The 55,858-nt window shown below is 72.7% G+C and carries 51 protein-coding genes and 2 tRNA genes (2 of these 53 only partly in view); 35 read left to right on the plus strand and 18 right to left on the minus strand.

The features are described 5' to 3' along the window. The 7 genes from G407_RS0111265 to G407_RS30425 form a co-directional block, all read left to right on the plus strand. A protein-coding gene (locus G407_RS0111265) for an FAD-dependent oxidoreductase (protein ID WP_029030878.1) crosses the window boundary here: on the plus strand, window positions 1–910 show its 3' portion. It extends 299 nt beyond the left edge of the window; 910 of the gene's 1,209 nt are visible here — the last part of the coding sequence; the start codon falls outside the window, past its left edge; its stop codon occupies window positions 908–910. A 39-nt stretch (window positions 911–949) separates the two neighbouring features. Next, complete coding sequence (locus tag G407_RS0111270) at window positions 950–2,614, plus strand: thiamine pyrophosphate-binding protein (protein ID WP_052341250.1); 1,665 nt, start codon at window positions 950–952, stop codon at window positions 2,612–2,614. Window positions 2,615–2,663: 49 nt separating this feature from the next. Then, window positions 2,664–4,706 carry a tripartite tricarboxylate transporter permease gene (locus G407_RS0111275; protein ID WP_029030880.1) on the plus strand — a complete coding sequence of 681 codons (2,043 nt, stop codon included), beginning with the start codon at window positions 2,664–2,666 and terminating at the stop codon, window positions 4,704–4,706. Window positions 4,707–4,799: 93 nt separating this feature from the next. Further along, window positions 4,800–5,615 (plus strand): exodeoxyribonuclease III, encoded by an 816-nt coding sequence (locus tag G407_RS0111280; protein WP_029030881.1) that lies wholly within the window; start codon window positions 4,800–4,802, stop codon window positions 5,613–5,615. After that, window positions 5,612–6,133, plus strand: a complete 522-nt coding sequence (locus G407_RS0111285; RefSeq protein ID WP_029030882.1) for a GNAT family N-acetyltransferase — start codon at window positions 5,612–5,614, stop codon at window positions 6,131–6,133. The genes G407_RS0111280 and G407_RS0111285 overlap by 4 nt, the downstream gene beginning before the upstream one ends. 190 nt (window positions 6,134–6,323) lie before the next feature. Beyond that, window positions 6,324–6,749 (plus strand): rhodanese-like domain-containing protein, encoded by a 426-nt coding sequence (locus G407_RS0111290; RefSeq protein ID WP_029030883.1) that lies wholly within the window; start codon window positions 6,324–6,326, stop codon window positions 6,747–6,749. Window positions 6,750–6,834: 85 nt separating this feature from the next. Further along, window positions 6,835–8,661, plus strand: coding sequence for a methyl-accepting chemotaxis protein (locus G407_RS30425; RefSeq protein ID WP_052341251.1), 1,827 nt, complete (start codon window positions 6,835–6,837; stop codon window positions 8,659–8,661). Window positions 8,662–8,686: 25 nt separating this feature from the next. Here G407_RS30425 and G407_RS0111300 read toward each other — a convergent pair whose 3' ends face one another. Further along, a complete protein-coding gene (locus G407_RS0111300) occupies window positions 8,687–9,130 on the minus strand; it encodes a Crp/Fnr family transcriptional regulator (RefSeq protein ID WP_029030884.1) in 444 nt (147 codons plus the stop codon). 21 nt (window positions 9,131–9,151) lie between these two features. Beyond that, on the minus strand, window positions 9,152–9,838 hold the full coding sequence (locus G407_RS0111305) for a response regulator transcription factor (RefSeq protein WP_029030885.1): 687 nt from the start codon (window positions 9,836–9,838) through the stop codon (window positions 9,152–9,154). A 139-nt stretch (window positions 9,839–9,977) separates the two neighbouring features. Here G407_RS0111305 and G407_RS0111310 point away from each other — a divergent pair, with 139 nt between their 5' ends. After that, a complete protein-coding gene (locus tag G407_RS0111310; RefSeq protein WP_029030886.1) occupies window positions 9,978–10,508 on the plus strand; it encodes a L,D-transpeptidase family protein in 531 nt (176 codons plus the stop codon). A 23-nt stretch (window positions 10,509–10,531) separates the two neighbouring features. Here G407_RS0111310 and G407_RS27190 read toward each other — a convergent pair whose 3' ends face one another. From G407_RS27190 to G407_RS0111325, 3 genes are all read right to left on the minus strand, one after another. Then, window positions 10,532–11,035 carry a copper chaperone PCu(A)C gene (locus G407_RS27190; protein WP_052341252.1) on the minus strand — a complete coding sequence of 168 codons (504 nt, stop codon included), beginning with the start codon at window positions 11,033–11,035 and terminating at the stop codon, window positions 10,532–10,534. Between the two features lie 71 nt (window positions 11,036–11,106). Further along, on the minus strand, window positions 11,107–11,493 hold the full coding sequence (locus tag G407_RS0111320) for a hypothetical protein (RefSeq protein ID WP_156917560.1): 387 nt from the start codon (window positions 11,491–11,493) through the stop codon (window positions 11,107–11,109). A 61-nt stretch (window positions 11,494–11,554) separates the two neighbouring features. After that, complete coding sequence (locus G407_RS0111325) at window positions 11,555–11,929, minus strand: hypothetical protein (protein ID WP_029030888.1); 375 nt, start codon at window positions 11,927–11,929, stop codon at window positions 11,555–11,557. 264 nt (window positions 11,930–12,193) lie between these two features. Between G407_RS0111325 and acs the strand changes: the two genes are divergently transcribed. The 4 genes from acs to moaB all read left to right on the plus strand — a co-directional run bounded on the left by acs (window position 12,194) and on the right by moaB (window position 16,213). Continuing rightward, window positions 12,194–14,152, plus strand: coding sequence for an acetate--CoA ligase (gene acs / locus G407_RS0111330; RefSeq protein ID WP_029030889.1), 1,959 nt, complete (start codon window positions 12,194–12,196; stop codon window positions 14,150–14,152). Window positions 14,153–14,385: 233 nt separating this feature from the next. After that, window positions 14,386–14,781 carry a RidA family protein gene (locus tag G407_RS0111335; protein WP_029030890.1) on the plus strand — a complete coding sequence of 132 codons (396 nt, stop codon included), beginning with the start codon at window positions 14,386–14,388 and terminating at the stop codon, window positions 14,779–14,781. 82 nt (window positions 14,782–14,863) lie between these two features. Continuing rightward, window positions 14,864–15,556, plus strand: coding sequence for a helix-turn-helix transcriptional regulator (locus G407_RS0111340; protein ID WP_210163107.1), 693 nt, complete (start codon window positions 14,864–14,866; stop codon window positions 15,554–15,556). A 105-nt stretch (window positions 15,557–15,661) separates the two neighbouring features. Beyond that, on the plus strand, window positions 15,662–16,213 hold the full coding sequence (gene moaB / locus G407_RS0111345) for a molybdenum cofactor biosynthesis protein B (protein ID WP_029030892.1): 552 nt from the start codon (window positions 15,662–15,664) through the stop codon (window positions 16,211–16,213). Here moaB and G407_RS0111350 read toward each other — a convergent pair whose 3' ends face one another. Then, entirely contained in the window at window positions 16,214–16,720 is a 507-nt protein-coding gene (locus G407_RS0111350) for a hypothetical protein (protein ID WP_029030893.1), read from the minus strand. 187 nt (window positions 16,721–16,907) lie between these two features. Here G407_RS0111350 and G407_RS27195 point away from each other — a divergent pair, with 187 nt between their 5' ends. After that, window positions 16,908–18,149: a PA0069 family radical SAM protein gene (locus G407_RS27195; protein ID WP_084327472.1), complete on the plus strand. Its 1,242-nt coding sequence runs from the start codon at window positions 16,908–16,910 to the stop codon at window positions 18,147–18,149. A 22-nt stretch (window positions 18,150–18,171) separates the two neighbouring features. Here the strand turns inward: G407_RS27195 and G407_RS0111360 are convergent, their stop codons facing one another. Beyond that, the gene (locus G407_RS0111360) at window positions 18,172–20,262 is read right to left on the minus strand and encodes a M3 family metallopeptidase (RefSeq protein ID WP_029030894.1); all 2,091 of its coding nucleotides are present in this window, start codon (window positions 20,260–20,262) and stop codon (window positions 18,172–18,174) included. Window positions 20,263–20,347: 85 nt separating this feature from the next. Between G407_RS0111360 and G407_RS0111365 the strand changes: the two genes are divergently transcribed. Then, window positions 20,348–21,007, plus strand: a complete 660-nt coding sequence (locus G407_RS0111365) for a class I SAM-dependent methyltransferase (RefSeq protein WP_029030895.1) — start codon at window positions 20,348–20,350, stop codon at window positions 21,005–21,007. A gap of 33 nt (window positions 21,008–21,040) precedes the next feature. Here the strand turns inward: G407_RS0111365 and G407_RS27200 are convergent, their stop codons facing one another. Both G407_RS27200 and G407_RS0111375 read right to left on the minus strand, forming a co-directional pair. Then, window positions 21,041–22,615 carry a S10 family peptidase gene (locus G407_RS27200; protein WP_052341253.1) on the minus strand — a complete coding sequence of 525 codons (1,575 nt, stop codon included), beginning with the start codon at window positions 22,613–22,615 and terminating at the stop codon, window positions 21,041–21,043. A gap of 139 nt (window positions 22,616–22,754) precedes the next feature. Next, window positions 22,755–22,829, minus strand: a tRNA-Val gene (locus G407_RS0111375). 286 nt (window positions 22,830–23,115) lie between these two features. Between G407_RS0111375 and G407_RS0111380 the strand changes: the two genes are divergently transcribed. Further along, window positions 23,116–23,700, plus strand: a complete 585-nt coding sequence (locus tag G407_RS0111380) for a L,D-transpeptidase (protein WP_029030896.1) — start codon at window positions 23,116–23,118, stop codon at window positions 23,698–23,700. 33 nt (window positions 23,701–23,733) lie between these two features. Here G407_RS0111380 and G407_RS0111385 read toward each other — a convergent pair whose 3' ends face one another. After that, window positions 23,734–24,153, minus strand: coding sequence for a gamma-butyrobetaine hydroxylase family protein (locus G407_RS0111385; protein WP_245259077.1), 420 nt, complete (start codon window positions 24,151–24,153; stop codon window positions 23,734–23,736). 164 nt (window positions 24,154–24,317) lie between these two features. On the opposite strand from G407_RS0111385, the gene moaA reads away from it, so the two are divergent. The 9 genes from moaA to G407_RS0111430 all read left to right on the plus strand — a co-directional run bounded on the left by moaA (window position 24,318) and on the right by G407_RS0111430 (window position 36,162). Continuing rightward, window positions 24,318–25,355, plus strand: coding sequence for a GTP 3',8-cyclase MoaA (gene moaA / locus G407_RS0111390; protein WP_029030898.1), 1,038 nt, complete (start codon window positions 24,318–24,320; stop codon window positions 25,353–25,355). A gap of 93 nt (window positions 25,356–25,448) precedes the next feature. Beyond that, a complete protein-coding gene (locus tag G407_RS0111395) occupies window positions 25,449–26,237 on the plus strand; it encodes a 3-hydroxybutyrate dehydrogenase (protein WP_029030899.1) in 789 nt (262 codons plus the stop codon). A gap of 84 nt (window positions 26,238–26,321) precedes the next feature. Further along, window positions 26,322–26,564: a DUF4160 domain-containing protein gene (locus G407_RS0111400; RefSeq protein WP_029030900.1), complete on the plus strand. Its 243-nt coding sequence runs from the start codon at window positions 26,322–26,324 to the stop codon at window positions 26,562–26,564. Further along, a complete protein-coding gene (locus G407_RS27205; RefSeq protein WP_052341254.1) occupies window positions 26,551–27,066 on the plus strand; it encodes a DUF2442 domain-containing protein in 516 nt (171 codons plus the stop codon). Before G407_RS0111400 ends, G407_RS27205 begins: the two co-directional genes overlap by 14 nt. After that, complete coding sequence (locus tag G407_RS0111410; RefSeq protein WP_029030901.1) at window positions 27,063–28,109, plus strand: patatin-like phospholipase family protein; 1,047 nt, start codon at window positions 27,063–27,065, stop codon at window positions 28,107–28,109. Before G407_RS27205 ends, G407_RS0111410 begins: the two co-directional genes overlap by 4 nt. Window positions 28,110–28,291: 182 nt before the next feature. Then, a complete protein-coding gene (locus G407_RS0111415; RefSeq protein ID WP_029030902.1) occupies window positions 28,292–31,579 on the plus strand; it encodes a transglutaminase family protein in 3,288 nt (1,095 codons plus the stop codon). Continuing rightward, window positions 31,576–34,119 (plus strand): circularly permuted type 2 ATP-grasp protein, encoded by a 2,544-nt coding sequence (locus G407_RS0111420; protein WP_029030903.1) that lies wholly within the window; start codon window positions 31,576–31,578, stop codon window positions 34,117–34,119. The genes G407_RS0111415 and G407_RS0111420 overlap by 4 nt, the downstream gene beginning before the upstream one ends. Beyond that, window positions 34,116–35,006 carry a transglutaminase family protein gene (locus tag G407_RS0111425; RefSeq protein ID WP_029030904.1) on the plus strand — a complete coding sequence of 297 codons (891 nt, stop codon included), beginning with the start codon at window positions 34,116–34,118 and terminating at the stop codon, window positions 35,004–35,006. Before G407_RS0111420 ends, G407_RS0111425 begins: the two co-directional genes overlap by 4 nt. A gap of 61 nt (window positions 35,007–35,067) precedes the next feature. Then, a complete protein-coding gene (locus G407_RS0111430; RefSeq protein ID WP_029030905.1) occupies window positions 35,068–36,162 on the plus strand; it encodes a 2'-deoxycytidine 5'-triphosphate deaminase in 1,095 nt (364 codons plus the stop codon). A 24-nt stretch (window positions 36,163–36,186) separates the two neighbouring features. Here G407_RS0111430 and G407_RS0111435 read toward each other — a convergent pair whose 3' ends face one another. Then, complete coding sequence (locus tag G407_RS0111435; protein ID WP_029030906.1) at window positions 36,187–36,957, minus strand: dienelactone hydrolase family protein; 771 nt, start codon at window positions 36,955–36,957, stop codon at window positions 36,187–36,189. Window positions 36,958–37,159: 202 nt separating this feature from the next. Here G407_RS0111435 and G407_RS0111440 point away from each other — a divergent pair, with 202 nt between their 5' ends. Continuing rightward, window positions 37,160–37,639 carry a fasciclin domain-containing protein gene (locus tag G407_RS0111440; RefSeq protein ID WP_029030907.1) on the plus strand — a complete coding sequence of 160 codons (480 nt, stop codon included), beginning with the start codon at window positions 37,160–37,162 and terminating at the stop codon, window positions 37,637–37,639. Window positions 37,640–37,708: 69 nt separating this feature from the next. Here G407_RS0111440 and G407_RS27210 read toward each other — a convergent pair whose 3' ends face one another. The 4 genes from G407_RS27210 to G407_RS30430 all read right to left on the minus strand — a co-directional run bounded on the left by G407_RS27210 (window position 37,709) and on the right by G407_RS30430 (window position 41,379). Further along, a complete protein-coding gene (locus G407_RS27210; protein WP_052341255.1) occupies window positions 37,709–38,389 on the minus strand; it encodes a L,D-transpeptidase in 681 nt (226 codons plus the stop codon). A 207-nt stretch (window positions 38,390–38,596) separates the two neighbouring features. Beyond that, complete coding sequence (gene sciP / locus G407_RS0111450; RefSeq protein ID WP_029030908.1) at window positions 38,597–38,872, minus strand: CtrA inhibitor SciP; 276 nt, start codon at window positions 38,870–38,872, stop codon at window positions 38,597–38,599. Between the two features lie 116 nt (window positions 38,873–38,988). Beyond that, window positions 38,989–39,663, minus strand: coding sequence for a flagellar hook assembly protein FlgD (locus tag G407_RS0111455; protein ID WP_029030909.1), 675 nt, complete (start codon window positions 39,661–39,663; stop codon window positions 38,989–38,991). A 12-nt stretch (window positions 39,664–39,675) separates the two neighbouring features. Continuing rightward, entirely contained in the window at window positions 39,676–41,379 is a 1,704-nt protein-coding gene (locus G407_RS30430; RefSeq protein ID WP_052341256.1) for a flagellar hook-length control protein FliK, read from the minus strand. Between the two features lie 328 nt (window positions 41,380–41,707). On the opposite strand from G407_RS30430, the gene mnmA reads away from it, so the two are divergent. Both mnmA and G407_RS0111470 read left to right on the plus strand, forming a co-directional pair. After that, entirely contained in the window at window positions 41,708–42,910 is a 1,203-nt protein-coding gene (gene mnmA, locus G407_RS27220) for a tRNA 2-thiouridine(34) synthase MnmA (protein WP_043539585.1), read from the plus strand. 33 nt (window positions 42,911–42,943) lie between these two features. Further along, window positions 42,944–43,582, plus strand: a complete 639-nt coding sequence (locus tag G407_RS0111470; RefSeq protein WP_029030910.1) for a class I SAM-dependent methyltransferase — start codon at window positions 42,944–42,946, stop codon at window positions 43,580–43,582. Between the two features lie 40 nt (window positions 43,583–43,622). On the opposite strand, the gene G407_RS0111475 is transcribed toward G407_RS0111470, so the two are convergent. Further along, window positions 43,623–45,326 carry a methyl-accepting chemotaxis protein gene (locus G407_RS0111475; RefSeq protein WP_029030911.1) on the minus strand — a complete coding sequence of 568 codons (1,704 nt, stop codon included), beginning with the start codon at window positions 45,324–45,326 and terminating at the stop codon, window positions 43,623–43,625. 378 nt (window positions 45,327–45,704) lie between these two features. Between G407_RS0111475 and G407_RS0111480 the strand changes: the two genes are divergently transcribed. Next, window positions 45,705–45,781 (plus strand) — tRNA-Met (locus G407_RS0111480). A 180-nt stretch (window positions 45,782–45,961) separates the two neighbouring features. Here G407_RS0111480 and G407_RS0111485 read toward each other — a convergent pair. Together G407_RS0111485 and G407_RS31735 are read right to left on the minus strand one after the other, a co-directional pair. Then, window positions 45,962–46,564 carry a glutathione S-transferase family protein gene (locus tag G407_RS0111485; RefSeq protein ID WP_029030912.1) on the minus strand — a complete coding sequence of 201 codons (603 nt, stop codon included), beginning with the start codon at window positions 46,562–46,564 and terminating at the stop codon, window positions 45,962–45,964. Window positions 46,565–46,584: 20 nt separating this feature from the next. Continuing rightward, a complete protein-coding gene (locus G407_RS31735; protein WP_052341257.1) occupies window positions 46,585–47,370 on the minus strand; it encodes a FadR/GntR family transcriptional regulator in 786 nt (261 codons plus the stop codon). 144 nt (window positions 47,371–47,514) lie between these two features. Here G407_RS31735 and G407_RS0111495 point away from each other — a divergent pair, with 144 nt between their 5' ends. The 7 genes from G407_RS0111495 to G407_RS0111525 all read left to right on the plus strand — a co-directional run. Continuing rightward, on the plus strand, window positions 47,515–48,657 hold the full coding sequence (locus G407_RS0111495; protein ID WP_052341258.1) for an Ldh family oxidoreductase: 1,143 nt from the start codon (window positions 47,515–47,517) through the stop codon (window positions 48,655–48,657). Window positions 48,658–48,707: 50 nt separating this feature from the next. Beyond that, window positions 48,708–49,649 carry a TAXI family TRAP transporter solute-binding subunit gene (locus G407_RS0111500; protein ID WP_029030915.1) on the plus strand — a complete coding sequence of 314 codons (942 nt, stop codon included), beginning with the start codon at window positions 48,708–48,710 and terminating at the stop codon, window positions 49,647–49,649. An 83-nt stretch (window positions 49,650–49,732) separates the two neighbouring features. After that, window positions 49,733–51,652: a TRAP transporter permease gene (locus G407_RS27225; protein ID WP_052341259.1), complete on the plus strand. Its 1,920-nt coding sequence runs from the start codon at window positions 49,733–49,735 to the stop codon at window positions 51,650–51,652. A gap of 8 nt (window positions 51,653–51,660) precedes the next feature. Beyond that, window positions 51,661–53,400 (plus strand): L-arabinonate dehydratase, encoded by a 1,740-nt coding sequence (gene araD, locus G407_RS0111510; RefSeq protein WP_029030916.1) that lies wholly within the window; start codon window positions 51,661–51,663, stop codon window positions 53,398–53,400. Window positions 53,401–53,411: 11 nt separating this feature from the next. Beyond that, the gene (locus G407_RS0111515) at window positions 53,412–54,128 is read left to right on the plus strand and encodes a ribonuclease activity regulator RraA (RefSeq protein ID WP_029030917.1); all 717 of its coding nucleotides are present in this window, start codon (window positions 53,412–53,414) and stop codon (window positions 54,126–54,128) included. A 10-nt stretch (window positions 54,129–54,138) separates the two neighbouring features. Continuing rightward, entirely contained in the window at window positions 54,139–54,906 is a 768-nt protein-coding gene (locus G407_RS0111520) for an HpcH/HpaI aldolase family protein (protein ID WP_043539586.1), read from the plus strand. A 163-nt stretch (window positions 54,907–55,069) separates the two neighbouring features. Beyond that, window positions 55,070–55,858: the 5' portion of a sialic acid TRAP transporter substrate-binding protein SiaP gene (locus G407_RS0111525; protein ID WP_029030919.1), read on the plus strand. It continues 198 nt past the right edge of the window; only the first 789 of its 987 coding nucleotides appear in the window; the start codon lies at window positions 55,070–55,072; the stop codon falls past the right edge of the window.

Raw genomic sequence — 55,858 nt, forward strand, 5'->3', positions numbered from 1 at the left:
CCATCCCTACCGGCTGCAATGCGAGCAGCACAAGCTCTCCCATACCGTGCTGGCCGCGATCGAGGCGGGCCTGCCGAATGTCGAGGTGCTCTTCGACAAGCCGGTCGCGGCGGTGTTCCAGGACGCGAACGGGGCCGTCGCCCGCTGCGAGGACGGCGAGAGCGTGCGCGGGACCTATCTCGTCGGCTGCGACGGCGCCCGCAGCCTGGTGCGTGCGGCGATCGGCCAGACGCTCACGGGCAAGACCTACCCCGAGACCATGATCCTGGCGACGACGCGCTTCGACTTCGCGGCCGCCATGCCGAACCTCTCGAACGTCAACTACGTCTGGACCAGCCATCCGGACCTGACCGAGACGTTCAGCCTGCTGCGCGTGCCCGGCCGCTGGCGGGCGAGCCTCTACCCGCTCCCGGGCGAGAGCGAGGAGGAGGCGCTGTCGACGGCGAGCATCGAGCGCAAGATGCAGGCGGTCTTCCCGCGCGACGAGCCCTACGAGGTGCTCGAGCGGCGCGCCTACCGCATCCACCAGCGGATCGTCGAGCGCTACTACGAGGGCCGCATCGTGCTGTGCGGGGATTCCGCCCACGTCAACTCGCCGAGCGGCGGCATGGGCCTCAACGGCGGCGTCCACGACGCCTTCTGCCTCGCGGAGAAGCTGCCGGACCTCGTCGCGGGGGCCGGACCGGAGCTGCTGGAGCGCTACCAGCGCCAGCGCCGCCCGATCGCCGAGGAGCAGATCCTCAAGCAGGCGGACGCCAACCGCGCCCGCATGCGCGAGACGGATCCGACGCGCAGGCGCGCGCTGCTCGACGAGCTCAAGGCGATCGCCGCCGATCCGCGGCGCCTGAAGGAGCGGCTCCTGACGACCAGCATGATCGCGGGGCTTCGCCAGTCGAACGCGGTCGCGTGAGCGCGGCCGGGCTCGGCCGAGACGGGACGGGAGGCTGACGTGGGACATGGCACGGTCGCCCGCGAGATCGCGGACCTCGTCGCCGCCGAGGGCGTGACGGCGCAGTTCGTCCTTCTCGGTGACGGCAACATGCATTGCGCCATCGCCGCGTCCGGCCTGCCGGGCATGGCGACCTACCACGTCCGGCACGAGCATGCGGCCGTCGCCATGGCCATGGGCCATCAGAGCGCCGCCGGCGGCGTCGGCTTCGCTTCCGTGACGCACGGGCCCGGCTTCACCCAGGTGACGACGGCGCTGGTCACGGCCGTGCGGGCGCGCATCCCGCTCGTCCTGCTCGCGGGGGAGGCGCCGGCCGGCTCCTCCGGCCAGGCGATCGACCAGGCGCCCCTCGCCGCCGCCTGCGGCGCCGGCTACGTCGCGATCCGCCGGCCCGACGAGGTGCGCGGCGCGGTCGCGGAGGCCTTCTATCGGGCCCGCGTCGGCCGGGGCCCCGTCGTGCTCGGGCTGCCGGCCGATCTCCAGCGGGCCGCCGCGGCGCCCGCGCCCGAGCCCTACCGTCCTTCGCTGTCGGACGTGCCGCGCCTCGGTCCGATGCCGGTCGTGCCGGAGGACGCCCGTGCGCTCGCGCAGGCGCTGCACGCCGCGCGGGCGCCGCTCGTCCTCGCCGGCGCCGGAGCCGTCGCCGCCGGCGCCCGCGACCTCCTGCGGGAGATCGCCCGCGCCGGCGACGCGCTCCTCGCGACGACCCTGCCGGCGCGCGGCCTCTTCGACGAGGACCCCGGCGCCCTGGGCATCGTGGGCGGCTACGCCGACGCCGCCGCGCGCGCCTATGCGGCGCGGGCGGACCTCGTCCTCGCCTTCGGGGCGAGCCTGTCGGCGCACACGACGGAGAGCGGTCGCCTGTTCCCGAGGGCGCGGATCGTGCAGGTCGACGAGGCCCCGGGGGGCCGGGTCGGCGGGCGACCGGTGGCCGACGCGCACGTGCGGGCCGACTGCGCGGTGGCCGCCGCGGCGGTGCTCGAGGCGCTCGGCCGGCTCGGGCACAAGCCCGCGCGCAACCGCGCGCCCGAGGCCATCGACGCGGTCCGCCAGGAGCGCGCGCGGCGCGATCCCGTGGCGCTCGAGCCCGGCACGCTCGACCCGCGCGCCGTCTTCGGCGCGCTCGAGCAGGTGCTGCCCGGTCATTGGGACGTGGTCTCCGGCTCGGCGCACCAGGCCTACTGGCACACGGCGATGCGGGGCGGGACGCCGGAGCGCTACCACGCCATCCGCGCCTTCGGCGCGATCGGCAACGGGCTGCCCATCGCCGCCGGTGTCGCGGCGGCGCGGCGGAACGGCCGCGTCGTGCTGTTCGAGGGCGATTCCAGCCTGATGATGCACGTGCAGGAGCTCGATACGCTGGCGCGGCACGGGCTGCGGCTGCTCGTCGTCTGCTGCAACGACGGCGGTCACGGCGGGGAGGCGCATCTGCTCGAGGCCGAGGGCCTCGACCCCGCGCCCGTGCTGCACGGCCGTCCCCGCTTCGCGGAGATCGCGCGGGCCTTCGGGCTGCGCGGTCGCACGATCACCGACCTCGACGACCTCGCGGGAGCGCTCGCGGCCTACGAGGCGCAGGGCACGAGCGAAGTCTGGGACGTGCCCGTGTCGCGCACCGTCCAGTCCCCGCGCAAGCGACGCCAGGTCGCCGACGCGGCCCGCCCTTGAGCGTCGGGCGATCCCCGACGAGATCTCGTCCCCCGGAAGGCAGGCCCCCATGGAAGCGGACATCTTCGGCTCGGCGTTCGGTGCGCTCGTCATCATTCTCGACCCGGTCCGGCTCGCCTTCATCGTCGGAGGCGTCCTGCTCGGGCTCGCGCTCGGCATCGTCCCGGGCCTCGGCGGCATGGCCGGCATGGCGCTGCTGCTGCCCTTCACCTTCGCCATGGACCCCTACACGGCGTTCGCCGTGCTGATCGGGATGATCTCGGTCGTCAACACGAGCGACACCATCCCGGCGGTGCTGTTCGGCGTGCCGGGCACGTCGGCGGCGCAGGCTACCGTGATGGACGGCTTCCCGATGGCGCGGCGCGGCGAGGCCGGCCGCGCGCTCAGCGCCGCCTACGCCTCGTCGCTCCTGGGCGGCGTCTTCGGCGCGCTGATCCTGGCGCTGCTGATCCCGTTCCTGCGGCCGCTGATGCTGTATGTCGGCACGCCCGAGCTCCTCGGCTTCTCGATCTTCGGTCTCTCCATGGTCGCCGTGCTCTCGGGCTCGAGCCCGCTGCGCGGGCTGGGGGTGGCCGGGCTCGGCGTGATGCTCGCGATGATCGGGCTCGACCCCCAGACCGGCACGATGCGCTGGACCCTCGGCTCGCTCTATCTCTGGGACGGCCTGCCGATCATCCCGGTGGTGATGGGCCTGTTCGCGATCCCGGAGATCGCCGACCTCGCGATCCGCCGCTCGGCGATCGCCAAGGACGCGCGCTACGACGTGCGCGGCGGCATGCTCCAGGGCCTGCGCGACGTCGCGGCGAACAAGCTCCTCGTCCTGCGCTCGGGGATGATCGGCGCCGCCATCGGAGCGATCCCCGGTCTCGGCTCGTCCGTGATCGACTGGCTCACCTACGGCCACGCCATCCAGACCGTGAAGGGTGCCAAGGAGACGTTCGGCACGGGGGACGTGCGCGGCGTCATCGCCGTCGAGAGCGCCAACAACTCGAACACGGCCGGAGCGCTCGTGCCGACGCTGGCGTTCGGCGTCCCGGGCTCGGCCTCGATGGCGATCCTGCTCGCGGCGATGCTGGTCCACGGCCTCAACCCGGGCCCGTCGATGCTCGAGGAGAACCTCGACCTGACCTACGCGCTCGTCTGGTCGATCGTCGTCGCGAACGTGTTCGGCGCCGGGCTGTGCTTCCTGTTCAGCGGCTACATGGCGCGCATCGCGCTCGTGCGCGTCTCGATCCTGTTCCCTCTCATCGTCTCCGTCAGCTTCCTCGCTGCCTATCAAACGTCGCGCAGCTGGGGCGATCTCTACGCGCTGATGATCTTCGCGGTGATCGGCTGGACCATGAAGCAGCTCGGCTGGCCGCGCCCGCCGCTGATCCTCGGCTTCGTGCTCGGGCCTCTGGTCGAGCGCTACCTCTTCATCTCGATGGAGCTCTACGGATTGGCCTGGCTCTCGCGGCCGGGCGTCGTCACCCTGCTCGTGCTCTCCGCGCTCGGCTTCCTGCCGCCCCTCGTCGGGGCCCTCGCGCGGTTCCTGCGCGGGCGCCGCCGGCTGCGCCGGCCGAGCCTGGAGCCGTCCGACGTGGTCTCGCTCGTGCTGATCGCGACCATCGGGGCGATGCTCGTCGTCGCGTGGGACTGGAGCTTCGGTGCCAGGGTGGTGCCGCTCACGGTCGGGCTCTTCGCCTTCGCGGCGCTGGCCACGAGCCTGCTCGTGCGCAGCCTCGGGCTCGCGGGCGAAGCCGCCGAGGAGGAGGGCGCCGCACCGCGCCGCAAGCCGATGCACATGGACCTCGCCGGCTCCGCCGCGGAAATGCCGCCCGGTGTGCTCGTGCGTCGCGCGGCCGTCATCGGCGGCTGGCTCGTCGGCTTCGTCGCGGCGATCGCCCTCTTCGGGCTGATCCCGGCCGCGATGCTCCTCACCACGGGCTTCATGCTCGTCGAGGGGCGCGAACGGCTGCCCAAGACGCTCGTCCTCGCGGGCGGGCTCGGGCTCTTCCTCACGCTCGTCTTCGACCGCCTCCTCGCGGTGCCGTGGACGGGGTCGTGGCTCGGCTCGGCGCTGCCCGTCCTGCGTGCGATCCCCTCGATGTAGGACGCTCGCCTGTTGAGAACGGCCGGCGCGCGGAGGAACCTCCTTCCCCGCGCCGCCCCGACGTCGTAACCCGGGGCGACGGGGGAGGCGCGCATGCGGCTGAAGATCACCACCTGGAACATCAACTCCGTGCGCCTGCGGCTGCCGCTCGTGCTGCGCTTCCTCGACGAGCACGCGCCCGACGTCCTGTGCCTGCAGGAGACCAAGTGCCCGGACGACAAGTTCCCGTCCTCCGACCTGCGCAAGGCGGGCTACGAGCACATCCACTTCGTCGGGCAGAAGGGCTATCACGGCGTCGCGGTGCTCTCTCGGCTGCCGCTCGATACGCCGCGGGTGATGAGCTTCTGCGGCAAGGCCGACGCACGCCACATGTCGGTTCGCCTCGCCGCCGGCGCGGGCGCGGCGGCGGGGATCACGATCCACAATTTCTACGTCCCCGCCGGCGGCGACGTGCCCGACCCGGCGCTGAACGAGAAGTTCGCCCACAAGCTCCAGTTCCTCGCCGAGATGCGCGCCTGGGGCGGCGCCGAGCGCCCGACCGCGGCGCCGGCGATCCTCGTCGGCGACCTCAACGTCGCGCCGCTCCAGCACGACGTGTGGAGCCACAAGCAGCTGCTCGGCGTCGTCAGCCACACGCCGGTCGAGACCGAGGCGCTGGAGACGCTGCGCGGCGAGGCCGGCTGGGCCGACGCGGCGCGCGTGCTCGTGCCGGAGCCGGAGAAGATCTACACGTGGTGGAGCTACCGCGCGCCCGACTGGGTGAAGGCGAACAAGGGCCGGCGGCTCGACCACGTCTGGCTCTCGCCCGACCTGATGGGCACCTGCCGCGCCGTCGACGTCCTGCGCGACGCCCGCGGCTGGGACCGGCCGTCGGACCATGCGCCGGTGACGGCGACGCTGGAGCTGTGAGCGCGCTTCCCCCCGATCTCTGGTCGTCGCTCGCGGTCGAGACGCCGCGCCTCGTGCTGCGCCCGCTCGTGCCCGCCGACGCGCCGGCGCTGCGGGCGATCACCGACGATCCGGCGGTGGCGCCCTTCGTCTCGTTCCTGGCCCAGCCCTTCGGCCTCGACGACGCCCGCGCGCTGATCGCCCGCAACGGGGAGGGCGCCACGGAGCGCTTCCTCGGCATCGTCCGGGACGACGCGCTCGTCGGCGTGATCGGCGCGCATGCGCATGCGCCGGTGGACGATCGCCCGGCCGTCGAGATCGGCTACTGGCTAGCCGCCGGGGCGCGGGGCGCCGGCTACGCCCGCGAGGCGGCGCGCGGGCTCGTCGCCCGGCTGCGGGCGCTCGCGCCGGAGGCGATCGTCGTGGCGGAAGTGACGCTGGAGAACGCGGCCTCCCGGCGGCTGCTCGGCGATATCGGCTTCGTGCCGGCCGGCACCCCGGGCAAGCGGCCGGGCCGGAAGATGATGTTGCTACTATAGGTCTGCAATACACGCGACGCGACGTCTGGAGTACGGTGCTGAAAGCTGAATTTCAGCTTATATTCGTGCTTTCGGGCGAGCGTTGATCGATGCGCTCACGGCGTCAAGTCCCATAAACATTTGATTCAGCTCCACGTGGTGAAATCCTCCCGTGCGCCTCCCGAACCCGCGCACCCAGGAGGTCAAGACCATGCGCAAGCTCGCCATCTATGCCGCCGGCATCCTGCTCGCCGCCGGCCTCGCCACCTCCGCGCACGCGGATCTCGCGCCGCTGGAGATCGAGGGCGCCACCACCCTCGACGCCGACGGCGTCATCGAGCTCGTCACCTCGACGCCGAGCCTCGTCATCCTCGACAACCGCAGCCAGGGCGACTACGACGCCGGCCACATCGAGGGCGCGGTTCGCCTGATCGACACCGACATCGCCTCGGAGGCGGACATCGTCGCCCATGCGGCGAAGGACGACCCGGTGCTGTTCTACTGCAACGGCCTCTCCTGCGGCCGCGCAGCCAACGCCGTGATCAAGGCGGTCGGCTACGGCTACTCGGACGTCTACTACTACGCGCTCGGCATGGAGGAGTGGAAGGAGCGGGGGCTGCCCCTCGTCTCGAACTGACCCGCAACCGCATCGTCCCGGCGCGGTCGAGGCGCCGGGACGATGCGCGCACACGCGAAGCCCACTCCCGGAGGCCGAGCCCGTCATGACCGAGCACAAGAAGCTTCTCGCCATCCTGATCGCATCGGCGGTGCTCAACTGCATCGCGGCGGTCGGCGTGATGTCCCTCGTCACCTCGCGCTACGAGGGCGCCGTCCACGAGGCCACGGCCGCCCAGCTCGGCTCCATCCTCAACGGCTACGTCTCCGATGCCGGGAGCGACTATGCGCGGCAGGTGACGGCGCTCACGACCCAGATCGCCCAGGTCGCGGAGCTGCGCCAGGCGGCGGGCGGCGGCGATGCCGCTGCGGCGGGCGCCGTGCTGCCGGAGATGCTGCGCCGTGAGGCGGTGACCTCCGGCGCCGTCGCCGTCTCCGGTCTGGCGCTCTACCGCCCGGACGGGACGCTGATCGCCGAGCATGCGGTCGTGCCGGGCTTCGCGTCGCCGGCGGACCTGCCGGCGCGGCTCGCCGGCCGATCGGGCGCGGCCGCGCTCGAGGCATTGCGGATCGACTGGTCGGCGGCCGGCGCGCCGCGGCTCGGTATCGTGGTTCCCGTCGGCGGCCTGCGGGTGGTCGGATACCTCGCAGTGCATTCCGACCCGCTGCATGCGCTGAGCGCGCTGGACGAGCGGCTCGGCCTCGAGCTCGCTTTCCTCTCCGCCGCCGACGGTCGCATGCTCGCCGATCTCGGCGGCTACGCCCTTCCCGAAGGGGCGGTGCCGGCCTCCGCCACCCTGCCGATCCTCGACGCCGAGGGTCAGCCCGCCTTCGACGTCGCCGCGCGCTGGGACGTGGCGCGCTCCGCCGCGACCATGGCGGAGACGAAGACGTTCTCGCTGGGCGTGCTCGTCGCCGTGGTCGCCCTCGTCGGGCTCGGCACGATCGCCCTCGTCTTCCGCCTGATGCGTCGCATCGCCCGCGCCGAGTCGGCCGCTGCCGAGGCCACCATGCGGGCGCGCGTCGCCGAGGAGGAGGAGCGCCGCGCCGCCGACGATGCGCGCACGCGGGAGGCGGCGGAGGCGCGCCGCCGGGAGATGATGGCGATGGCGGACGCGCTCGACGCCTCCGTCGCCGGCGTGGTCCAGGCGCTGTCGAGCGCAGCGGCGCAGATCGAGGGCTCCGCGGGCGGCCTCGTCGCGCTCGCCGCCACCACCACCGATCGCGGCCGGGAAGCCGGCGAGGCGTCGGCACGCGCCAGTGCCGACGTGCAGACGGTCGCCTCGGCCAGCGAGGAGCTGAGCCATTCGATCTCCGAGATCGGCGGGCGCGTCTCGCAGGCTTCCGAGATCGCCGGCTCGGCCGTCTCGGAAGCCGCGGCGGTGGGCGACAAGGTCCGCGCGCTGGGCGAGGCCACCGCCCGCATCAGTGACGTGGTCGAGCTCATCGACGCCATCGCCGCGCAGACGAACCTGCTCGCGCTCAACGCCACGATCGAGGCGGCGCGTGCGGGCGAGGCGGGGAAGGGCTTCGCGGTCGTGGCCGCCGAGGTGAAGACGCTCGCGGCGCAGACCGCCAAGGCCACGGAAGAGATCACCGGGCAGATCGGCGCCGTGCAGGGCGCGTCCGGCGAGGTCGTCGCCGCGATCGACGGGATCAGCCGCACGATCCGCGAGATCAGCGGGATCTCCACCCAGGTCGCCGCGACCGTCGAGCAGCAGCGCGCCGCCACCTCCGAGATCGCCCGCTCGGTCGCGCAGGCCGCGCAGGGCGCCGCCGGCATCGCCGGCAACGTCTCCGAGGTCACCGACGCCGCGGCGCAGACGACCGACAAGGCCGGCGAGCTGCGCACGGCGTCGGGCGCGCTGACCGAGCAGGCCGAGCGGCTGCGCCGCGAGATGGCGGCCTTCCTGGGCAAGCTCAGGGCGGCGTAAGGCGCTTGACGCGCAAGACAGCCGCTCACCCCAGCCGCGCGCCGACCCGCATCAGGTCCTGCGTCAGGCTCTCGAGCTCGGCGGCGAGGATCGCGTGCATGCCCGCCGCGGCACGGGGATACTCTTCCAGGACGCGGCGCATCAGCGGTCGGGTGAGGCGAATCACGCTCGCCGGCTCGCGCGCCGTCGCCGTCGCGGGGCGGCGGGTCTCGGCGAAGAGCGCGGCGGCGCCGATCAGGTCGCCGGCGCGCGCCACGGTGACGGGCTTGCCGCCCTCCACGTCGAGCCCGATCGCGCCCTCGGCGACGACGAAGCCGCATTCGGCCCGGTCGCCCTTGCGGAACAGGGCCTCCCCCTGGCGCAAGCGCCGCTTGTCGGCGGCGAAGGCGAGCAGGCGCAGGCCGTCGCGATCGATCAGGCCGATCAGGGGAGCGCTCGCCAGGAGCGCGATATCGTCGTCGAGGGACATCGCGCCTCGGGCGTCGCTGGATCAGGGCAGCAGCTTGTAGCCGCCGCCCTCGGTGACGAGGAAGCGCGCCGCCGACGGATTCGGCTCGATCTTCTGGCGCAAGCGGTAGATGTGCGTCTCGAGCGTGTGTGTCGTGACGTTGGAATTGTAGCCCCAGACCTCGGCGAGCAGCGTGTCGCGCGAGACCACCTTCTGCCCGGCGCGGAACAGGAAGCGCAGGATCGCGGTCTCCTTCTCCGTGAGCTTGAGCTTCGAGCCCTTCTCCGACACGAGCAGCTTCGCGCCGGGCCGGAACGAGTAGGGCCCGATCTGGAAGATCGCGTCCTCGGAGGCCGCGTATTGCCGCAGCTGCGCGCGGATGCGCGCCAGCAGCACCGCGAACTTGAAGGGCTTGACCACGTAGTCGTTGGCGCCCGCCTCGAGGCCGAGCACGGTGTCCGCGTCCGAGCCCTGGCCCGTGAGCATGATCACCGGCGAGCGGAAGCCGTGCTTGCGCATGAGCTTGACGCCCTCGCGCCCGTCCATGTCCGGCAGGCCCACGTCCATGATGACGAGGTCGATGCGGTCCGCCTGCACGGCCTTCATCGCCTCCCCCGCCGTCTCGGCGGTGGTGACGACGAACTCGTCGTAGAGGGCGAGCTGCTCGGCGAGCGTGTCGCGCAGATCCTGGTCGTCGTCGACGACGAGTATCCGGTTGGCGTTCGACATGGGAAGTCCTCGACCACGGAGCCGTGTCGCTCACGGCTGTAGACTAAACCGCCGTCTCCCGGCAACAAGCGGCGGCAGGGAGTCGGGAGGGGTTATGCCCAGGCGATTGCCGGGAGACCCGCCGGGAAGGGAGGCCTCGATGCCGTCGCACACGCTCTCGCGCATCGCCGTATACCGCGCGGCCGGCCCGCGCCACCGCGGCCGGCTCGTGGCGGGGAGCCTCGTTCTGCCCTGCGCCCTGGGCCGCGGCGGCATCCGCCGGGACAAGCGCGAGGGTGACGGCGCGACGCCGGCGGGCACGGTGCGCCCGCTCGGCGCCTTCTTCCGCGCCGATCGCGGAAGCCGGCCGGCCACGCTGCTGCCGCTCGCGGTGATTCGCGAGGCGGACGGCTGGTGCGACGCGCCCGGCGATCGCAACTACAATCGCCCGGTGCTGCTGCCCTACCCGGCGAGCGCCGAGCGGATGCGCCGGGACGACGCGCTCTACGACATCGTGGTCGACCTCTCGGCCAACCGCGGGCCGATCCGAAAAGGGCGCGGCAGCGCGATCTTCCTGCACGTGGCGAAGCCGGGCTTCCTGCCGACCGAGGGCTGCATCGCGCTCGAGAAGCGGGCACTGCGGCGGCTTCTCGCCCGGATCGGGCCGCGCACGCGCTTCGTCGTGGGCTGACGCGCGACCCGGGCGGTCGGGGCTCAGTGCGCGCCGTGGCCCATCGGGGGTGTGCGCGAGCCGAGCGCGCCCACCGAGAAGACGACGGGCACCTCGCCGGCGCGCTCGAACACGAGCGTGCCGGCGAATGTCTCGCCCTCCGCGAGCGGCCGCTTCAGGCCCATGAGCATCACGTGGTAGCCGCCGGGCGCGAGGGCGACGCTCCCGCCGGGCGGGATCTCGAGGCCGCCCTGGACCGGCGCCATGCGCGCGACGCCGTCGACCGTCTCCATCGAGTGGACCTCGAAGCGCTCGGAGATCTCGGCGGAGCCGCCGAGGAGCCGGTCGGGCTCGGAGCCGGTGTTGACGATCGTCAGGTAGCCGCCGGCGACCGGCGCGGCGCCGGGTGTCGCGCGCGACCAGGGCGTCTCGACGCGGATGTCGCCGGCGCCGAACGTATCCGCCGCGAAGGCGGGGAGGAGGGGCGCGCCGGCGAGGCCGAGCGCGAGGGCGGCCGCGAGCGCGGCGCGGGTGAAGTGGGCGAGCATGGCTAGGGTCTCCGGGCGGATCGCTGCGATCCGGATCGCTCGAGGATGGGAAAAGGGAGGGCTCGGGGCGATCAGGAGACGGGCGGCGCACGGGCGCCGAGGGGAGCCGTGGACGGCCGCGGACGCGGGGCGTCGAGGCGCGCGGCGAACCGTGCGAGGGGCTCTGCGACGCGCATCGGCGGGGACGTCGCCGCCGACGGCGCCAGCGCCGGGCCGGAGGGGCCCGCACCCAGGCGGCAGGCGTGCCAGCAGGCGTCCGCCGGCGCATCGGCCGGCATCGAGCCGTCGACGGGGCACCAGACCGTTCCCCCCGCGCCGGCCCCTCCCGGGGAGAGGGCGAGGGCTCCCGACAGGCCGCCGAGCAGGCTCGCGAGAACGAGCCCGTAGAGCGCCAAGACGGCGATCACCGTGCGTGCGGGGCGGGCCAGTCGCGAGAGCGTCCTCGACAGCGTCCTCATGGGCGAGGCTCTACGCAAGCCCGGCGCATCGCGCAAGCGCGGACGGCGGGGCGCGAGGTCGCTAGGCGAGGATCACGACGCCCATGGCCACGATGGTCCACGCCGTGGCGTATGCGCCGAGCGCCAGGCGCCGCGTGGTGCCCGGCAGGCCCCCGGGCTGTGCCGGGACGGTCGCCGGCGTGACGAAGCGCAGGGCGAGCCACCCGCCGAACACGCCCCAGAAGCCGGTCAGCAGCAGGAAGAGGTGCATCACGCCCCAGCCGATCGTCTCGGGCCCGGCGAGGAGCCCGAACAGCGGCAGGATCGACAGGAGCGGCCAGAGCGCCAGGATCGGCGTCAGCGCGATCGTCGCGAGCTGCGCCTCGAAGTCCCGGCGGGGGCCGATCAGCCGCGCGCTCGCGTGCCTCTGCGGCTCGGTGAGGGTGCGATGCTCCATGATGCTGCTCCCGCGCTGGTGCGCACGTCGATCGTGCCTGCCACGCTTACGTCCTCCGCGGGTCCGCGGTCGCCCCGGGGAAGCGCGGCATTTCGTCCGCGCCCCCGGGAGGACGGTCGCGCCGCCGGGCCCGCTCGCCCCACCAAAGTGCGATATCCCCCTACCTTGCGGTGCGGCCTGCCCCTCCAGTAACGTGCCGCGCAACAAAGGTCCGACAGGCGCCGGCGCGGCGCTCGTGCGGCAGGTATCGCGGGGAGGACACGCATGGCTGAGAAGATCTACGACGTCTCGCGGGATTGGGCCGAGCGCGCCTATGTCGACGCCGCGAAGTATCGCGAGATGTACGAGGCGAGCATCGCGGACCCGGAGGCCTTCTGGGCCGAGCACGGCAATCGCATCGACTGGTTCACGCCCTTCACCAAGGTGAAGAACACCACGTTCGGCCCCGGCGAGGTGTCGATCGCGTGGTTCGAGGACGGCACCACCAACGTCGCCTACAATTGCGTCGACCGCCACCTCGAGACCCGCGCGGACCAGGTCGCCATCATCTGGGAGGGCGACGACCCGGGCGAGTCCAAGCGCATCACCTACCGCGAGCTGCACGAGCACGTGTCGCGCTGGGCCAACGTCCTGCGCAACCGCAACGTCGCCAAGGGCGATCGCGTCACGCTCTACCTGCCGATGATCCCCGAAGCCGCCTATGCCATGCTGGCCTGCGCGCGCCTCGGAGCCATCCATTCGATCGTGTTCGGCGGCTTCTCGCCGGACGCGCTCGCGGGACGCATCGAGGATTGCGCCTCGCGCTGCGTGATCACCGCCGACGAGGGCCTGCGCGGCGGCCGCAAGGTGCCGCTCAAGGCCAATGTCGACGCCGCGCTCGAGCGCCTGCCGAAGGACGCGGTCGACCACGTCGTCGTGGTGCGGCGCACCGGCGGCGCGGTCGCCATGGATCCCGGCCGGGACGTCTACTACGACGCCGCCGCGGAGATGGTCACGGCGGAGTGCCCCTGTGAGGAGATGAACGCGGAGGATCCGCTGTTCATCCTCTACACGTCGGGCTCCACGGGCAAGCCGAAGGGCGTGCTGCACACGACCGGCGGCTATCTCGTCTACGCCTCGATGACGCACCAGTACGTCTTCGACTACAAGGAGGGCGAGGTCTACTGGTGCACGGCCGATGTCGGCTGGGTCACCGGCCACAGCTACATCGTCTACGGCCCGCTCGCCAACGGCGCGACGACGCTGATGTTCGAGGGCGTGCCGACCTACCCGTCGATCTCCCGCTTCTGGGACGTGGTCGACAAGCACGAGGTCAACATCTTCTACACGGCGCCGACCGCCATCCGCTCGCTGATGGGCGCGGGCGAGGAGCCGGTGCGGAAGACGTCGCGCGCGAGCCTTCGCCTGCTCGGCTCGGTCGGCGAGCCGATCAACCCCGAGGCCTGGGAGTGGTACCACCGCGTGGTGGGCGAGGGCCGCTGCCCGATCGTCGATACCTGGTGGCAGACGGAGACCGGCGGCATCCTCATCACGCCGCTCCCCGGCGCCATCGCCCAGAAGCCGGGCTCGGCGACGCTGCCCTTCTTCGGCGTGCGCCCGGAGATCGTCGATGCCGAGGGCAAGGTGCTGGAGGGGGCCTGCGAGGGCAACCTGTGCATCGCCGATTCGTGGCCGGGCCAGATGCGCACGGTCTACGGCGACCACGAGCGCTTCGTGCAGACCTACTTCTCGACCTACCCGGGCAAGTACTTCACCGGCGACGGCTGCCGCCGCGACGAGGACGGCTACTACTGGATCACCGGCCGCGTCGACGACGTCATCAACGTCTCCGGCCACCGCATGGGCACCGCCGAGGTCGAGAGCGCGCTCGTCGCCCACCCGAAGGTCTCCGAGGCCGCCGTGGTCGGCTACCCGCACGACATCAAGGGCCAGGGCATCTACGCCTACGTCACGCTGATGGCGGGGATCGAGCCGTCGGAGGACCTGCGCAAGGAGCTCGTCAAGCACGTGCGCCAGGAGATCGGACCGATCGCCACCCCCGACAAGATCCAGTTCGCGCCGGGCCTGCCGAAGACCCGGTCGGGCAAGATCATGCGCCGCATCCTGCGCAAGATCGCCGAGGACGAGTTCGGCGCGCTCGGCGACACCTCGACCCTGGCGGACCCGGCGGTGGTGGACGACCTGATCGAGCACCGGCAGAACAAGCGCGGCGCGGCTGCGTGAGGGGGAGGGGCGAGGGCGCCGAGCGCGCTCGCCCTGAGGGAGACGACGAGCGCCCCGGTGGTCCTTGTGGATCGCCGGGGCGCTCTGCCTAGAGTCGGAATCGAAGACCGCTCCCGTCGCCACGCACGGGCCGCCGCCTGCGACAACCGCCGTGTCCCGATGTCTCCTCTCACGACGGTGTGAGCAGGGCTGTGCTCTACCTGCGCGGACGAACACCGCGAGGGAGCACCGCGATGAAGAGAACACCCGTCAATCCCTGGTCCTGGTCCCTGCAACTCGGCTTCAACCAGGCCGAGATCCTGCAGGGCGACGCGCGAACCCTGGTCTGCGCGGGCCAGACCGCCGTCGACGGCGACGGCAATCCGCAGCATCCGGACGACATGCGCCGCCAGGTCGCCCTGGCGCTCGACAATCTCGAAGCCGTGCTCGGCGCGGCCGGCATGAACCTGTCTCACGTGGTGCGGCTGGTGGTCTACAGCACCGATGTGGACCAAACCCTCGCGAGCTTCGATCTTCTGGGCAGCCGATTGGGGTCCGCCGGGGTCGCCCCGCCGATGACGCTGCTCGGCGTCACCCGGCTCGCGCAACCGTCCCTGATGGTCGAGATCGAGGCGACGGCGGCGGACTGACCGCGCCCCGCCGCAGCGCCCGTTCACCGGAAGGCCGGATCGGTCTATACCGATCGCACGGAAGCGGCGATCTCAACGGCGGGTGACGCGATCGATGCGGCGGGCGGAGCGGCTCTTCAGGCTCGTCAACGAGATGCGCAGCCGGCGCATCAGCCGGGCCCGCGATCTGGCGGCGGCGCTCGAGGTGAGCGTCGGCACGATCTATCGCGACATCGCCCAACTGCAGGCGTCAGGCCTGCCGATCGACGGCGAAGCCGGCGTGGGATACATCCTGCGGCCCGGCTTCGATCTGCCCAACGTGGCTTTCACCCACGACCAGATCGACGCCCTGGCCGTGGGCCTGTCCTTCGTCGAGCGCACCGGCGATCCCGTCCTCGCGACGGCGGCGAAGGAAGCGCGCGCGCTGATCCAGGCGAGCCTGCCGTCGCCCGAGGAGCGCAGGCTCGCCGACGCGCCGTTCTACAGCCTCCTGCCGATGCGGGCGGCGACGCAGCACGGAAGCCTCGTGCGCCGCGCCATCCGCGATCAGCGGATCGTCGAGATCGCCTACACGGACGCCGCGCGCAACACGACGCGCAGGCGGCTGCGCCCGCTCGTGATCTGGGATCTGCCGGACGGCTGGATGGTCTCCGGCTGGTGCGAGCTGCGGGGCGGCTTCAGGACCTTCCGCTACGACCGGATCTGCGAGCTCGTCCTCACGGACGACCGGTTCGAGGAGGACGAGCGGACCGGGCTCATCGCGTTCATGGCGGCGGAGCGCTGCCAGGCCTGGTGAGGCCCGGGCGGGGCGCGACCCGGACGCGCGCGAGGGCGCTGCTCGCTTGAAATCGGACGAGGGGCGTGGCCATCTCCCGGCGGCGCCCCGGCCGGAGATCGAACCATGCCCCTCGACGAGACCCTCCCCTTCATCCCCGTCCGCATCGCCGTCCTCACCGTGTCGGATACCCGCGACCTCACGCAGGACAAGTCCGGCGACACGCTCGTCGCGCGGATCGAGGCGGCGGGTCACCACCTCGCGGATCGGGCGATCGTGAGGGACGAGGTCGCGGCGATCCGGGCGGCGGTGCAGGGCTGGATCGCGCGCGAGGACGTCGACGTCGTGATCACCACCGGAGGCACCGGCTTCACCGGGCGCGACGTCACGCCCGAGGCCGTCGAGCCGCTGTTCGAGAAGCGCATGGAGGGCTTCTCGGCGATCTTTCATCGCATCAGCTACGACAAGATCGGCACGTCCACCCTCCAGTCGCGCGCGACCGCGGGCGTGGCGGGGGCGACCTACGTGTTCGTGCTGCCCGGCTCGCCGGGGGCGTGCAAGGACGCCTGGGACGGCATTCTCGGGCCGCAGCTCGACTATCGCCACCGCCCCTGCAACTTCGTCGAGATCATGCCCCGTCTCGACGAGCACCTCAAGCGCGGCAAGCTCAAGGGCTGATCAGGCCCGGCCTTCGCGCACCAGCGTCGCGGCGAGCCGCACGACCCGCGGGCGCGCACCCTCGTCGAGATGGGAGGCGTGGACGAGATCGCCCGCGCGGGGGCGCTGCGCGCCCGCGCCGAGCCGCGCGACAAAACCCGCCAGCAGGCCCGCCACCTCGCGCCGCATCCGGCCGAGCGCACCGGGCGCGTGCGCCGGCGCCGTCCCCGCGAAGCGCTCGAGTGCCCGGGAGAAGCCCTCGAGCGGCACGTCCCCGGCCTCGAGCAGCAGCAGCCAGTCCCGCCGCGCGGCGCGCGCGCCCGCGCGCCAGGGGGCCTCGCCCGGGGCGAGCGCGACGAGCGTCGCGCCGGCGGCGTCCGCCAGCGCCTCGATCGCCGGCGGCGGTGTGCCGTGCACGAGCACGACGGCGTCGGCGATCGCGCCCTCCGCCACGCCGGGCACGAGCGCCGCGATCGTCGCCGCGAGGGCCTGGGGGTCGCCGTCGGACAGGATGAGCGCGCTGATCATGGCGGCCCTATAGCGCAGCCGTGCGGCCGCGTAACCCCGCGTCCCCTGCGCGCGGCCGGCGCGCCCGAGGAAAGGCGGTGAGAGCCTCGGACGGAACCCGGATGGGGTTGCTTCGTTCTCATTTCGTTCGTATAAGGGACATTAGAACATAGGCGGAACTGTAGAGAACGTCCGTTCGGAGGTCGTCATGAGCCCGGTCGCCAGCACGGCGCGCGCACCGCGCCACATCCTCGTCCCCGGCCCGAGGGAGGCATCGCCTCGCGAGCCGCACCCCCGCGAGCCCTCGGCGCGCGATCTGCAGCGCCGTGCGCTCCTGCGCGACACGGGGCGCCCGGAGGCCGTGGCCGAGCGGCTGCGGCGCGGGCGCGGGGCGCAGACGAACGAGACCGGGCGTTTCGAGCGAATCACCCGCGAGGCCTTCGAGGAGGACCGGCTCCACGACGAGGAGGAGCGGGCGCTCGCGCTCGCCACCGAGGTGGTGGAGGAGCGCGCGCGCACGATCATCGCGCGGAACCAGTCGCCCGACATCGGCTTCGACTACTCGATCAACCCGTATCGCGGCTGCGAGCACGGCTGCTTCTACTGCTACGCCCGCCCGAGCCACGCCCACCACGGCCTCTCGCCGGGGCTCGACTTCGAGACGAAGCTCTTCGCCAAGCCGGACGCGGCGGCGCTGCTCGAGCGCGAGCTCGCGGCGAGGAGCTATGTCGCGAAGCCCATCGCGCTCGGCGCGAACACGGATCCGTACCAGCCGGTGGAGCGGCGCTACCGGATCACGCGCTCGGTGCTCGAGGTGCTCGCGAAGCGCTCGCACCCGGTGGGCATCGTCACCAAGTCGCATCTCGTCACGCGGGACGTCGACATCCTCGGGCCGATGGCGGAGCGCGGCCTCGCCAAGGTGGCGATCTCGCTGACCACGCTCGATCCGGTGCTGGCGCGGCGGATGGAACCGCGGGCGGCGACGCCGGCGCGCCGGCTCGACGCCATCAAGCGGCTCACGGACGAGGGCATCCCCGTTACCGTGCTCGTGGCACCGATCGTGCCGGCGATCAACGACCACGAGATCGAGCGGATCCTGGAGGCGGCGCATGCCGCCGGCGCGCGCGAGGCGGGCTACGTGCTTCTGCGCCTGCCCGACGAGCTCAAGGGGCTCGCCCGGGACTGGCTGATCGAGCACTATCCCGACCGGCTGGAGCGCGTCCTCTCGCTGGTGCGCCAGACCCGCGGCGGCAAGGAGTACGACGCGACCTGGGGCGTACGGCAGACCGGGACGGGCGCTTATGCCTGGATGATCGGGCGGCGCTTCGAGACCGCGGCGCGCCGGCTCGGGCTCAACGCGACACGCACGCGGCTGCGCACGGACCTGTTCGAGCCGCCGACCGTCGCCCGCCGCCGGGCGGCGGAGGACCAGCTCTCGCTGTTCGCGTGAGCCGGTCCCGGCGGGCCTCGCCTCACGCTTCCCCGGCGGCCGGCGCCGGGAGGCCCTCGACGAGCCCGCGCTTCTTGAGCAGCGGCCCGACGTCGGGCATGCGGCCGCGGAAGGCGAAGTAGGCTTCCGCCGGATCGCGCCGGTTGCCGGCGGCGTAGATGTGCTCGCGCAGCCGCGCCGCCGTCTCGGGGTCGAACGGGTCGCCGGTCTCCTCGAAAGCCTCGAACGCGTCCGCGTCGAGCACCTCGGACCACATGTAGCTGTAGTAGCCCGCGGCGTAGCCCGAGCCGGCGAAGACATGGGCGAAGTGCGGCGTGCGGTGGCGCATGACGATCTCGTCGGGCATGCCGATGCGCGCCAGCGCCTCGCGCTCGAAGGCCTCCGGGTCGAGGTTGCCGGCGTCGGGCAGGAGGTGGAAGTCGAGGTCGACGAAGGCGCAGGCGAGGTATTCCACCGTGGCGAAGCCCTGGTTGAAGGTCCGCGCGCCCACGAGCTTGTCGCGCAGGGCCTGCGGCATCGGCTCGCCGGTGCGCCAATGTCGCGCGAAGCGCTCCAGCACCTGCGGCGTCTCGAGCCAGTGCTCGTAGAGCTGCGAAGGCAGCTCCACGAAGTCCCGCGCCACCGCCGTGCCCGCGAGCGAGGGATAGGTCACCTCCGAGAGCAGGCCGTGCAGGGCGTGGCCGAACTCGTGGAAGAGCGTGCGCGCGTCGTCGAAGGAGAGGAGCGGGGGCGCCTCGGCGCTGCCGGCGGAGAAGTTCATCACGTTGACGATGATCGGCCGCACCCGCCCGTCGAGGTTCTGCTGCGAGCGGAAGGACGAGGCCCAGGCCCCCGAGCGCTTCGAGGGACGCGCGAAGTAGTCGCCGTAGAACAGGCCGACATGCGCGCCGGCGGCGTCGCGTACCGCGAAGGCGCGCACGTCCGGATGCCAGGTCGGCACGTCCGAGCGCTCCTCGAAGGAGAGCCCGAACAGCCGCTCGGCCACGAAGAAGGCCGCCTCGATCAGGCGGTCGAGGGGCAGGTAGGGCTTGATCGCGCCCTCGTCGAGATCGTAGCGGGCGCGGCGTACGCCCTCGGCGAGGTAGCGCCAGTCCCAGGGTGCGACGTCCGGGCTCTCCCCGCGCTCGGCCGCGAGCGCCGCCAGCGCATCGCGCTCCTCCGTCGCCCGCGCCCGCGCCGGCTCCCAGACGCGCCCGAGCAGGTCGCCGACGGCGTCGGGCGTCTTCGCCATGGCGTCGTCGAGCTTGTAGTGCGCGAAGGTCTCGTAGCCGAGGAGACGTGCGCGCTCGGCGCGCAGCCGCACGGTCTCGGCGACGATGCCGCGGTTGTCCCGCGCGCCCGCGTGCGCGCCGCGCTGCGTCCAGGCCTCGAAGGCGCGCCGGCGCAGGTCGCGCCGCGCCGAGAAGGCCAGGAAGGGCTCGACCGAGGAGCGCGCCAGCGTGATCACGTGCTTGCCTTCGAGGCCGCGATCGGCCGCCGCCCGCGCCGCGGCGGCGACGAGCCAGTCGGGCAGGCCGGCGAGGTCGTCCTCGCCCTCGAGGATCAGCGTGAAGCTGCTCTCGTCGCCGAGCACGTTCTGGCCGAAGGCGGTGCCGAGCTCGGCGAGACGCGCGTCGATCTCGGCGAGCCGCGCCTTCGCCTCCGGCGCGAGCTCGGCGCCGGCGCGCACGAAGCCCAGGTGCGTGCGCTCCAGGAGCCGCAGCGCCTCGGCGTCGAGCCCGAGCATCTCGCGCGCCCGGAAAACGGCGTCGACCCGCGCGAACAGGCCGGCGTCGAGCATGATCCTGGAGGAATGCCGCGAGAGCCGCGGCGCCATGCGCCGCTCGATCGCCTGGATCGCCTCGTTCGTGTGCGCGCCAGAGAGGTTGTAGAACACCATCGCGACGCGCCTGAGGTCGCGCCCGGCGCGCTCGAGCGCGACGATCGTGTTCTCGAAGGTCGCGGGCTCGGCCGTGTCGCGGATCGCGGCGATCTCCGCCTCGTGCGCCGCGAGCCCCGCCTCGAAGGCCGCCTCCATGTCCTCGGGCCCGATCTCGGCGAAGGGCGGGGCCTCGAACGGCGTGTCCCACGCCCGGAAGAAGGGGTTCTCGCTGTGCTCGGCATCCGCGGGCATGGGCCGGCGCTCCTGCTCTCGTGTCTCGCTCGCTTCGAGATAGGCGCTCCCCTCGGGCGCGTCGAGGCGCTATCGAGGGAGAGCCATGCGCATCAGCGATCCCCCCGCCTTCATCCGGGCCCATACGCGGCTCCTGCCGGTGCCTCACGCGCCCGAGCTCGTCGTCCACGTCGCCGACGAGGCGACGGCGCTGTGGGAGAAGACCGAGGAGGAGCTCGGCGAGATCGGGCTGCCGCCACCCTTCTGGGCCTTCGCCTGGGCCGGCGGGCAGGCGCTCGCGCGCTACGTGCTCGACCATCCGGAGACGGTCGCCGGGCGGCGCGTGCTGGACTTCGCGGCGGGGTCGGGTCTCGTCGGCATCGCCGCCGCGCGGGCCGGCGCGGCGCGGGTGGAGGCCGCCGACATCGACCCCTTCGCCTGCGCGGCGATGCCGCTCAACGCGGCTGCGAACGGCGTGACGATCCATCCGCGGACGACCGACCTCGTCGGCGTCGACGAGGGCTGGGACGTCGTTCTCGCCGGCGACATCTGCTACGAGCGCGACCTCGCCGCGCGCGTCCTCGCCTGGCTGCGGACGCTCGCCGCCCGCGGCGCGACCGTGCTCGTCGGCGATCCCGGCCGCGCCTACCTGCCCAAGGACGGCCCCGCGGCGGGCCTCGAGCGGCTCGCGACCTACGAGGTGCCGGTGACGCGGGCGCTGGAGGACGCCGAGAGCAAGCGCAGCACGGTCTGGCGGCTGCGCTGAGGCGCCGAGGCTCCCGCCGTCAGTCGCCCGCCCTCAGTCTCCCGCGATCGCCGCGCGCGCCGTCTCGGCCAGCGCCGCCCGGCTCGCGGGACGGGTGTAGAACATGTGCCCGCCGGGATAGGTCTCCTCGACGACCCGCGCCCGCAGGCTCGCGGGGAGCTGGCGCAGCAGCAGCGTCGAGGCGAAGTAGGGCGTGACGAGATCGGTGAGGCCGTGCGCGACGACGACGTCGAGGCTCTCGTCGAGCGCCATCGCGGCGGCGAGCTCGTCGAGCGCCTCGGGCGCGGAGCGCGCCGAGCCGTAGTCCCAGGCGCCGGAGACACCGCCGTTGAGGAGCACCCATTGCCGCTCCGGCACCCACGCGAGCTTCTCGCGGTAGAGCGTGAGCGCCGCCGCCGTGAGCGGTGCGGTGAGCGCGTCGAGGACCGGGTCGCGCCAGCGGGGCGCCACACGGGTGGGGGCAGGGTCGGGCGTGGTGACGCCGGTATCGTAGAGGCTGCCGACGCGGCCTTCCGCGCGCCAAAGCTCGCGGGCGAGGAGCCGCGCGTCGACCCGCCCGGCCTGCCGCCGCACGAGATCCTCCGGCAGCCCGGTGAGCTCCGCGAGCCGGGTCACGACCCGGTCGACCGCGGCCGCGTCGGAGAGGCCGGCGAGGAGGTCGGAGACGTAGGCCCCCGTGGCATAGGCCTCGACTTCCGCGAGCGCGCCGCGCGAGGCCTCCCCGGCCTTGTCGAGCGCGGCGGCGGCCAGCGAGGGCAGGAGCGCGACCCGGCCCATCAGGTTCGTGTCGGCGGGGCTGATCCAGGCGAAGTCGAGGACCGGGGAGACCAGCACGAGCGCCGAGAGCGCCATGCCCCGGTCGCTCGTCAGCGTGTCGGCGAGGAGCGGCATGCGAAAGCCGCCGTAGCTCTCGCCGACGGCGGCCTTGGGCGAGGCGGCGCGGCCGTTCTCGACGGACCAGCGGAAGACGAAGTCCGCGAGCGCCGCGATGTCGCCGGACACCGAGAGGTAGCGGTTGCGCGTGCGGTCGCTCGGCGCCACGAGCCGGGAGTAGCCGGTGCCCACGGGATCGACGAAGACGAGGTCGGTGAAGGCGAGCCAGGTGTCGGGGTTCTCCACCAGGGTCGGCGTGGCGGAGGGGACGATCACGTCCTCGCCGAACCCGATCGTCCAGGGGCCGAGCGCGCCGAGATGGAGGTAGGCGGAGGCGGCGCCGGGCCCGCCGTTGACGACGAAGGTCACCGGCCGGCGCGCCGGATCGGCGCTCTCCTCGCTCGGATCGTCGCGCAGGTAGGCGACGTAGGCGATGTCCGCCTCCTCCTCGCCCGACGACCCCGTGAGGGTCAGGACGCCGGCGGTGGCCGCGAAGGCGAGGGGTTCGCCGTCGACGACGATCTCGTGGCGGGTGGTCACGGGATCGGGGAGGCGCAGCCCGTCGGCGGAGACCGGACGATCGGCGCCGGGCGGTGCGGCGTCGCCCGCGGCGGCCTGCGTCTCTCGCGCGCGGTCGCCGCCCTGCGCCTCCTGGGCGAGGACGGAGGAGGGGAGCAGCACGAGGCAGGCCGTGAGGACGATCGCGTGCGGACGCGGAACGCGGGGAAAGGTCAAGGCGGGCTCCGGAGGACTGGTTCGGTGGTCCAGCCTAACGCATGGCGGCCCGTCCGGAGCCGTGCCCGCGCTCACGCCTTCGCGAGGCGCCGTCGCCGTCGCCGCGCGTGGTTCCACTCGCATGCATGGAGGGGTCGGATGGTGGGCGCGACAGGGATTGAACCTGTGACCCTTCGCGTGTGAAGCGAATGCTCTCCCGCTGAGCTACGCGCCCGTTCCGAGGCGCGCTTCATAGGCCGACGCGCGCGGGCCGTCAAGCGCTCGATCGCGGGTGCGCGCGAAGGATTTCTCGGCCTCGCGGCGCGGCGGCAACAGCACATTCACGAAAATCTGATTATGGTCCCCGCGTGGCGTTTCGTAGGCTGCACGGTGACGACGGATCGACGATCGCCGCCGGGATTCGGGGTCCCCTCCGCGGCAGGCGGGAACGGGTACCGCGTCCCGTGCGTCGCCGTGCGGCGGCCAGGTGTTCCGGCAAGCGTCAAGGACCAGGAGCTTCCATGCGGTTCGTTCTCTCACTCACCCTGGCGTTGGCCGTCGCGCTCGGCGCCCTCGCCCTGCAGCCGACGCGGGCGTCGGCGGAATGGATCAACCCCGCCCTCCTCGACGGCCCGGGCGGCGTCGGCAACGTGTTCCAGGGCTCCGCGATCCCCCGCCGCGTCGTCGACTTCGACGGGCGGTACGCGCCCGGCACGATCGTCATCAGCCATTCCGAGCGCCGCCTCTACCTCGTCCAGGAGGGTGGCAAGGCCATTCGGTACGGCGTCGGCGTCGGCCGCCCCGGCTTCGGCTGGCGCGGCTCCTACCGCCTGAGCATGAAGCGCGAATGGCCGGACTGGCGTCCGCCGGCGTCGATGCGCCGTCGCCAGCCCGACCTGCCGGTGTTCATGGCCGGAGGCCCGAACAACCCCCTCGGCGCCCGCGCGCTCTACATCGGCAGCACGCTCTGGCGCATCCACGGCTCCAACGAGCCGCAGACGATCGGCCAGGAAGTCTCGTCGGGCTGCGTCCGGATGACCAACGAGGACGTCACCCACCTCTACGAACGCGTGCGCGTCGGCGCCCGCATCGTGATGAAGGACTGAACGACCGGACCGCCGCCCCGGCTCAGCGCCGGCTCAGCGCCGGCGCGGCGGCTCGCGCGAGAGGCCCTTGGCCGCGAGCTCGGACAGGTATTCCGACCAGCGCTCGGCGTGGGTCTCGCCCAGGCGGCGCAGGTAGTCCCAGCCGTAGATGCCGGTGTCGTGCATGTCGTCGAAGACGAGCTTGACGGCGTAGTTGCCCACCGGCTCGACCCCGATGATCATCACCTCCATCTTGCCGGGCACGGTCTTGCGCTCGGCCGGCGAGTGGCCCTGCACCTCGGCGGACGGGCTCGTCACCCGCAGGTACTCCGCCGGCAGCGCGAAGGCGGCGCCGTCGTCGTACACGACCGTGAGGGTGCGCCGGTCCTTGGCGACGCGCAGCTCCGTCGGCCACGCCTGCGCGCCGCCCCCCGCGCCGGCTCCCGTCGCCTCGGACATCTCGATCGCGCTCATCGGGGATCCCTCGTATCGGTTCGCGCGCATGCGTTGACGCGGCTGGGCTTCTCTTCCATCCTCCCCCGCCCATATGGCGAGAGACGCCGGCAGACGATACAGAAGGCGCGGCCGCGGGAAAACCGTGGCCGATGCGCCCGGGAGGGAGTGGAGTGAGCGAGCCGATGACGACGCATGCGCCGAGCGCGGCGACCCCGGACGCGGGCGCGCCGCTCGTCGACCCGTTCGGGCGGGCGATCTCCTACCTGCGCGTCTCGGTGACGGACCGCTGCGACTTCCGCTGCGTCTACTGCATGTCGGAGAACATGACGTTCCTCCCCAAGCGCGACCTGCTCACGCTCGAGGAGCTCGACCGGCTCTGCTCGGTCTTCGTCCGCCACGGCGTGCGCAAGCTGCGCATTACCGGCGGCGAGCCGCTGGTGCGTCGCGACATCATGACGCTGTTCCGCAACCTCGGCCGCCACCTCGACACCGGCGCGCTCGAGGAGCTGACCGTCACCACCAACGGTTCGCAGCTCGCCCGCCATGCTGCCGAGCTCGCCGCCTGCGGCGTGCGGCGCGTCAACGTCTCGATGGACACGCTCGACCCGGACAAGTTCCGCGCGATCACCCGCTGGGGCGATCTCGGCCGCGTCATGGAGGGGCTCGACGCCGCCCAGGCGGCGGGGCTGTCGGTCAAGATCAACGCGGTGGCGCTCAAGGGCGTCAACGAGGACGAGATCGAGCCCATGCTCGAATGGGCGCACGGGCGCGGCATGGACCTCACCCTCATCGAGGTGATGCCGCTCGGCGAGATCGAGACCCACCGCGTCGACCAGTTCCTGCCGCTGTCGCAGGTCCGCGCCCGGCTGATGGACCGCTTCACCCTCACCGACCTGCCGGATCGCACCGGCGGGCCGGCGCGCTACGTGCGTGTCGAGGAGACCGGCGGGCGGCTCGGCTTCATCACGCCGATGACGCACAATTTCTGCGAGAGCTGCAACCGTGTGCGCCTCACCTGCACCGGCACGCTCTACATGTGCCTCGGCCAGGAGGACGCCGCCGACCTGCGCACGCCGCTGCGCCAGTCGGAGGGCGACGAGCGCGTCGCGCGGGCCATCGCCGACGCGATCACCCGCAAGCCCAAGGGCCACGATTTCGTCATCGACCGCCGCGTGAACCGCCCGGCCGTGGGGCGGCACATGAGCGTGACGGGCGGATGAGGGGCGCGACCGGCCCGCTTCGCTGCACCGCGGCATCTTCCGTTCCCCGCCCGATGCGCTAGTGTGCGCCGCGTAGCCGCGGGAGACGCACACATGAAAGAGCTCACGGACCGCACCGCCCTCGTCACCGGCGGCACGTCGGGGATCGGCCTCGCCATCGCCGAGGCGCTCGCCGGCGCCGGCGCCAACGTGATGATCGACGGCTTCGGCGAGACCGACGCCTGCGAGGCGCTCGCGAAGCGGCTCGCCGACGCGCACGGCATCAAGGCCGCCTGGACGGGCGCCGACGTGTCCAAGCCCGACCAGCTCGCCGCGGCGGTGGACCGCGCGGAGCGCGAGCTCGGGCCCGTGGACATCCTCGTCAACAACGCGGGCGTCCAGCATGTCGCGCCGGTGGAGGACTTCCCCGTCGCGCAGTGGGACCGGATCGTCGCGATCAACCTCTCCTCGGCCTTCTACGCGACGCGCCTCGTGCTCGCCGGCATGAAGGAGCGCGGCTGGGGCCGCATCGTGAGCACGGCCTCGGCGCATTCCCTCGTCGCCTCGCCCTACAAGTCCGCCTACGTCGCGGCCAAGCACGGGCTCGTGGGCTTCACCAAGACGGTGGCGCTCGAGGCGGCGGCGCAGGGGGTGACGGTGAACTGCATCTCGCCCGGCTACGTCTGGACGCCGCTCGTCGAGAAGCAGATCCCCGACACGATGAAGGCGCGCGGCCTCACCCGCGAGCAGGTGATCGAGGACGTCCTGCTCAAGGCGCAGCCGACCAAGGCCTTCGTCACGGTGGAGCAGGTCGCCGCCATGGCGCTGTTCCTGTGCTCGGACGCCGCGAGCCAGATCACGGGGGCGAACATCTCCATGGACGGGGGGTGGACGGCGCAGTGAGGGGCGGCGGGGCCGCGGTGTCTGCCAAGGCCTTGTCCTGATGCACTACGTGCACTAATCTCAGGCTTGTCGAGGACGTCGGCGATGCCGAGGATCGCCACGTTCGGACGGTACGGCGTCTACATCTACGCGGCTCCCGCGGAGCATCCGCCTCCGCATTTCCATCTGGTCGGACCGGAGACCAACATTGCTATCGCGATCCGGACCGGAACGGTGATGGAGGGTAGCTGCCGGGACCGTTCGCTGCTCGCGGAAGTTCGGCGTTGGGCGAAGCGAGAGCGTGAAATTCTGCTTGTGAAATGGGAGGAGCTGAATGGGCCGCGCTGAAGACATCGTCGTTGGGCGACGGCTTCCCGTGCTCGAGTCCGTGCGGCCCCTGGATCCTCTCCGTGTCGAGGTGACATGGGAATGCGGTGAGCGCGCGGGGGCACCGGAGATCGTCGATCTCGCACCGTTCATGGCCCGCTTCGCCCTCTACCGACCCCTCGAGGACAATTCGGCGCTGTTTGCGACGGCCCGCCTCGGCCCCTACGGCTCCTCGATCGAGTGGGGCGACGGATCGATCGATATCAGTTCGGTCGCCGTCGAGGACGTCGCTAGCGATGCCGAGGCCTCTCTCGAATTCAAGACGTTCCTCGCCGAGCAGGGATGGACGTTCGACGTCGCCGCGCGGCGCCTGGGGCTCGGGCGGCGAACGGTGGCCTACTACGCTGCCGGTCGACCGTTGCCGAAGACGGTGGCGCTCGCCTGCCGGTACTTTCAGCTCGCCAGCGCGCAGCGCCGGCAGGAGAAGGACGGCTTTCGCCGTAGAAGGCGCACGGCGGCATGACCGAAAGCCCCCTTCCCGGCCTCGCCGGCCCCCGTGCCGAGAAGGCCGTGTCCCTCGCGCTGCAGGGCGGGGGGGCGCACGGGGCGTTCACCTGGGGCGTGCTCGACGGGCTCCTTGAGGACGGGCGGCTCGCCATCGAGGCGATCTCCGGCGCCTCCGCCGGCGCGATGAACGCCGTCGTGCTCGCGGAGGGCTGGCGGCGCGGCGGCGCGGAGGGGGCGCGGCAGTGCCTCGCCGATTTCTGGCGCTCGATCAGCCTCGACGGCGACCTGCCCGCCTACAAGGCGCGGATCGTGCGCCAGGCGCTCGGCCTGTGGACGGACGAGCGCTCGCCCTTCCGCTTCTGGATGAACGCCTTCTCGCCCTTCACCACGCCCTACCAGAACATCCTCGACGTCAACCCGCTGAGGGACGCGCTCGAGGACCTCATCCGCTTCGACGAGGTGCGCGCCTGCGGCGACGTGAAGCTCTTCGTCTCGGCGACCAACGTCTGGACCGGCAAGATCAAGGTTTTCGCGCGCGAGGAGCTGACCGTCGACCATCTCCTCGCCTCCGCCTGCCTGCCGGAGCTGTTCAAGGCGGTGGAGATCGACGGCGTGCCCTACTGGGACGGCGGCTACATGGGCAACCCGCCGCTGTTCCCGCTGTTCTACGGCGTCGCCGCCGACGACGTCCTGCTCGTCCAGATCAACCCGATCGAGCGGCGCGAGACCCCGCGCACCCGCGCCGAGATCCGCGACCGGCTCTCGGAGATCGGCTTCAACGCGCCGCTCCTGCGCGAGCTGCGCGCCGTCGACTTCGTGACGCGCCTGCTCGACGAGGGCAAGCTCGCCGAGGGCGACTACAAGCGCGTGCTGATGCACCGGATCGAGCCGACGGGCCATTTCGACGAGTTTCCCGCCTCCACCCGCCGCGCGGCGGACTGGACGATGATGAAGACGCTGTTCGAGCGCGGCCGCGGCGCCGCGCAGGACTGGCTCGCCCGCCACTGGGACGATCTCGGCGTTCGCGCCACGATCGAGCTGAAGCGCGACTACGCCTGAGCGGCGGCGGGCGCGCGTGGCCGTGCCCGGGGCGCGGCGTCGTTCCCGCAGCGTCGTTCCCGTAGCTTCGTTCCCCGTGGACGACGTGCGGAATGTCGGGCCGCGTGGCGCCGGCGGCCTTGCGCGCGCATGCTTCTTGCTTGACGGTCGGCAGGCAACTCGACCGTGGGAGTCCGCGCCCCGTGTCCATCCTCGTCGCCCTGCACCACGTCACGCAGTACCGTTACGACCGGCCGATCGGCATCGGTCCGCAGGTGATCCGCCTGCGGCCGGCGCCGCATGCCCGCACACGCGTCCCCAGCTATGCGCTGAAGGTGCAGCCCGCCAATCATTTCATCAACTGGCAGCAGGACCCGCACGGGAACTGGCTGGCGCGCCTCGTCTTCCCCGAGCCCGCGACCGAGCTGAAGATCGAGGTCGACCTCACCGCGGACATGGCGGTGGTCAACCCGTTCGACTTCTTCGTCGAGCCCTATGCCGACGACTTCCCCTTCGCCTACGCGCGCGAGCTCGCCGAGGAGCTCGAGCCCTACCTCCAGGCCGACGAGCTGCTCGGCGAGACGGCGGAGGCGTTCGTCGCCGGGATCGACCGGACGAAGCGCAGCACGGTGACCTTCCTCGTCGAGCTCAACGCGCTCGTCCAGCGCGCGGTGCGCTACATCGTGCGCATGGAGCCCGGCGTGCAGACGCCGGAGGAGACGCTGGCGCTGGGTTGCGGCTCCTGTCGCGATTCGGCCTGGCTCCTCGTCCAGGTGCTGCGCCGGCTCGGCTTCGCCGCGCGCTTCGTGTCGGGGTACCTGATCCAGCTGAAGGCCGACATCGACCCGATCGAGGGGCCCAAGGGCACCGAGCACGACTTCACCGATCTCCACGCCTGGGCGGAGGTCTACGTGCCGGGCGCCGGCTGGATCGGCATGGACGCGACGTCCGGCCTGTTCTGCGGCGAGGGGCACATCCCGCTGTGCGCCACGCCGCACTACCGCTCTGCGGCGCCGATCACGGGTGCGACCGACCCGGCGAACGTCGAGTTCGGCTTCGAGATGCACGTGACGCGCATCCTCGAGGCGCCGCGCGTGACGCGGCCCTTCGACGAGTCCGCCTGGTCGGCGCTGGAGGCGCTGGGAGACCGGGTCGACCGGGACCTCGTCGCCCAGGACGTGCGCCTCACCATGGGGGGCGAGCCGACCTTCGTCTCGATCGACGATCCCGACGGGGCGGAGTGGAACATCGCGGCGGTCGGCCCCACCAAGGCGGGCCGCGCGGACACGCTGATCCGCCGGTTGCGCGACCGCTTCGCGCCCGGCGGCTTCCTGCACTACGGGCAGGGCAAGTGGTATCCCGGCGAGCAATTGCCGCGCTGGGCTTTCGGCCTCTACTGGCGCCGCGACGGCGAGCCGATCTGGCGCGACGCGTCGCTCATCGCCGGCGAGGGGCGAGCCGGAGCGAAGGCGCCCTCCGCGGCGGCGAGGAGCTTCGTCGAGGGCCTGGCGGAGCGCATGCATCTCTCCGCCGGCTACGCGCAGCCGGCCTACGAGGATCCCGCGCACTGGCTCCTGAGGGAGGCCGAGCTGCCGGAGGGCGTCGACCCGACGAACCCCGCCCTGGCGGATCCCGAGGAGCGCGCGCGGATGATGCGCGTCTTCGAGCGGGGGCTGACCGAGCCCGTGGGCTTCGTCCTGCCGATCCAGCGCTGGAACGCCGCGGACGGCGCGCGGCGCTGGCGCTCGGAGCTGTGGCGCACCCGTCGCGGCAAGCTGTTCCTGATCCCGGGCGATTCGCCGCTGGGCCTGCGCCTGCCGCTCGCCTCGCTGCCCTTCATCGAGCCCGAGCACTACCCGCACATCCACCCGCGCGATCCGCTGGAGCCGCGCGGCGCGCTGCCGCCCTATCCGCGGCCCGAGCGCGATCCCGCCGCGCGACGCCAGGTGGTTGCCGCGCAGAACACGGTGGGCGAGGCGGTGCGCACCGCGCTCTCGGTCGAGGTGCGCGACGGCATCACCCACGTCTTCATGCCGCCCGTCGAGCAGGCCGAAGACTATCTCGAGCTGCTCGCCGCGATCGAGGCGACGGCCCGCGAGACGGGGCTGCCGGTCCGCGTGGAGGGCTACACGCCGCCGCACGACCCGCGCATCGACGTCGTCAAGGTCACGCCGGATCCCGGCGTGATCGAGGTCAACGTCCAGCCGGCGCATTCCTGGCGCGAGGCCGTGGCGATCACGACGGGGCTCTACGAGGAGGCCCGGCTCTCGCGGCTCACCGCCGAGAAGTTCATGATCGACGGCCGCCACACCGGCACCGGCGGCGGGAACCATGTCGTGCTGGGCGGCGCGAGCCCGCCGGATTCGCCCTTCCTGCGCCGGCCGGACCTGCTCGAGAGCCTCGTCCTCTACTGGCAGCGCCACCCGTCCCTGTCCTACCTGTTCTCGGGCCTGTTCATCGGCCCGACCAGCCAGGCGCCGCGCATGGACGAGGCGCGCGACGACGCGCTCTACGAGCTCGAGATCGCGCTCGCGCAGGTGCCGGACCCGGAAGCCGGGAACATCCCGCCGTGGCTCGTCGACCGGCTGTTCCGCAATCTGCTCGTCGACGTCACCGGCAACACGCACCGCGCCGAGATCTGCATCGACAAGCTCTACTCGCCCGACGGGCCGACGGGGCGCCTCGGCCTCGTCGAGTTCCGCGGGTTCGAGATGCCGCCGGACGCGCGGATGTCGCTCGCGCAGCAGCTCCTGCTGCGCGCGCTCGTCGCCTGGCTCTGGCGCGAGCCGCAGGGCGGGCGCCTGGTTCGCTGGGGCACGGCCCTGCACGACCGCTTCATGCTTCCGCACATGGTCTGGGACGACTTCCGCGCCGTCCTCGCCGACCTGTCGGAAGCCGGCTACCGTTTCGAGGAGAGCTGGTTCCGCGCGCAGTGGGAGTTCCGCTTCCCGCTCTACGGCCGTGTCGAGCACCGCGGCGTCGCGCTCGAGCTGCGCCAGGCGCTCGAGCCCTGGCACGTCATGGGCGAGGAGGGCGCCGTCGGCGGCACGGTGCGCTACGTCGACAGCTCCGTCGAGCGGCTCGAGGTGCGCGCGCAGGGCATCGTCCCCGGCCGCCACGTCATCGGCTGCAACGGGCGCCGCCTGCCGATGACCTCCACCGGCCGCGCCGGCGAGGCTGTGGCGGGCCTGCGCTACAAGGCCTGGCAGCCGGCCTCGGGCCTGCACCCGAACATTCCCGTCCACGCGCCGCTCACCTTCGACGTCATCGATTCCTGGAACCGCCGCTCCCTCGGCGGCTGCGTCTACCACGTCGCCCATCCCGGCGGGCGCAACTACGAAACGATGCCGGTCAATTCCTACGAGGCCGAGGCGCGCCGCCTCGCGCGCTTCCAGGATCACGGCCACACGCCCGGGCGGATCGATCCGCCGCCGGAGGAGCCCGCCGCCGAGTTCCCGATGACGCTCGACCTGCGGAGGCCGCCCGCATGACGGCGCTCACCCGGGCGCAGGCGCGCGACCTGATCCAGGGCCTGAGCCACTGGACTCGAGGCTACGCGCCGCTGCCGGGGGCGGCCGACGAGCTGATCGGAACCGACGGGACGCCGCGCCCCGCCTGGGCGCGCCTCGCGGAGGCGCTCGGGCCGATGAGCCCGGGCGATCTCGCCCGCGGCTTCGGCTCCGCGGAGCGGCACATCCGCGAGGTCGGCATCTCCTACCGCGTCCACGGCGAGGCGGCGGACCGGGCCTGGCCGGTGGCGCATCTGCCGGTCGTCATCGACGCCGCCGAATGGAGGGCGATCGCGGCGGGAGTCGCCCAGCGCGCGCGGCTGATGGAGGCGCTCCTCGCCGAGATCCACGCCGGCGGCGAGGCGCCGGACGGCGCGCCGCCGGCGGCCGCCATCGTGGGGAGCCCCAACTACCTGCGCCCCCTCGTCGGGGTCGCGCCGCCCGGCGGGCGGCATCTCTCGCTCTACGCCGTCGACATCGGCCGCGGGCCGGACGGGCGCTGGTGGGTGCTGAACGACCGCACGCAGGCGCCGTCGGGAGCCGGCTACGCGCTCGAGAACCGCATCGTCCTCTCGCGGGTCTATCCCGCGCTGATGGAGCGCCTGCGCGTGCAGCGCCTCGCGCCCTTCTTCGCCGCCTTCCGGGACGGGCTCGCGGCGCTGGGCGCGCGCGAGGAGCCGCGCGTCGGGCTGCTCACGCCCGGCCCCTACTCGGAGACCTATTTCGAGCAGGCGACGCTCGCGCGCTATCTCGGCCTGCCGCTGGTCGAGGGCGACGACCTCGTGGCGCGCGACGGCTCGGTCTACGTGCGCACCGTGTCGGGCCTCAAGCGCATCGACGTGCTCTGGCGCCGCGTCGACGGCGACTATTGCGACCCGCTCGCCCTCGACGCCCGCTCGCGGCTCGGCGTGCCCGGCCTCGTCGCGGCCCTGCGCGCCGGCGGCGTCGCGATGGCGAACATGCCCGGCGCGGGCGCCGTCGAGCAGCCGGCGCTGATGGGATTCATGGCCCTGCAGTGCCGCCGGCTTCTCGGCGAGGACCCGCTCCTGCCCAACATCGCCACGTGGTGGTGCGGCGAGCCGGCGGCGCGGGAAGAGGCGCTCGGGCGGCTCGACACGCTCGCCTTCGCCGACGCCTTCGTGCCCGGCCCCTCGACCCTCGGCGCCGAGCTCGACGCGGCTGGCCGTGCCGCGCTCGCCGCGCGCATCCGGGCGCGGGGCGTCGACGTCGTCGGGCAGGAGGTGGTGCGCTTGTCGACGACGCCGGTGTGGCGCGACGGCAGGCTCGAGCCGCGGCCGTTCTCGCTGCGCGTCTACGCGGCGGCGACGCCGAACGGCTGGCACGTCATGCCCGGCGGCTTCGCGCGCATCGCCGAGCGGCCGGACGCGCGCGCCGTCAGCATGGGCGAGGGCACGCTCTCCGCGGACGTCTGGGTGCTCGCGGACGCGCCGGTGGCGCGGGTCTCGCTCGTCCCGCAGGAGCGCATCCGCCGCGTCTCCGGCCACCTGCCGAGCCGCGCCGCCGACGACCTGTTCTGGCTCGGGCGCTACCTCGAGCGCGCGGAGGCGACGACGCGGCTCGTGGCGGCGCTCGCGGCGGCGCGGCTCGAAGGCGGGGAGGGCGGGCCCGGCGACGAGACGGTGGTGCGGCTCGAGGGCCTCGTCCGGTCGCTCGGCGCGGTCCCGGAGGAGGAGGAGGAAGAGGAGGACGCCGGCGAGGACGGGGATCCGGTGGGGGAGGGCGCGGACGCCGCACCCGTTGCCGCGCTGCCCGCGTGCGACCTCGCCCGCACCGCCCTCGACGATGCGGCGGCGCCCGGCTCCGTCGCCGCCTCGATCGCCTTCGCCCGGCGCGCGGCCTCGCACCTGCGCGACCGGCTCGCGCCGCAGGCCTGGCGGCTCGTCGCCGACCTGTCCCCCGGCGCCCCGCCCGGCGAGGAGGCGGCGGCCTCCCCGGCCGACACGCTCGACCGGGCGCACGCGCTGCTCGAGCGCTTCGCGGCGATCGCCGGGCTCGTGCACGAGAACATGACGCGCTCCGACGGCTGGCGGCTGCTCGACATGGGCCGTCGCATCGAGCGCGGGCTCGCCGCGTGCCGCGTCACCGGCGCGCTGGCGGGTGCGGGCGCCACGAGCGCGGACCTCGACGCGCTCCTCGACATCGTCGACTGCCAGATCACCTACCGCACGCGCTACCTGTTCGGGCCCGCGCCGGCGCCGGTGCGCGACCTCGCGCTGATCGACCCGAACAGCCCGCGCTCCCTCGCCTTCCAGGCCGAGCGCATCCTCGAGCACGTGCGCGCGCTGCCGCGCCTCCACGAGGACGGCCTGCCGGAGCCGCCCGAGCGGCTCGCTGCGGCGCTGGCGCGCGGCCTCGCCATCGCCGACGCCGCCACGATCGACGCGCCGACGCTCGCGGGCTTCGAGGCCGACCTCGCCGATCTCGCGGACGCGATCGGCGCGCGCTACTTTCCCCGCGGGGCCGCGGCCGCGCGCCCCGAGAAGCTGAGCGGCCTCGCGTGATCTACCGCATCCGTCACGTCACGACCTATTCCTACGAGGCCACGGTGGCCTCGGCCCGCTGCGTGCTGCGGCTCACCCCCCGCGACGATGCCGGGCAGGCGCGGCTGTTCGGCGACGTGCGCGTCGTGCCCTCCGCGCGCCTGCGCGAGGAGACCTGCTTCTTCGGCGCGCGGCTGCACCATGCCGAGATCGACACGCCGCATCGCGAGCTGCGCATCGAGGCGCGCGCGCGGGTGCGGATCACGCGCGCGGCGCCGGCCGCGCCCGCCGAGGATCCCGCCTTCGAGGCGGTGCGCGCGGCCGCCGCGACCGGCACGAGCCGCGCGCCGGACGCGCCGGTCCACGCGCTGTTCCCGAGCCAGGCCGTGCCCGCCGCGCCGGAGATCGCCGCCTGGGCGAGCGCGTCGCTGCCCGCCGGCAGGGGCGTGTTCGCCGGCGCGAGCGACCTGATGCGGCGCATCCACGCGGAGTTCGCCTATGCGCCCGGCGAGACCGACGTCGCCACCCCCGCCCGCGAGGCGTTCCGCGCGCGCCGCGGCGTCTGCCAGGACTTCGCCCACGTGATGATCGCCGGCCTGCGCGGGCTCGGCCTGCCGGCGCGCTACGTCTCCGGCTACCTGCGCACCCTCCCGCCCGCGGGGCAGCCGCGGCTCGTCGGGGCGGACGCGACCCATGCCTGGGTCGAGGCGTGGTGCGGGCCGGATCTCGGCTGGATCGGCTTCGACCCCACCAACGCCGCCCTCGTCGGCCCCGACCACATCGTGCTCGCCGTGGGGCGCGACTACGCCGACGTCTCCCCCGTCGACGGCGTCGTGGTCTCCTCGGGCGGGCAGAGCCTGTCCGTCAGCGTCGACGTGGTCCCCGAGGAGGAGGCGCGCGGGGGCTGACGCGTCTCTCCTTGCGTTCCGGGCGAGCCTGGTGCTTGTGTCGCGCGAGGGGAAGGACACGATGACGACGCTGACCACAGACGGCATCCAGCCCGCCGAGACGATCCGTGCGCTCGCCCGCGAGGGCGCCATCGCGAGCACGCGGCCCTTCGTGGCGGACCAGGTCCAGCCGGCGAGCCTGGACCTGCGGCTCGGCGCCCGCGCCTGGCGGGTGCGCGCGAGCTTCCTGCCGGGCCCGCGGCGCCGGGTGCGCGAGCGGCTCGACGGCATCGCGCTGCACGAGATCGACCTCTCGCGCCCGGCCGTGCTGGAGACGGGCTGCGTCTACATCGCCGAGATCCAGGAGAGCCTCGCGCTGCCCGGCGACCTCTCGGCCTCCGCCAACCCGAAGAGCTCGACGGGGCGCATCGACGTCTTCACCCGCGTGATCGCCGACCGGGCGCAGGAGTTCGACGTGGTGGACGCCGGCTATCGCGGCCCGCTCTACGCCGAGATCTCGCCGCGCACCTTTCCCGTGCTGGTGCGCGAGGGCACGCGGCTGTCGCAGCTGCGCCTGCGCCGGGGCGAGGTGCGGCTTTCCGACGACGACCTGCGCGCGCTCCACGCCAGCCAGACGCTGGTGACGTCCGCGACGCCGTCCTTCCAGAACGGCATCGCCGTTTCCGTCGACCTCTCCGGCTTCGGCGAGGGGCGGCTCGTCGGCTACCGCGCCAGGCGCCACACCGCCCTCGTCGACGTCGACGCGGTCGGCGCGCACCGCACCGCGGATTTCTGGGAGCCGCTCAGCGCGGACGGGGCCGGGGAGCTGATCCTCGACCCGGGCCAGTTCTACATCCTGGCCTCGAAGGAAGCGGTCCACGTGCCGCCGGACTACGCCGCCGAGATGGTGCCGTTCGACCCGCTGGTCGGCGAGTTCCGCGTCCACTACGCCGGCTTCTTCGATCCCGGCTTCGGCCACGCCGGCGCCAACGGGGCCGGCGCGCGCGCCGTGCTCGAGGTGCGCTCGCGGGACGTCCCCTTCATCCTGGAGGACGGCCAGACGGTGGGCCGCCTCGTCTACGAGCGCATGGCCGCGCGCCCGGCCGTCCTCTACGGCGCGGGCGCCGGCTCGAACTACCAGGCGCAGGGACTCAAGCTTTCGAAGCACTTCGCCTGACGGTCCCCGCGCGTTGCGGCGTGCTCACCGCAGGCGCTCGTCGAGGAACGTCAGCATCTCGTTCCACGACTGGAGGTCCGCCTGCGGGTCGTAGTCGCCGCTGCCCCAGACCGTGAAGGAATGGCGCGCGCCGCCGTAGATCTCCATGCGATAGTCGATCTCGGCCTCGTTCAGCGTGGCGGCGAGCGCCGCGACGTCCTCCATGCCGGAGACCGGGTCGGCGGAGCCGTGCAGCAGGAGGAGGTCGCCCTGCACGGTGTCCCAGGTCGCGCCCTCGGGCGCCTGCAGGCCGCCGTGGAAGCTCACGAACGCGTCGAGATCGGCGCCCGCGCGGGCGAACTCGAGCACGGCAGCGCCGCCGAAGCAGTAGCCGATCACCGCCGCCGTCTCGGCGTCGACCCCCGCCTGCGCGCCCGCCGTCTCCAGCGCGGCCGCGAGGCGCGCGCGCATGGCGGCGCGGTCGGCGTAGAGCTTGCCGGACTCCGCCCGGCTCTCCTCGGTCGTCGTCGGGCGAACGCCCTGCCCGTAGAGATCCACCGCGAAGGCGGCGAAGCCGAGCTCGGCGAGCATGGTGGCGCGGCGCTCCTCGTAGTCGCCGAGCCCGTCCCAGTCGTGGATCACGAGGACGAGCGGGCGATCCTCGTCGTAGCCCTCGTTGACGGCGACGAAGCCCTCGTAGGCGACGCCGTCGACCTCGTAGACGACGGCCTCCGTGCGGATCTGCGCCTGCGCCGCGCCGGCGCCGAGCGCGAGGGCGGCGGTGCCCGCGAGCGTGGCCTTCAGGGTGCTGGACATCGGCGATCCTCTCGTTTCCGGGGGAAGGATGCGGTCGACATAGGGCGCGCTGCGCACGGGGAAAGATGCCGCAGCCACTCACGCGACCGTGATCGTCTCGCGCCTGGAAAGAATAAATGCAGGCCTATCTCGACCTCGTGCGCCGCTCGGGAGACCATCTCGGCGCACGTTCCCCCGATATCCAGCAAAAGAGAGGCCGACCATGCGTTTTCTCGAGAAGATGACGATCGCCGCCGCTGCAATTCTGATGACGGTCTCGGTGTCCAAGGCGCAGGACATCGTCGATACCGCGGTCGCAGCCGACGACTTCACCACGCTCGTCGCCGCGGTCGAGGCCGCCGGGCTCGTCGAGACGCTCGAGGGCGAGGGGCCGTTCACGGTGTTCGCGCCGACCGACGCGGCCTTCGCGGCGCTGCCGGAGGGTACGGTCGACAACCTGCTCCTGCCGGAGAACCGCGACCGGCTCGTCGCCGTGCTGACCTACCACGTCGTTCCCGGGCGGGTGATGTCCTCCGACATCGCCGGCCAGGAGGTCTCCCCGGAGACCGTGGAGGGCTCGACCCTGACGATCGACGCCACCGGCGACGCGGTAATGGTCGACGACGCGACCGTCGTCACCGCCGACGTGGAGGCCTCGAACGGCGTCATCCACGTCATCGACACGGTTCTCATCCCCGAGTGATCGCCTTCGGATACCCGAGAGTGAGGGGGCCGTCCGCACCGCGTGCGGGCGGCCTTCTCGCGCGCTCCCTCAGCCCAGCACCTCGCCGGGCGCATGCGCCAGCACCACGACGCGCGTGCCGATCGGCACGCGGCGGTGCAGGTCGACGATGTCCTGGTTGAACAGCCGGATACAGCCCGACGAGATGGCCTTGCCGATCGACCAGGGCTCGTTCGTCCCGTGGATGCGATAGAGCGTGTCGCGTCCGCCCTGGAACAGGTAGAGCGCCCGCGCGCCCAGCGGGTTCTCGAGCCCGCCCGGAAGGCCGCCGGCATAGGGGCCGTAGCGCTCCGGCTCGCGGCGGATCATGTTGGCGGTGGGCGTCCAGCGCGGCCACGCCGCCTTGCGCGCGACGATGGCCGTGCCCGCGAAGGCGAGCCCCTCCTTGCCGACGCCGATGCCGTAGCGCATCGCCTGCCCGCCACCCAGGGAGAGGTGGAGGAAGCGGTCGGTCGTGTCGACCGTGATCGTGCCGGCGGGCTCGCCCGTCGGGTCGCTGACGACCTGGCGCCAGAAGCGCGGGTCGACCACGCTCGGATCGACGGCGGGGATGGGGAACTCCTCGCCCGGCAGCGCGGCGTACATCGCTCGCACGTCCACGGGAATGGCGGGGGCGAGCGGCTCGACCGGCGCGCGTGCGGCCTGCACGCACCCGCCGAGCGCGAGCGTGCCGCCCATGATGAATCCGCGCCGGGTAATGTCCGCTATCATGATCGTCGACCTTCCTTTCTGTCGTCTCGTGTCGTTCGCGGGCCCCGCTGAATCGTACAGGGGCGCCGATAGTCAGTCGACGGCTTCACGAGAGTTTGAGGCGTTCGTGAGGCGTCCGTGACTCGGTGGCCCACACATGCGAAGGGCGTCGCCCCCAGGCCGGGAGCGACGCCCTTCGCATGGATCCCGCGCGCGGACGCGCGCGGGTCAGTTGCGGTATTGCTGGATGCGCGTGGTGCGCAGGCCGGCCAGGCCGTGCTGGTCGATCGAGTGCTGCCAGGAGAGGAACTCCTCGGTCGTCAGGGTGTAGCGCTGGCAGGCTTCCTCGAGGCTCAGCAGGCCGCCGCGGACCGCGGCGACCACCTCGGCCTTGCGACGGATCACCCAGCGACGGGTGTTCGTCGGCGGCAAGTCCGCGATCGTCAGCGGACTGCCGTCGGGCCCGATGACGTATTTCGCCCTCGAGCGAAGCGGTTCGGTCATGGTACTCTCACACACTCGACTGACCAATGTCGGGTGCGACGTTACGGCCCGGCGCTTAAGAAAGGCTGAAATGAAAACCTCGGTTTGGATCCCGAGGACTCGCGCTCCCGGCGCAATCACGATTGCGCGACTCCGGTCACCTGCGCGAGCGGCACGCGCACGTCCCCCGAGATCAGGACCGGGTCGGCGCCCGTGAGATCGAGCCCCGTCACCGTCCCGGAGAACGTGGTGGAGACCTCGACCGGCTGGCCCGCGGTGTCGAGGCCCTGGACGCGGATGGCGTAGCTGCCGGGCTTCGCCACGGCACCCGTGTCGGTGCGCCCGTCCCAGACGAAGCTCTGCTTGCCCGCCTCGAGCGCCTGCTGCTTCGTGGCGACGACCTGCCCCGACGCGTCGAAGATCTCGATCACCGCCCGCGAGGCCGCGCGCGGGAGGGTGAGGCTCCAGGTCGCCTTGCCGTCCTCGAGCTGCGCCTCGCGGCCCGTCGCCTCGATGCGCTTGCCGATGAAGCTCGACGCCGTCGAGACGTTGGCGGCGCGCGTGGAGGTGAGGAGCGAGCCCAGCATCTCGTTCGTCTTGATCTGCTGCTCGACCGAGGCGAACTGCACGAGCTGCTGGGTGAACTGGTTCGTGTCCAGCGGGTCGAGGGGGCTCTGGGCCTGGAGCTGCGTCGTGAGCAGCGTCAGGAACTGGTCGAAGTTCTGCGCGATCGCCTGCCGGTCGCGGCCGGCCTCGCTGGTCCCGCTCTGCGCGGCCGCCTGGGGGGCCGCACTCGTCACGCCGCTCGCCATCGCACGTCCTCCTCAGATCCGCATGTCGACGCCGACGAGCCCGCCGGCCAGGAGCCGTCGCGGCGCGAGCGCCTCGAGCGCGCGCGGCTCCGGCGCGCCGGCTCCGCGCTCACCGTCCCCGCGCCGTCCGCGCCCGTCGCGCCCGTCGCGATCGGCGAACGCGCTCTCGCCGCGGCCGAAGGCCTGGCCTCCGCCGCGGCTCTCGTCCTGGCGCAGGGACATCTGCACCGAGCTCTCGTTCGTCCTCAGACCCGCCTGCTCGAAGGCGCGCTCCAGCGCCTTCGCGTCGCGCTGGAGCAGGGCCAGCGTCTCCGGTCGCTCGACCTGGAGCTTCGCGGTCACCTCGCCCTCCTCGATCTCGAGCGACACGTCGATGCGGCCGAGCTCGACGGGGTCGAGGCGGATGGTGAACCGGTTGAGGTTGCCGAGGCTCTTGAGCCCGATCTCGATCGGCACCGCGCCGAGCGGCACGTTGGCGAGGACCGGCGGCTGCGGCGCGCCGGGCGGCGGCGCCGGGGCCGGGCCGGGGGCCTGCGCGGGCGGCGGGACCTGGATCTGAGGCTGCGGCAGGGCGGTGGTGCCCGGCGACTGCTGCGGCTGTGGTTGGGCCTGGGCCGGGCCCTGGGCTTGGGACTGGGCCTGGCTCGCGGACGGGTCCGCGGGCGCCGCGGCGCCGGGCTGCGCCGCCCCGGACGCCTGCTGCGCCCCGCCGGCGCCCGCCGGCTGGAGGGCGCCGGGCTGGCCCGAGGTCGCCTTCGCGTCGCCCTCGAGGGCGGCCGTCGCGTCTGCGGCCACCGCGCCCGCTGCGACGGTCGGCGGCTTGCCGGTCGCTGCGGAGCCGGGCGCCTCGGGCGTCTCGGCCTGCGCGAGCGCCTCGGCGAGCGGGCCGGACACGGCCGGGCCGGGCGACGCGGACACAGTGGCGGCCGGCGCGGACGCCGGCGAGCCTTCGCCCGCGGCCGTCGCACCGGGCGCGGCGGCCTCCGCCGCCGGCGGTGCGGATGCCGCGGCGCCACGGCCGCGGGCCGTCGCGCCCGGGGGACCCGAGCCGGTGCCCGCAGCCGCCCGCACTGCGGCCGCGATCGCCTCGCCGGGTGGACTCGTGAGCGGACCAGTGGGCGGACCGGCGGCCGCCTGGCCGGGAGCGTGCGCCAGGGCGACGGCGGCATGGCCCGGGCTCGGGACGCCGGAGGTCGGCGCGCCGTCCTCGAGCGCGTCGCCCGCACCCGCCTGCGCGGCGGCATCGTCCGGCGCGACGGCAGCCGCCGCGCGTGCCGGCTCCGCCGGCTGCGCCGATACCTCTGTCGTCGATGGCGGCGCCGACGCGTCCGTCTCCGGCGGCGACGAGGTCCCGGCGGTCTCCCGGTCGTCGCGCGCGGTCTCGGCGGGAGCCTGCTCGGCGCGCGGCCGATCGTCCGCCGCCCGCGTGTCCGCCCGCTCGCGGACCTCGCCGACGTCGTCTCTCCTGTCGGGCGTCTGCCGTGCGCGCTCCGCCCGATCGCGGGCGACGTCCTCACGCGGCCGCGGCTCGGGCTCGCGTGCACGCGTCTCGTCGTCGGGCCGGCGCGTCTCGAGACGCGGCTCGCGGCGCGGCTCCGGTCGCCCCGGCGGCTCGCCCGCGTCGACGCGGAACGCGGGCGCGTCCTCCCGCGGCCGCGGCTGCGGGCGGGGATCGAGGCGCCGAGCGGGATCGGCGGGAAGGGGGTCGAGACGCATCGTGTCCTCGTACCGGTGACGCGGGCGCCGGGGCTCTCGCGGTCCGGGCTCCGAGCACGACGCCGCAAGAGCCGGGCCAGCCCGCGGACGCCGGCGCCGGGGCGTGGCGCCCCCTCGAGAAGCCATGCCGCGCAACGCCTCGCGCGCCGCGAGCGGCGCCGCCGTCCGATCGGCGGGGGACCGCGGCCCGGCAGCTTCCGCCGGCCCGCGCGGCAGAAACTGCCGCCCCGCGCTGGAAAGAGCGGCCCCGCGTCGCTATAGAGAGGGGGTGCGCCGCGCCCCGGTGCACGCGCGCGAGAGCCGGGATCGGGAAGGGATCTGCAGCGGCATGACGAACAGCCTCGACATCGCCAAGGCTCCGTCGGCGACGCGCGTCGTTGTCGCCATGTCCGGCGGCGTCGATTCCTCCGTCGTGGCCGCGCTGATGAAGCGCGAGGGCTACGACGTCGTCGGCGTCACGCTGCAGCTCTACGATCACGGCGCCGCGGTCCACCGCGCCGGCGCCTGCTGCGCGGGCCAGGACATCCACGACGCCCGCCGCGTCGCCGAGACGATCGGCATCCCGCACTACGTGCTCGACTACGAGAGCCGCTTCCGCGAGGCGGTGATCGAGCGCTTCGCCGACAGCTACCTCTCGGGCGAGACGCCGATCCCCTGCGTCGAGTGCAACCGCTCGATCAAGTTCCGCGACCTGCTCGAGACCGCGCGCGATCTCGGCGCCGACGTGCTGGCCACGGGCCACTACGTCGCGAGCCGGCCCCTTCCGGGCGGGGGGCGCGGCCTCTTCCGCGCCGCCGACCCGGATCGGGACCAGTCCTACTTCCTCTACGCCACGACGCGCGCGCAGCTCGAGCTTCTGCGCTTCCCGCTCGGCGGGCTCGCCGACAAGGGCGAGACCCGCGCGCTCGCCCGCGAGCTCGGCCTCGCCGTGGCGGACAAGGCGGACAGCCAGGACATCTGCTTCGTGCCGCAGGGCCGCTATTCCGACGTGATCACCCGTCTCAAGCCCCACGCGGCGGCGCCCGGCGAGATCGTGCATCTGGACGGCCGGGTGCTCGGCCGGCACGAGGGCATCATCCACTACACGGTGGGCCAGCGCCGGGGGCTCGGCCTCTCGGTCGGCGAGCCTCTCTACGTCGTCGCGCTCGATGCCGACGCCGCGCGGGTCGTCGTCGGCCCGCGCGAGGCGCTCGCCACGCGCCGCATCCGCCTGCGCGACGTGAACTGGATCGGCGACGGGCCGATCGAGCGGCTCGACGACGGGCTGGAGGTCGCGGCGCGCGTGCGATCGACCCGCGCGCCGAAGCCGGCCCTGCTGCGCCGCGTCGCCGGGGAGGCCGGACCCGAGATCGAGGTGTCGCTCCTCTCGCCGGAGGACGGCGTCTCTCCCGGCCAGGCCTGCGTGCTCTACGAGAGCGACGATCCGCGCGCCCGCGTGCTCGGCGGCGGCGTCATCGCGAGGCGCATCGATCCGCTCGCGGACGGCAGGCCCACCGCCGCGCGCTCCGCCGCGAGCCCAGCCTTGGCCTGACGGACGGCCGCCCCACCCCGGAGAAGACCGAGAATGGCCGTCCAGTACGACCTCGAAGGCCAGCGTCGTGTTTACGAGCGCTGGGCCCCAATCTATGATCGCATCTACCACAAGTTCCTCTCGGACGCGCACCGCAGGACCGCGCAGGCGGCGGCGGCCTGCGGGCCGGACATCCTCGAGATCGGCGTCGGCACCGGGCTGGTGCTGCCCTACTACCCGAAGGAGAGCCGCGTCTGCGGCGTCGACCTGTCGATCCACATGCTGGCCAAGGCCCGCGAGAAGGTGCTCGCCGGCCTGCCGCAGGTGAAGCTCGTCGCGGCGATGGACGCCTGCCGGCTCGGCTTCGCCGACGCGAGCTTCGACGCGGTCGCCGTGCCCTTCGTCATCACCCTCGTGCCGGACCCGGAGGGCGCGCTCGACGAGTGCGCCCGCGTGCTCAAGCCCGGAGGCGAGATCGTCGTCGCCTCCAAGCTCGGGCGCGACCGTGGCGCCGTCGCGACGGTGGAGGACGCGGTGGCGCCCCTGATGGCGAGGATCGGCTGGTCCTCCGCCTTCAAGATCAGCCGCATCGCGGCGTGGGCGGAGCGGCGCGGCCTCGCCGTGGAGGAGGTCGCACCGCTGTTCCCGGCGGGCTTCTTCAAGCTGATGCGCGTCAAGAAGCCGGCCGCGTGAGGGCCGCGCCGCCCGGCGAGGCGGCGCGGCTCGGTGTGGATCAGGCCGCCTTCACCTGCGCGAGGAAGCCGCCGACCTCCTTGGAGAGGCCCTGCGCCTGCTCGGAGAGGGCGCGGGCGGCCTCGTTGACGTCGTCGGCGGCGGAACGGGTCTGGCCGGCGCCGTCCTTGAGCTCGACGACCGAGCCCGAGACCTCGTCGGTGCCGCGGGCGGCCTCCTGGACGTTGCGGGCGATCTCGCTCGTGGCGACGCCCTGCTGCTCCATGGCGGCGGCGATGCCCGTGGCGATGCGGCTCATCTCGGCGACGGTGCCGCCGATGCCGGCGATGGCCTTCACCATCTCGTCCGCCACGCCCTGGATCTGCGTGACGTGCGCGGCGATCTCCTCCGTCGCCTTGCCCGTCTGCTCCGCGAGCCCCTTCACCTCGGCCGCGACCACGGCGAAGCCCTTGCCGGCCTCGCCCGCACGCGCCGCCTCGATCGTGGCGTTGAGCGCGAGCAGATTGGTCTGACCGGCGATGCCGTTGATGAGCGAGACGATCTCCTCGATCTTCTGCGCCGAGGTGGCGAGGGAGCGCGCGACGTGGTCGGTGCGCTCCACGTCGGCGACGGCGGCGCTCGAGATCTCCGCGGACTTCGTCACCTGGCGGCCGATCTCCTGGACCGAGGCGCTCATCTCCTCGGTGGCGGTAGCGACCGCCTGGACGTTGGCGGAGGTCTGGGCGGCGGCCGCGGCGAGAGAGGCCGAGCGGCTGTTGCCGGCGTCCGCCGTGGCGGTCATGCCCTGGGCCGTGGCCTGCATGCGGTTGGCCGCCTCGGCGAGGCCGCCGGTGAGGCCGGCGATCGTCTCCTCGAAGCCGCGCATCAGGCGCTCGAGCGCCTCGGCACGGCGCTGCTTGGCCGAGGCCTCCGCCGCGACGGCGGCCTCGGCGGTCCGCTTGGCGCGCAGCGCCTCGGCGAAGACGGCGACGGTGCGCGCCATGGCGCCGATCTCGTCGCGCCGTGCGGTGTCCGGGATCGGGGCGTCGAGGTCGCCTTCGGCGAGGCCGTTCATGCGCGAGGACAGCCGGGAGACCGGCCCCGAGACGCTCCTGCCGAGCCCGAAGCCGATCGCCGCGAGGACGAGGCTAGCCGCCAGCGTGAAGACCAGGAAGGCGTTGCGCGCCCGCGCGGTGATCGCGGCGATGTCGTCGACGTAGATGCCCGTCCCGATCGCCCAGCCCCACGGGCTGAAGCCCTGCACGTAGCTCAGCTTCAGGCGTGCCGCCTCCTCGCCGGGGTTCTTCCACTGGTACTCGACGAAGCCGCTGCCCGCGCGGGCAGCCTGCGACATCTCGCGCACGAAGAACCGCCCGTCGGCGTCCTGTAGCGTGGACATGTCCCGCCCCTGGAGCGCGGGATTGAGCGGATGCATGACCGCGACGGAGTCCATCGTGTTGATGAACATGTACTCGCCGTCGCCGTAGCGGATCGCCCGGAGGGCATCCGCCGCACGCACCTGCGCCTCGGCCTCGGGAAGCTCCCCGCGCTCGGCCCGGGCGTGGAAGTCGGCGACGATCGCATGCGCGCTGGCGGTCAGGCTGCGGAGCAGGTCCTGCTTGCGCTCCTCGAGCTGCGTCGAGAGCGTGGCCGTCCCGAACAGGGCGAGGCTCACGAGGCCGAGGAAGGCGGCGAGGGCGAGCAGGTTGAAGCGCCCTCCAACCGTAGGATGAACGAGTTTGCCGAGGGCGTTCGAAGCAGACATGTGCGGGGCTCCTTTTCCGGCGTGACGTTACGGCACAATATGTTAACAGCCGGCTTTCGCAGGTGCGATTGCTTGGTCACTACCGGTTTTCGCGGGAGCGGCTCACTATCCGGCGATGCCGGCGCGGCGGGGCGCGGACCCGCCGGGCTCCGAAACCGGGTCGACGCGGTCGGAGCCTCGTCCTGCGATCGCGCGCCGTCTCGCGACGGCGTTCCCCGGGGTCGACGGCGCGGCGAGGGGATCGGGAGACGCGCGGGAACGACGGCGTGGTCACCCCGAGCACGGAGCCCTGGAGGGCGCACGCACTCGCTTGACAGCCCCCGACACCCTCCGTATATCCCGCCCACCGACGCGGCGCCGGGCGCGCCGCCGGCCGGGGGCGGAGTAGCTCAGCAGGTTAGAGCAGAGGAATCATAATCCTCGTGTCGGGGGTTCGAGTCCCTCCTCCGCTACCAACTCCCGATCTCCGAAATCCCTTACGGACCGACGACTCGAAGCCCGTCGGGGTCTTCGGTCGATGTGGAACGTCTCACGCGGACGTCCCACCTCCGACGGCCCGGTTCGACGGGGTCGTCGTGCGTGTGCTGAAGCTCGCTCCTGTCCGCATCCGGCTTGCTTCGAAACGAGGCCACGTCCTAGGGCACGTGGTAGCCCGCCTGCACCGCCGGGCGCGCGGCGATCGTCCGGTACCAGCGCTGCACGTTCGGGAAGGCGGAGAGGTCGATCTCCTGCCACTCGTGGCGCGAGATCCAGGGCCACAGCGCGATGTCGGCGATGGAATACTCCCCCGCGACGTAGTCCGCCTCGGTGAGCCGGCGGTCGAGAACGCCGTAGAGGCGCTCGGCCTCGTCGGAGAAGCGCGTCTCGGCGTAGGGCGCGGCCCCCTTGTTGAAGCGCAGGAAGTGGTGGAGCTGGCCGAGCATCGGCCCCGCGCCGCCCATCTGCCACATCAGCCATTCCAGCACCCGGTAGCGCCCCTCGCCGGAGGCCGGCATCAGCCGGCCGGTCTTCTCGGCGAGGTAGATCAGGATCGCGCCCGATTCCATCAGCGTCTGCCCGGTGTCGTGATCGACGATCGCCGGGATCTTGTTGTTGGGGCTGATCTTCAGGAAGTCGGGGGCGTGCTGCTCGCCCTTGCCGATGTCGACCGCGATGGGGCGGTAGGGCAGGCCGAGCTCCTCCAGCGCGATCGAGACCTTGCGGCCGTTGGGGGTCGTCCAGGTGTAGAGATCGATCATGGCCGGTCCTCGATGGAGCCTCAGAGCTGGAAGCCGAGCATGCGGTCACGCGAGCGCGAGATGTGGGTGCGCATGGCCTCGCGGGCGCGGGCGCCGTCCCCGGCGCGGATCGCGTCGAGCACCGCCGCGTGCTCCTCGAGCACCACCGGCAGGCGCAGGGCGGCGCTTTTCTGGGCGAGTCGGCGCGCGGTGGCGATGCCGTCGCGCAGCGGCCAGCGCAGCATCTCCATCGTGCGCGAGAACAGGTGGTTCTGCGTCGCGGTCGCGATGGCGCCGTGGAAGGCGACGTCGGCGGCCGCGCCCGAATCGGGGCCGTCGAACTCCCGCTCGAGCCGCGCCGCCTGCTCCTCGATGGCGGCGAGGTCGCGGGCGTTGCGGCGCTCGGCGGCGAGGAACGCGGCCTCGCCCTCGAGCGCGACGCGCATCTCGTAGCAGCGCAGCAGCTCGGCGATGCTGCCGCTCGGCGCCTGCGCGACGAAATCCGGCGAGAGCGTGCGAGCGACGAAGCTGCCCGCACCCTGGCGCGACGAGATCAGCCCGTCGGCGCGCAGCCGGGCGAGCGCGGTGCGCACGATCGGGCGCGAGACGCCGAAGGCGCGCGCGAGGCTCGTCTCCGAGGGAAGGCGGTCGCCGGGCCCGAGCCGGCCGGCGCCGAGCTGGAGCAGGATCTGCTCGTAGACCTGGTCGGGCAGCCGGTCCTGACGATAGGGGGCGAAGAACGCGGATTCCGCACCCGCCTCCACCTCGCCCGGCTCCGTCCCGTGGCTCTCCGCGCCGTCCACCGCTGTCGCCCCGTTCGCGCCCATCGTCTCCGATCCCGTGCGCAAAGACCATACCGGGACCGCGCGCGCCGACAAGTTGTCTTTCAACTTGACAGGTTTGCACGCCCCGGCGAACCTCTCGCCAGCGACGCCGGAAAACGGCGCGGACACAGGGAACGGAGACGTCGCATGAGTTCGGGCGCCGGGGCATCCGCTGCCGAGACGATCGCGCATGCCGGCCCTGCGGGAGATCTCGCGGTTCCCACGGAGCGCCTGCGCCGCCAGATCGAGGCGCTGTTCGCCGCCTGGTGCGGTCCCGATCACGCGCGCGCCAGCGCCGAGGTGCTGGTCGAGGCCGACCTGATGGGGATCGACAGCCACGGCATCACGCTGGTCCAGCTCTACGAGGAGCTCGTCACCGCCGGCAAGATCGCGCGCGACGCCCGGGTCGGCGTGGTGCGCGGCTTCGGCGCGGTCGCCGTCGTCGACGGGGGAGGCGGCTTCGGCCACGCGCCCTCCCTTCGGGCGATGGATCTCGCCGTCGAGAAGGCGCGCGCCTTCGGCGTCGGCGCGGTCGGGGTGCGCAACTCCAACCATTTCGGCGCGGCCGGGGTCTACGCGCTGCGGGCCGCGCGTGCCGGCATGATCGGGCTCGCGACGAGCGCGGTGCACATGCCCTCGATCGTCCCGGTCTTCGGCCGCGTCCCGCGGCTCGGCACGAACCCGATCGCCTTCGCGGCGCCGGGCGCCGAGGGCGAGCCCTTCCTCCTCGACATCGCGACGAGCACGATCGCCATCGGCAAGCTGAAGCTCGCCTCCCGCAAGGGCCAGCGCCTTCCCGACGGCTATGCCCTCGACGCGGAGGGGCGTCCGCAGAACGATCCCGATGCGGCGCTGCGCGACCGGCTGATGACGCCGCTCGGCGGCGATCGCGCCATGGGCGGACACAAGGGCTACGGCCTCGCGGCGATGGTCGAGGTGCTCTCGACGCTGCTCACGGGCGCGTCCTACGCGCCGCTGCGCGCTGCAGACGCGCCGCATTACGACGTCGGGCACTTCTTCCTCGCGCTGAATCCCGAGGCTTTTCGCGACGACGACGGTGCGGGCGCCGACGGCTTCGCGCACGACCTCGACGCCTTCGTCGCCTGCCTGCGCGAGACGCCGCCGGCCGCCGGCTGCGAGGCCGTGCTCGCCCCGGGCGACCCGGAGCACGCCGTGCGCGCGGTCCGTACGCGCGAGGGCATCCCCATTCCCCGCTCGCTGGTCGAGAGGGTGCGCGGCATCGCCGCCGAGCGGGGCGCGGATTTCCTGCTGGAGGAGCCAGCCGGATAGGCCGCCCGACAAGAGGCGGTCGTCATCGAAGCCAACGGGAGGAAACGACGATGAAGCATCTGACCAAGGTACTGCTGGCGAGCGTCGCCGCGACGGCGCTGGCCGGCGCCGCCCAGGCGCAGGACATCAAGCTGATGACCGGGCCGCAGGGCGGGTCGTGGTATCCGCTCGGCGGCGCGATCCAGCAGATCGTGCAGAGCGGCATGGACGGCGTGAACGTGCAGGTCCTCCCCGGCGGCGGCATCGCCAACGTCAAGGGCATCGCCACCGGCCGCGCCGACGTCGCCTTCGCCAACTCCGTCTCGACGGTGGACGCGATCGAGGGCCGCGGTGCCTTCGAGGAGCGGGCCGAGAACGTCTGCAACGTGGCGACGCTCTATCCGCAGTACTTCCAGATCGTCACGCTGGCGAGCGCCGGCATCGACAGCGTCGCGGACCTCTCCGGAAAGGCGCTGGCGACCCAGCCTCGCGGCAACACCGCCGAGGACATCACCCGCCAGCTCCTCGACGCGGCCGGGCTGTCCTACGACGACATGTCCCAGATGCACTTCGTCTCCTACTCGGACGGCGTCTCGCTGATGAAGGACAACAATGCCGCCGCCATGACGCTCGGCACCACGGTCCCGGCCTCGGCCATCATGGACCTCGCCAGCGGCTCGGACATCCGGATGCTCAGCCTCGACGACGCGCTCATGGACGAGATGCAGAGCCGCAATCCGGGCTACCAGAAGCTCACCATCCCGGCCGGCTCCTATCCGGGCCAGGACGAGGACGTGCAGGCCATCGGATACGCCACGCACGTGGTGGCGCGCTGCGACCTCGATGCGGACGTGGTCCACGGCATGCTCGCCGGCATGGTCGAAAACATCGGCGACCTGCAGGCGATCGCCGGCGCGATGCGCGGCGTCACGCCCGAGCAGATGGCGCAGGACGTCGGCGTGCCGATGCACGAGGGCGCCAAGCGCTACTACGAGGAGCAGGGCGTGATGTGATCGCGCCCTGATCCCGCGCGCCCGCCGGACTGCACCTCCCGGCGGGCGCGCGCCCCGTGCTCGAACAGGCGACGCCCCCCGCGATGTCCGACACCTCGCTCTACCTGAAGACCGTCCGTCGCATCGCCCTAGTGGTCGCGGTCGCGATGAGCTCGTACCACCTGTATGTCGGCTTCTTCGGCACGCCGGACGCGTTCACGCTGCGCGCCACCCATGTCGGCTTCGCGCTGACGCTGGCGTTCCTGACGCTCCCCGCCCGCGAGGCGGACGCCGGGCGCGGGCCGCGGATCTGGGACTGGGCGCTGATCGCGCTCTCGCTCGCGGCGGCCGCCTACCCGGTGCTGGTGAAGGACTACATCTACTCCCGCTTCATCTACATCGACGAGCTGCGCACGGCGGACATCGTCTTCGGCGTGGCGATGACGCTGCTCGTGATCGAGGCGGCGCGCCGGGCGCTGGGGCTCGTCCTGCCGGTCACGGTCGTGCTGTTCCTGGGCTACGCGCTGTTCCTGACGAACACCGAGCCGCTGCTGCTGCTCGAGCAGCTCTACCTCACGACGGAGGGCATCTTCGGCATCCCGGTCGCGGTGTCCGCGACCTACGTCGTGCTGTTCATCCTGTTCGGCGCCTTCGTCGAGCGCTCCGGCGCCGGCAAGCTGTTCATGGACTTCGCCATCAGCCTCACCGGCCACACGGCGGGCGGGCCCGCGAAGGTCGCCTGTGTCACCAGCGGCCTGTTCGGCTCGGTCTCGGGCTCGGCGGTGGCGAACGTGATGACGACGGGCGCCTTCACCATTCCCCTGATGAAGCGGCTCGGCTACCGCCCGGCCTTCGCCGGAGCGGTCGAGGCGGTTGCCTCCACCGGCGGGCAGATCATGCCGCCGATCATGGGCGCGGCCGCCTTCGTGATGGCCGAGTTCATGGGCGTGAGCTACCTCACGGTGGCGACCTACGCGCTGATCCCGGCGCTGCTCTACTACGTCGCGGTGTTCGCCGCCGTGCATTTCGAGGCACGCCGGCTCGGCATGCGCGGCCTGCCCAAGAGCGAGCTGCCGCGGCTCGGCGAGGTGCTGCGCGAGCGCGGGCACCTGTTCCTGCCGCTCGTCATCATCATCGCGACGCTGCTCGCGGGCTACAGCGCCCCCTTCGCGGCCTTGTGCGGCATCGCCTCGGTGATCCCGACCGCGCTGCTGCGCACGTCCACCCGGTCGGCCGTGAACCTGCGCATGATCGTCGACGGGCTCGAGGCCGGCGCCATCGGCTCGATCATGGTGGCGCTCGCCTGCGCGGCCGCCGGCATCGTCATCGGCGTGATCACGCTCACCGGCGCGGGGCTGACCTTCTCGAGCTTCGTCATCTCGGCGGCGAACGAGATGCTGCTCCCGGCACTGCTTCTCACCATGGTGGCGGGGATCATCCTGGGCATGGGCATGCCCACGACGCCCGCCTACATCATCCAGGTATCGCTGCTCGTCCCGGCGCTGGTGCGGCTCGGCGTGCCGGTCGAGAGCGCGCATCTCTTCGTGTTCTATTTCGCCATCCTCTCGGCGATCACGCCTCCCGTCGCGATCGCGGTCTACGCCGCGAACGGCATCTCCGGGGCGGCCTTGTGGCCGAGTTCGGTCGCGGCGGTGAAGCTCGGGCTCACGGGCTACATCATCCCCTTCATGTTCGTGTTCGGGCCCTCCCTCCTCATGATCGGGCCCTGGACCACGATCGGCGCCACCACCGTCACCGCCGTGATCGGGGTGATCTTCCTCGCGGCGGGGCTGAACGGCTGGCTGCTCACCGCGGCCTCGCGGCTCGAGCGGGTGATCCTGATCGCCGCCGCCTTCGTGCTGATCAAGCCCGGCCTGTGGACGGACGCCGTCGGCATCGGGCTCGGCGCAGTGGTGCTGGCCCTCCAGCTGCGCACGCGCCGGCAGGAGGCCCGCGCCGCGCCTGCGGCGGCCGAGACCCGCGCGCCAGAGAGCGCCCCCAACCCCGTCCGGCCCGCGGAGTGAACGCGTCGATGCCCGAGCGCAAGAAGACCCCCGAGACCCTGCGCAGCGCCCGCTGGTTCGCCCCCGACGACCTGCGCGGCTTCGGCCACCGCTCGCGGATGATGCAGATGGGGCTCTCACCGGACGACTGGGCCGGGCGCCCGGTCGTCGCCATCCTCAACACCTGGTCCGACCTCAACGCCTGCCACGCACATTTCAAGCACCGGGTGGAGGACGTGAAGCGCGGCGTGCTCCAGGCCGGCGGCTACCCCGTCGAGCTGCCCGCGCTGTCGCTGTCGGAGACGAACGTCAAGCCGACCACGATGCTCTACCGCAACATGCTCGCCATGGAGGCGGAGGAGCTGATCCGCTCGCATCCGATCGACGGCGTCGTGCTGATGGGCGGCTGCGACAAGACCACCCCCGCGCTGCTGCTCGGCGCGACGAGCGCCAACGTCCCGGCGATCTTCGTCCCCGCCGGGCCGATGCTGCGCGGCAACTGGAAGGGCAAGGTGCTGGGCTCGGGCTCCGACGCGTGGAAATACTGGGACGAGCGCCGGGCGGGGACCATCTCGGACGCGGACTGGCTGGCGGTGGAGGGCGGCATCGCGCGCTCCTACGGCACCTGCATGACGATGGGCACGGCCTCCACCATGACCGCGCTCGTCGACGCGCTCGGCATGACCCTGCCGGGCGCCTCCTCGATCCCCGCGGCGGACGCGAACCACATCCGCATGGCGTCGGCGGCGGGGCGGCGGATCGTCGAGATGGTCTGGGAGGACCTGACGCCCGACCGAATCCAGACCCGCCCCGCCTTCCTCAACGCCATCAACGTCGCCATGGCGCTCGGCTGCTCGACCAACGCCATCATCCACCTGATCGCCCAGGCGCGCCGCGCGGGCGTGGACATCGGCCTCGACGACTTCGACCGGGCGAGCCGCGAGGTGCCGGTGCTGGCCAACATCCGCCCCTCGGGCGAGCGCTTCCTGATGGAGGATTTCTTCTATGCCGGCGGCCTGCGGGGGCTGCTGTCCCGCCTCGCGCCGCTGCTCGACCTGTCCTGCCTGTCGGTGACGGGGAAGACGCTCGGAGAGAACCTCGAGGGTGCGGAGGTCTTCGACGACGACGTCATCCGCCCGCTCGACAACCCGGTCTACGCCGAGGGCGCGCTCGCGGTGCTGCGCGGCAACCTCGCGCCGGAGGGCTGCGTGATCAAGCCCTCGGCCTGCGAGCAGCGTTTCCTGCGCCATTCCGGCCCTGCGCTCGTGTTCGACGACTACCCCTCGATGAAGGCGGCGATCGACCGCGAGGATCTCGACGTCACCGCGGACCACGTCCTGATCCTGCGCAACGCCGGCCCGCAGGGCGGCCCCGGCATGCCCGAATGGGGCATGCTGCCGATCCCGACCAAGCTCGTGAAACAGGGCGTGCGCGACATGGTGCGCATCTCCGACGCGCGCATGTCCGGCACGAGCTACGGCGCCTGCATCCTCCACGTCTCGCCGGAGAGCTATATCGGCGGGCCGCTGGCCTTGGTGCGCACCGGCGATGTCGTGACGATCGACGTGCCGGCGCGCTCCATCCGGCTCGAGCTCTCCGACGACGAACTCGACGCCCGCCGCGCCGCCTGGGAACCGCCGCCGCCGCGCTACGAGCGCGGCTATGGCTGGATGTTCTCCCGCCACATCCGCCAGGCGCACGAGGGCTGCGACTTCGACTTCCTCGAGACCTCGTTCGGCCGGCCGGTCGACGAGCCGGTCATCTATTGAGGAGGATCGCGATGCCGCTCTCGGATGCCACCCGCGCCGTGCTGAAGACCGTGTCCACGGCGACGCTCTCCACCGCCCTGTTCAAGCGGGGGCTGCGCTCGCAGTTCATCCAGGACGTGCAGCCGCTGAACCCCGCCGCCGGGACCATGGTGGGCGAGGCCTACACGCTGCGCACCATCCCCGCGCGCGAGGACCTCAACCCGATCACCGTGTTCCAGGACCGCGGCCATCCGCAGCGCAAGGCGATCGAGGAATGCCCGCCCGGCGCGGTGCTGGTGATCGACAGCCGCAAGGACCCGCGCGCGGCGTCGGCCGGCGAGATCCTGGTGACGCGGTTGATGGTGCGCGGGGCGGCGGGCATCGTCACCGACGGCGGCTTTCGCGATGCGGCCGAGATCGCCCGCCTCGACTTCCCCGCCTTCCACCATCGCCCGACGGCGCCCACCAACCTCACGCATCACCAGGCGATCGAGATCGGCGTGCCGATCGGCTGCGGCGACGCGCCGGTGTTCCCCGGCGACGTGATCGTCGGCGACGGCGACGGCGTGATCGTGATCCCGGCCGGGATCGCGGACGCGATCGCCGCGGAAGCCGCCGAGATGACCGCCTTCGAGGACTTCGTCGTCGGCGAGGTCCGCCGCGGCCGCTCGATCCTGGGCCTCTACCCCCCCACCGACCCGGCGACGCAGGACGACTTCGCCGCCTGGCGCAGGGAGCATGGGCGATGAGGAGACGGACATGAACCGCGTACGCGAGATCTGGGACGGGGGCGGGCAGGCGGTGGGGGCCTGGCTGCAGATCGGGGGCGCGCTCTCTGCGGAGACGATCGCCGGCTGCGGCTTCGATACGGTGGTGATCGACCTGCAGCACAGCCTGATCGACTTCTCGACCTGCGCGGCGATGCTGCTGGCGATCGAGAAGCAGGGCGTCGAGCCCCTCGTGCGGATGCACTGGAACGAGCCCGCCGCGATCATGAAGCTGCTCGACGCGGGCGCCTACGGCGTCGTCGCGCCGATGATCGAGACCGCCGACGAGGCGCGCGCCTTCGCCGACTGCCTGCACTATCCGCCCCGGGGCAAGCGCTCCTGGGGGCCGCGCCGGCCGCTGATCCGCTACGGCAAGGACTACGCCGCGAAGGCGAGCGCGAGCGTCGTGTCGATGGCGATGATCGAGACCCGCCGGGGGCTCGACAATCTCGACGCGATCCTCGCCGTGGACGGGGTCGATGGGATCTTCATCGGCCCCGCCGACCTCGCGCTCGCGCTGGGCCGCGCGCCCCGCGCCGACCACGACGACCCGGAGGTCGTCGCGACGATCGCGGACATCCGCGAGCGGACGCATGCGGCCGGCAAGAAGGTGGGTGTCTTCACCGCCGCGCCGGCCTTCTCGGCGCAGAAGCTGCGTGAGGGCTTCGACCTCGTCACCATCACGCCCGACCTGATGATGCTGGAAGCCGCCGCGCGGCGGACGCTCGCGGAGGTCCGCGAAGGCGCACGCCGGACGTGAGGGTGCCCGGCGGCGTATTGCCGCTGGGTTGTGCGCGTGACACACTCCACCCGACCGGCGGATCGCTCGACAAGAGGCGACCCCGGTCCGAGACCCGCGACGAGCGGGAACGAGCGGCGTCCGGAAGAGGGCGGGCGGCGCGCCACCAAGCGGAGGAAACGCCATGAACCTCAAGCGCACCCACGGAGTCGCGCTCGGCGCGCTCGTCCTCGCCGCGGCGGCCACCGCGCCGGCGCAGGCGCAGCAGACGCTCAGCTGGGCGCACGTCTACGAGGCCTCGGAGCCCTACCACACCTGCGCGCTCCGGGCGGCGGAGGAGTTCGCCGCCCGGACCGACAACCGCTACGGCATCGAGGTCTTCCCCGCCTCGACGATGGGCAAGGAGGTCGACATCAACGAGGGCCTCTCGTTGGGCACGGTGGACATCATCTACACCGGCCAGCTCTTCGCCGGGCGCTCCTACGGCCCGATCGCCATCGGCGGCGCGCCCTTCATGTTCCGCGACTTCGACCACTGGAACGCCTATCGCAAGTCGGAGCTGTTCGGCGAGCTGGCGCAGGGCTACGAGGACGCGACCGGCAACCGGGTCGCCTCGCTGACCTATTACGGCGAGCGCCACGTCACCTCGAACAAGCCGATCCTCCAGCCCGAGGACATGGAAGGGCTGAAGATCCGCGTGCCGAATGCGCCGCTCTACACCATGTTCCCCCGCGCCGTGAACGCCAACCCGACGCCGATCGCCTTCGCCGAGGTCTATCTCGCGCTGAGCCAGGGCGTGGTCGACGCGCAGGAGAACCCGCTGCCGACGATCCAGGCCAAGCGCTTCTTCGAGGTGCAGTCCGACATCAACCTGACCGGCCACATCACCGACGCGCTGCTGACCATCGTCGGCGGGCCGGCCCGCGAGAAGATCGAGGACGCCGACGAGGAGATCCTGTTCGAGCTCCTCCAG

Origin of the sequence: Salinarimonas rosea DSM 21201 (genome assembly GCF_000429045.1) — a bacterium.
Taxonomy (GTDB): Bacteria; Pseudomonadota; Alphaproteobacteria; order Rhizobiales; family Beijerinckiaceae; genus Salinarimonas; species Salinarimonas rosea.

What these genes read in the sequence shown, in the direction of transcription:
- G407_RS0111275 (WP_029030880.1), top strand. Translation starts at nt 2,664, where the DNA reads ATGGAAGCGGACATCTTCGGCTCGGCGTTCGGTGCGCTCGTCATCATT.
- G407_RS0111280 (WP_029030881.1), top strand. Translation starts at nt 4,800, where the DNA reads ATGCGGCTGAAGATCACCACCTGGAACATCAACTCCGTGCGCCTGCGG.
- G407_RS0111290 (WP_029030883.1), top strand. Translation starts at nt 6,324, where the DNA reads ATGCGCAAGCTCGCCATCTATGCCGCCGGCATCCTGCTCGCCGCCGGC.
- G407_RS30425 (WP_052341251.1), top strand. Translation starts at nt 6,835, where the DNA reads ATGACCGAGCACAAGAAGCTTCTCGCCATCCTGATCGCATCGGCGGTG.
- G407_RS0111300 (WP_029030884.1), bottom strand. Translation starts at nt 9,130, where the DNA reads ATGTCCCTCGACGACGATATCGCGCTCCTGGCGAGCGCTCCCCTGATC.
- G407_RS0111305 (WP_029030885.1), bottom strand. Translation starts at nt 9,838, where the DNA reads ATGTCGAACGCCAACCGGATACTCGTCGTCGACGACGACCAGGATCTG.
- G407_RS0111310 (WP_029030886.1), top strand. Translation starts at nt 9,978, where the DNA reads ATGCCGTCGCACACGCTCTCGCGCATCGCCGTATACCGCGCGGCCGGC.
- G407_RS27190 (WP_052341252.1), bottom strand. Translation starts at nt 11,035, where the DNA reads ATGCTCGCCCACTTCACCCGCGCCGCGCTCGCGGCCGCCCTCGCGCTC.
- G407_RS0111320 (WP_156917560.1), bottom strand. Translation starts at nt 11,493, where the DNA reads ATGAGGACGCTGTCGAGGACGCTCTCGCGACTGGCCCGCCCCGCACGC.
- G407_RS0111325 (WP_029030888.1), bottom strand. Translation starts at nt 11,929, where the DNA reads ATGGAGCATCGCACCCTCACCGAGCCGCAGAGGCACGCGAGCGCGCGG.
- acs (WP_029030889.1), top strand. Translation starts at nt 12,194, where the DNA reads ATGGCTGAGAAGATCTACGACGTCTCGCGGGATTGGGCCGAGCGCGCC.
- G407_RS0111335 (WP_029030890.1), top strand. Translation starts at nt 14,386, where the DNA reads ATGAAGAGAACACCCGTCAATCCCTGGTCCTGGTCCCTGCAACTCGGC.
- moaB (WP_029030892.1), top strand. Translation starts at nt 15,662, where the DNA reads ATGCCCCTCGACGAGACCCTCCCCTTCATCCCCGTCCGCATCGCCGTC.
- G407_RS0111350 (WP_029030893.1), bottom strand. Translation starts at nt 16,720, where the DNA reads ATGATCAGCGCGCTCATCCTGTCCGACGGCGACCCCCAGGCCCTCGCG.
- G407_RS27195 (WP_084327472.1), top strand. Translation starts at nt 16,908, where the DNA reads ATGAGCCCGGTCGCCAGCACGGCGCGCGCACCGCGCCACATCCTCGTC.
- G407_RS0111360 (WP_029030894.1), bottom strand. Translation starts at nt 20,262, where the DNA reads ATGCCCGCGGATGCCGAGCACAGCGAGAACCCCTTCTTCCGGGCGTGG.
- G407_RS0111365 (WP_029030895.1), top strand. Translation starts at nt 20,348, where the DNA reads ATGCGCATCAGCGATCCCCCCGCCTTCATCCGGGCCCATACGCGGCTC.
- G407_RS0111380 (WP_029030896.1), top strand. Translation starts at nt 23,116, where the DNA reads ATGCGGTTCGTTCTCTCACTCACCCTGGCGTTGGCCGTCGCGCTCGGC.
- G407_RS0111385 (WP_245259077.1), bottom strand. Translation starts at nt 24,153, where the DNA reads ATGAGCGCGATCGAGATGTCCGAGGCGACGGGAGCCGGCGCGGGGGGC.
- moaA (WP_029030898.1), top strand. Translation starts at nt 24,318, where the DNA reads ATGACGACGCATGCGCCGAGCGCGGCGACCCCGGACGCGGGCGCGCCG.
- G407_RS0111395 (WP_029030899.1), top strand. Translation starts at nt 25,449, where the DNA reads ATGAAAGAGCTCACGGACCGCACCGCCCTCGTCACCGGCGGCACGTCG.
- G407_RS0111400 (WP_029030900.1), top strand. Translation starts at nt 26,322, where the DNA reads ATGCCGAGGATCGCCACGTTCGGACGGTACGGCGTCTACATCTACGCG.
- G407_RS27205 (WP_052341254.1), top strand. Translation starts at nt 26,551, where the DNA reads ATGGGCCGCGCTGAAGACATCGTCGTTGGGCGACGGCTTCCCGTGCTC.
- G407_RS0111410 (WP_029030901.1), top strand. Translation starts at nt 27,063, where the DNA reads ATGACCGAAAGCCCCCTTCCCGGCCTCGCCGGCCCCCGTGCCGAGAAG.
- G407_RS0111420 (WP_029030903.1), top strand. Translation starts at nt 31,576, where the DNA reads ATGACGGCGCTCACCCGGGCGCAGGCGCGCGACCTGATCCAGGGCCTG.
- G407_RS0111430 (WP_029030905.1), top strand. Translation starts at nt 35,068, where the DNA reads ATGACGACGCTGACCACAGACGGCATCCAGCCCGCCGAGACGATCCGT.
- G407_RS0111435 (WP_029030906.1), bottom strand. Translation starts at nt 36,957, where the DNA reads ATGTCCAGCACCCTGAAGGCCACGCTCGCGGGCACCGCCGCCCTCGCG.
- G407_RS0111440 (WP_029030907.1), top strand. Translation starts at nt 37,160, where the DNA reads ATGCGTTTTCTCGAGAAGATGACGATCGCCGCCGCTGCAATTCTGATG.
- G407_RS27210 (WP_052341255.1), bottom strand. Translation starts at nt 38,389, where the DNA reads ATGATAGCGGACATTACCCGGCGCGGATTCATCATGGGCGGCACGCTC.
- sciP (WP_029030908.1), bottom strand. Translation starts at nt 38,872, where the DNA reads ATGACCGAACCGCTTCGCTCGAGGGCGAAATACGTCATCGGGCCCGAC.
- G407_RS0111455 (WP_029030909.1), bottom strand. Translation starts at nt 39,663, where the DNA reads ATGGCGAGCGGCGTGACGAGTGCGGCCCCCCAGGCGGCCGCGCAGAGC.
- G407_RS30430 (WP_052341256.1), bottom strand. Translation starts at nt 41,379, where the DNA reads ATGCGTCTCGACCCCCTTCCCGCCGATCCCGCTCGGCGCCTCGATCCC.
- mnmA (WP_043539585.1), top strand. Translation starts at nt 41,708, where the DNA reads ATGACGAACAGCCTCGACATCGCCAAGGCTCCGTCGGCGACGCGCGTC.
- G407_RS0111470 (WP_029030910.1), top strand. Translation starts at nt 42,944, where the DNA reads ATGGCCGTCCAGTACGACCTCGAAGGCCAGCGTCGTGTTTACGAGCGC.
- G407_RS0111475 (WP_029030911.1), bottom strand. Translation starts at nt 45,326, where the DNA reads ATGTCTGCTTCGAACGCCCTCGGCAAACTCGTTCATCCTACGGTTGGA.
- G407_RS0111485 (WP_029030912.1), bottom strand. Translation starts at nt 46,564, where the DNA reads ATGATCGATCTCTACACCTGGACGACCCCCAACGGCCGCAAGGTCTCG.
- G407_RS31735 (WP_052341257.1), bottom strand. Translation starts at nt 47,370, where the DNA reads ATGGGCGCGAACGGGGCGACAGCGGTGGACGGCGCGGAGAGCCACGGG.
- G407_RS0111495 (WP_052341258.1), top strand. Translation starts at nt 47,515, where the DNA reads ATGAGTTCGGGCGCCGGGGCATCCGCTGCCGAGACGATCGCGCATGCC.
- G407_RS0111500 (WP_029030915.1), top strand. Translation starts at nt 48,708, where the DNA reads ATGAAGCATCTGACCAAGGTACTGCTGGCGAGCGTCGCCGCGACGGCG.
- G407_RS27225 (WP_052341259.1), top strand. Translation starts at nt 49,733, where the DNA reads ATGTCCGACACCTCGCTCTACCTGAAGACCGTCCGTCGCATCGCCCTA.
- araD (WP_029030916.1), top strand. Translation starts at nt 51,661, where the DNA reads ATGCCCGAGCGCAAGAAGACCCCCGAGACCCTGCGCAGCGCCCGCTGG.
- G407_RS0111515 (WP_029030917.1), top strand. Translation starts at nt 53,412, where the DNA reads ATGCCGCTCTCGGATGCCACCCGCGCCGTGCTGAAGACCGTGTCCACG.
- G407_RS0111520 (WP_043539586.1), top strand. Translation starts at nt 54,139, where the DNA reads ATGAACCGCGTACGCGAGATCTGGGACGGGGGCGGGCAGGCGGTGGGG.